The organism is Mycobacterium asiaticum (assembly GCF_001673315.1).
GTDB lineage: Bacteria > Actinomycetota > Actinomycetes > Mycobacteriales > Mycobacteriaceae > Mycobacterium > Mycobacterium asiaticum_B.
The window spans coordinates 1-52545 of record NZ_LZLQ01000092.1; the positions used below are offsets into that span (position 1 = coordinate 1).

23 protein-coding genes, 2 pseudogenes and 1 riboswitch are annotated in these 52545 nt (G+C 70.2%); of the genes and pseudogenes, 10 read left to right on the forward strand and 15 right to left on the reverse strand.

Translation table 11 applies throughout. The features are described from left to right. The 3 genes and pseudogenes from A5636_RS14250 to A5636_RS26175 all read right to left on the reverse strand — a co-directional run. On the reverse strand, positions 1-1778 hold a 1778-nt coding region (locus A5636_RS14250), incomplete at its 3' end, for a beta strand repeat-containing protein (RefSeq protein ID WP_437339831.1). Between the two features lie 78 nt (positions 1779-1856). Then, positions 1857-2423 (reverse strand): annotated as a pseudogene (locus A5636_RS27880) (hypothetical protein); the annotation flags it as partial. A gap of 374 nt (positions 2424-2797) precedes the next feature. Further along, positions 2798-3067 (reverse strand): annotated as a pseudogene (locus A5636_RS26175) (PE family protein); the annotation flags it as partial. A gap of 351 nt (positions 3068-3418) precedes the next feature. Between A5636_RS26175 and A5636_RS14265 the strand changes: the two are divergent. Together A5636_RS14265 and metE are read left to right on the forward strand one after the other, a co-directional pair. Next, positions 3419-4672 (forward strand): Rv1453 family transcriptional regulator, encoded by a 1254-nt coding sequence (locus A5636_RS14265; protein WP_155763822.1) that lies wholly within the window; start codon positions 3419-3421, stop codon positions 4670-4672. Positions 4673-4750: 78 nt separating this feature from the next. After that, a riboswitch (cobalamin riboswitch) is annotated at positions 4751-4967 on the forward strand. A 146-nt stretch (positions 4968-5113) separates the two neighbouring features. Then, the gene (metE, locus tag A5636_RS14270) at positions 5114-7405 is read left to right on the forward strand and encodes a 5-methyltetrahydropteroyltriglutamate--homocysteine S-methyltransferase (RefSeq protein WP_065159297.1); all 2292 of its coding nucleotides are present in this window, start codon (positions 5114-5116) and stop codon (positions 7403-7405) included. 73 nt (positions 7406-7478) lie between these two features. Here the strand turns inward: metE and A5636_RS14275 are convergent, their stop codons facing one another. After that, positions 7479-9203, reverse strand: coding sequence for a DUF3556 domain-containing protein (locus A5636_RS14275; protein ID WP_065159298.1), 1725 nt, complete (start codon positions 9201-9203; stop codon positions 7479-7481). Between the two features lie 134 nt (positions 9204-9337). Between A5636_RS14275 and A5636_RS14280 the strand changes: the two genes are divergently transcribed. Next, the gene (locus tag A5636_RS14280; RefSeq protein ID WP_065159313.1) at positions 9338-10687 is read left to right on the forward strand and encodes a flavin monoamine oxidase family protein; all 1350 of its coding nucleotides are present in this window, start codon (positions 9338-9340) and stop codon (positions 10685-10687) included. On the opposite strand, the gene A5636_RS14285 is transcribed toward A5636_RS14280, so the two are convergent. From A5636_RS14285 to A5636_RS14305, 5 genes are all read right to left on the reverse strand, one after another. Then, entirely contained in the window at positions 10684-11871 is a 1188-nt protein-coding gene (locus tag A5636_RS14285) for a PPE family protein (protein WP_065159299.1), read from the reverse strand. The two genes, A5636_RS14280 and A5636_RS14285, sit on opposite strands and share 4 nt — an antisense overlap. A 114-nt stretch (positions 11872-11985) precedes the next feature. Further along, the gene (locus A5636_RS14290) at positions 11986-13071 is read right to left on the reverse strand and encodes a PPE family protein (RefSeq protein ID WP_065159300.1); all 1086 of its coding nucleotides are present in this window, start codon (positions 13069-13071) and stop codon (positions 11986-11988) included. Positions 13072-13192: 121 nt separating this feature from the next. Further along, on the reverse strand, positions 13193-13954 hold the full coding sequence (gene mddA / locus A5636_RS14295) for a methanethiol S-methyltransferase (protein ID WP_065159301.1): 762 nt from the start codon (positions 13952-13954) through the stop codon (positions 13193-13195). 22 nt (positions 13955-13976) lie between these two features. Further along, entirely contained in the window at positions 13977-15290 is a 1314-nt protein-coding gene (locus A5636_RS14300; protein WP_065159302.1) for a PE family protein, read from the reverse strand. 48 nt (positions 15291-15338) lie between these two features. After that, positions 15339-17087 (reverse strand): PPE family protein, encoded by a 1749-nt coding sequence (locus A5636_RS14305; RefSeq protein ID WP_065159314.1) that lies wholly within the window; start codon positions 17085-17087, stop codon positions 15339-15341. 285 nt (positions 17088-17372) lie between these two features. Between A5636_RS14305 and A5636_RS14310 the strand changes: the two genes are divergently transcribed. The 3 genes from A5636_RS14310 (at position 17373) to A5636_RS26180 (ending at position 41183) form a co-directional block, all read left to right on the forward strand. Next, positions 17373-20645 carry a LuxR family transcriptional regulator gene (locus tag A5636_RS14310; RefSeq protein WP_065159315.1) on the forward strand — a complete coding sequence of 1091 codons (3273 nt, stop codon included), beginning with the start codon at positions 17373-17375 and terminating at the stop codon, positions 20643-20645. Between the two features lie 137 nt (positions 20646-20782). Continuing rightward, positions 20783-23053 (forward strand): PE family protein, encoded by a 2271-nt coding sequence (locus A5636_RS26575; protein WP_065159303.1) that lies wholly within the window; start codon positions 20783-20785, stop codon positions 23051-23053. A 274-nt stretch (positions 23054-23327) separates the two neighbouring features. Further along, entirely contained in the window at positions 23328-41183 is a 17856-nt protein-coding gene (locus tag A5636_RS26180) for a PE family protein (RefSeq protein ID WP_155763819.1), read from the forward strand. A gap of 22 nt (positions 41184-41205) precedes the next feature. Here A5636_RS26180 and A5636_RS14325 read toward each other — a convergent pair whose 3' ends face one another. After that, a complete protein-coding gene (locus A5636_RS14325) occupies positions 41206-42216 on the reverse strand; it encodes a MaoC family dehydratase (RefSeq protein ID WP_065159305.1) in 1011 nt (336 codons plus the stop codon). Between the two features lie 157 nt (positions 42217-42373). On the opposite strand from A5636_RS14325, the gene A5636_RS14330 reads away from it, so the two are divergent. Then, complete coding sequence (locus A5636_RS14330) at positions 42374-43501, forward strand: acyl-CoA dehydrogenase family protein (protein WP_065159316.1); 1128 nt, start codon at positions 42374-42376, stop codon at positions 43499-43501. Positions 43502-43573: 72 nt separating this feature from the next. After that, complete coding sequence (locus A5636_RS14335) at positions 43574-43948, forward strand: CD225/dispanin family protein (protein WP_065159306.1); 375 nt, start codon at positions 43574-43576, stop codon at positions 43946-43948. 4 nt (positions 43949-43952) lie between these two features. Here the strand turns inward: A5636_RS14335 and A5636_RS14340 are convergent, their stop codons facing one another. From A5636_RS14340 to A5636_RS14360, 5 genes are all read right to left on the reverse strand, one after another. Then, positions 43953-44888, reverse strand: coding sequence for an enoyl-CoA hydratase/isomerase family protein (locus tag A5636_RS14340; RefSeq protein WP_065159307.1), 936 nt, complete (start codon positions 44886-44888; stop codon positions 43953-43955). Between the two features lie 3 nt (positions 44889-44891). Continuing rightward, positions 44892-46415: a fatty-acid--CoA ligase FadD4 gene (gene fadD4 / locus A5636_RS14345; protein WP_065159308.1), complete on the reverse strand. Its 1524-nt coding sequence runs from the start codon at positions 46413-46415 to the stop codon at positions 44892-44894. A 92-nt stretch (positions 46416-46507) separates the two neighbouring features. Further along, on the reverse strand, positions 46508-48328 hold the full coding sequence (locus A5636_RS14350; protein WP_065159309.1) for a phosphoenolpyruvate carboxykinase (GTP): 1821 nt from the start codon (positions 48326-48328) through the stop codon (positions 46508-46510). A gap of 210 nt (positions 48329-48538) precedes the next feature. Beyond that, the gene (locus A5636_RS14355; RefSeq protein WP_155763821.1) at positions 48539-50095 is read right to left on the reverse strand and encodes a hypothetical protein; all 1557 of its coding nucleotides are present in this window, start codon (positions 50093-50095) and stop codon (positions 48539-48541) included. After that, on the reverse strand, positions 50092-51075 hold the full coding sequence (locus A5636_RS14360; protein WP_065159310.1) for a hypothetical protein: 984 nt from the start codon (positions 51073-51075) through the stop codon (positions 50092-50094). The genes A5636_RS14355 and A5636_RS14360 overlap by 4 nt, the downstream gene beginning before the upstream one ends. 182 nt (positions 51076-51257) lie before the next feature. On the opposite strand from A5636_RS14360, the gene trmB reads away from it, so the two are divergent. Continuing rightward, positions 51258-52001 (forward strand): tRNA (guanosine(46)-N7)-methyltransferase TrmB, encoded by a 744-nt coding sequence (gene trmB / locus A5636_RS14365; protein WP_065159318.1) that lies wholly within the window; start codon positions 51258-51260, stop codon positions 51999-52001. Further along, a partial coding sequence (locus A5636_RS14370; protein ID WP_065159311.1) for an NYN domain-containing protein occupies positions 52002-52545 on the forward strand: 544 nt, incomplete at its 3' end.

The window sequence follows — 52545 nt, forward strand, 5'->3', positions numbered from 1 at the left end:
TTGCCGGTGTTGGTGTTACCCGAGTTGTAGTTGCCGGTGTTGGTGCCGCCCGAGTTGTAGTCCCCGGTGTTGGTGCCACCCGAGTTGTAGCTGCCGGTGTTGGTGCCACCGGAGTTATAGCTGCCCGTATTAGTGCCACCGGCGTTGAAGCTGCCCGTATTGGTCCCGCCGGAGTTGTGGCTGCCGAAGTTGGTGCCACCCGAGTTATAGCTGCCGGTGTTGGTGCCACCACCGTTGAAGTCACCGGTGTTGGTACCACCGGCGTTGAAGTCGCCCGTGTTGGTACCACCAGCATTGTAATTTCCCGTATTTGTACCACCCGAGTTATAGCTGCCAGTGTTGGTGCCGCCGGAGTTGTAGCTACCGGTATTGGCACCGCCCGAGTTATAAAGCCCGGTGTTCGTGTTGCCGGAGTTATAGAGTCCGGTGTTTGTGTTGCCGGAGTTATAAAGTCCGGTGTTGGTATTTCCCGAATTCAAAAGTCCCGTATTGCTGTTGCCGGAATTCCACAAACCCGTGTTGAAGTTACCCGAGTTCCAGAACCCAGTATTGTAGTTGCCCGAATTCGACCCGAACGTGTTTCCGGTGCCCGAGTTCCACCAGCCGGTGTTTCCGTTGCCAGCGTTCCCGAAGCCGATGTTGTAGTTCCCAGAATTACCAAAGCCAATATTTCCATGGCCGGAGTTGCCGAAGCCGATGTTGAAGTTGCCGGAATTCCCGAGGCCGAGATTAAGCCAACCTGAGTTCAAGCCACCGATGCCTACTAGGTTATCGCCGGTGAGTCCTAATCCAAAGTTGTTGTTGCCATGATTGCCGAAGCCGACGTTGTTGTTGCCGGTATTTCCCCAACCGATGTTGTTGGCACCATTGTTCCCGCCACCCTGATTGGCGGTGCCGATGTTCCCCATGCCGGGATTTTTATTGCCGATGTTGCCGCTGCCGGTGTTGCCGTCACCGATATTTCCCTCGCCCACGTTTCCGCTGCCGTAGTTGCCGCCACCCTGGTTGTTGCTACCGAAGTTGCCGCTGCCGGAGTTAGCGTTGCCGTGGTTGGCGTTGCCTTGATTGTCGTTGCCGATGTTTCCGCTACCGACATTGTTGCTGCCTTGATTGCCGCTGCCTCGGTTGTTGTCGCCGCCGGCCGCGATTCCGTTGCCCCGGTTACCGCTGCCCGAGTTGCCGTCGCCGATATTGCCGCTGCCAGCGTTGTCGTCACCGATATTGCCGCTGCCCGAGTTGTTGGTCGCGCCGCCACCGAAGGGGTCCTGATTGCCGCTGCCTGAGTTGCCGCTGCCGATGTTGCCGTTGCCGGTGTTCTTGTCGCCGATATTGCCACTGCCCTGATTGTCACTACCCAGGTTGCCCGAACCCTGATTGGTGTTGCCGTGGTTTCCGGAGCCCTTGTTGTTGTCGCCGATATTGCCGTCGCCCCAGTTGCCGTCACCGCGGTTGCCTTGACCCGAGTTGTCACTACCAACGTTGCCATTACCGGTGTTGGCGTTGCCGTTGTTGCCGTTGCCCTTGTTGTTGTCGCCAGTGTTGCCGAAGCCGGAGTTGGTGTCGCCTTTGTTGCCGTCGCCAGTGTTGCTGCTGCCCAGGTTGCCGTCGCCTTCGTTGTCGTTGCCCTTGTTACCGTCACCGGAGTTCGTGTTACCTAAGTTGCCGTCGCCCTCATTGCCCCGACCATGGTTGCCGTCACCGACGTTGCCGTCACCGACGTTGCCGTCGCCCCGATTGCCGTTGCCCTTATTCCCATCACCGGTATTCGTGTTGCCCAAGTTGCCGACGCCCTCGTTGTCACCACCATGGTTGCCGTCACCGACGTTGCCGTCACCGACGTTGCCGTCGCCCTGATTGGCGTTGCCCTTATTTCCATCACCGGAGTTGCCGCTGCCCAGGTTGCCATCGCCCGAGTTACCACCATCCGGGTTGTTGCTGTTGTTGTTGCCCGCGCCCGAATTGTTGTTGCCGATGTTGCCATCGCCGGTGTTCGCATTGCCCGTGTTGCCGCTGCCCTGGTTGTCGTTGCCGCGATTGCCGTCACCGAAGTTGCCGCTGCCCGTGTTGCCGCTACCTTCGTTGCCGCTGCCGGTGTTGCCGCTGCCCTGGTTGCCGTCGCCGCGATTGCCATTGCCGTCGTTGTCGCGGCCCTGGTTGCCGCTACCGTGGTTGCCGCCGCCCGTGTTGCCGCTGCCCGCATTGTCGTTTCCGCGGTTGCCGTCGCCGGTGTTGCCGCTGCCTTGGTTGCCCTGCCGCCTAGGTTGTTGTCGCCAATATTGCCGTCGCCGGTGTTGCCGCCGCCGAGATTGCCGCCGCCTAGGTTGTTGTTGCCGTTGTTGCCGTTGCCGGCGTTCCCGTCGCCGATGTTGCCGTTGCCCGTGTTGGCGTTGCCCTGGTTGCCGAGACCCGTAGCCGCCACGGATGCGGCCGTGCTGGGACCCGTCGGGCCGGTGGTCGCGGTCGGGTTAGTGATTGAATTTGCAACGGCGGTGTTGGAGGCGGGCACGTTGACGACGGGGCTGCTGGCAGCGGTGTCGCCACTGCCGCTGGCCAAGCTCGCATTGCCGCTAGCTCCGGCGTTGGCACCCACAGAGCTGCCGCTGCCCGTGACGGTGCTTGCCGCGGTCTGGCTTTGACCCGTCAGTCCGGCGCCGCCATTGCTGTGAAACCATGCGCCCTCCCCGCCGCTCTGACCGGGCGTGACCTGGGCGCCATGCCCGATGAGTGGCCGCCCCGTCAGCGCCTGGACGGGCGCGTTGATCGCGCGGAGGAGATTCTGCTCGGCATTGGCGACCTCGGTGGCCGAGTAGCCGCCTGCGCCCGCATGAAGCGTCCGCACGAACCGGTCGTGAAACGCGGCCACCCGGCCGCTCAGCGACTGATACTCCTTGCCGTGCGCACCGAACAAGGCGGCGATCGCCGCCGACACCTCATCCTCAGCCGCAGCCGCCACACCGGTGGTCGCCGCCGCGGCCGCTACATTCGCCGCACCGACAAACGATCCGATTCTTGCTACGTCCGCAGCCGCCGACGCCAACAACTCCGGCGCAACAGTGATAAACGACACCCACAACCTCCCACCTGACAGCCGGCCATCAGGTGACAACCCAGCCAAATAGCGAGCCCGAGCGAGGAACGCTCGCAGGACACACGGCAGCGCCCGATGATTCCAACTCCGCAACGCTGCGCCAAGGGCAATTCCTCTACTTCAGCGCGAAGACACTAGGCAAAGTGCACATCCGCGGCGAGACCGCGCTTCGCTGGCCGCCGACGACGATTGCCGAAACTAACGGCACCCATCCGCAGCACTATTTCGGTATCGTATTGCGACTTAATGGAATCCGAGGATGAACCGCAAAAATATGAATTCGGTTATTGCTTGCAAAACAGTCATGCAAACTGCACTACGATCCTGTGCGTGACATGGCGCGAGCCTTCGCCTCGAATACAAGAATTGATCCGTAGAGGGGCATGGCTCGCGCTCAACCCCAGCCGGGAGTGGCTTGAAGAATTCGATCGAGTCACGCTGAATGCCAGCGGACCCATCGCCCGAGACCCTGGCCTCGCGTCGGTCGTGGCACGCTCAAACCGCATCAATCTCGTCCACTTCGCTTCCTCCATGCTGCAAACACCGGGCGCACCGGTGGAACCCGACCTCAACGCCGAGACGCTGCGGATGGCCAGGGACCTGGTGCGGCGCGGCTTGGACGCGTCAGCGCTCGAGGTCTACCGCATCGGACACAACGTGGCCTGGCGACGCTGGACAGAAATTGCGTTCGAACTAACCTCTGACCCCGCCGAGCTCCACCAGTTGCTCGACGTCTCTTTCCGATCGGCCACCGAGTACGTCGACGGCATGCTGGCCGGCATCACCGCGCAGATGCAGGCCGAATACTCCGAGCTGAAGCGCGATGATGCCGCCGAACGGCGTGAGCTGGTCGAACTCGTCCTCAACGGTGCTCCCATCAATCGCCACGACGTAGCAGCGCGATTGGGTTACTCATTTGAGCACTCGCACACCGCAGCAGTCGTGTGGTCCGACGAGCCGAACGTTGGCGCGACTCCGCTGGACCGAGTCGTCGAGCAATTCAGCCAAGCCGTGGGTTCCCAACGACCGCTCATCGTGGTAGCCAGCGCCGGAACTCGCTGGATGTGGGTCGGGAATATCGCGAATCTCGACCACGAACGCATGCGCGAAGTCGCCGAATCCACACCGGATGCGCAGATCGCGATCGGAACCACTGCCCCAGGAATCGAGGGGTTCCGCCGCAGCCACACGGAGGCACTCACCACCCAGCGAATGTTGACCCGGCTGCGATCACCGCAACACATGGCCTCGTTCGCCGATATAGAGATGGTTGCCTTGCTGACCGAAAACTCCACCGGAGCGGACGATTTCATCCAGACGACGCTCGGCGCGCTCGCGACCGCCAGCCCGGTGCTGCACACGACCGTACTTACATTTATCGATGCAGAGTGCAACGCCTCCCGCGCTGCAAGAAGCCTCTTCACCCACCGCAACACGGTGTTGCATCGGCTCGAGACCGTACAGCGATTGCTACCTCGACCGCTCGAGCAAAACCTGATCGAGGTCGCTGTAGCGCTCAAGGCCCTGCAGTGGCGCGGCGACCGCGCCGCCGCTGACGAGCAGGTGGCACCGACTCGGACGTAGCAATCGCACTGAGCACGCGGCGTAGTGTTACTCCCGCAGCTGGTCTGCCGGCGTCGCAGCACGCGGCGCCGGCATCGAGCGAGGCACCCGCCTCGTAAGAGGGAACCCGGTGGGAATCCGGGACTGTCCCGCAGCGGTATGCAGGAACGAACGCCGTCATCCGCACTGGTCGCAAGGCTGGGAAGCGACGGCCATTAGGAACCCTGCCCGGCTCGTCAGCGGCCCCTTCTGGGGCGCGTCGTCAGCCGGGCGCGGAGCACCGACCCGGTGCGTGCCTGCGAGTCCGAAGACCTGCCGGCTGTGCCGGGCGCGCCGCGCCCGGCGGCGCATCGCCTCGTGGAATGGGCGTGTGGCCGACTCCGTTGACGTGTTTGCGACTCAGGACAGTCCAACGCCACCACGGACAGGCTGCGCGTCCGCGGGCGGTGTGCACTCCATCAATTGAAGGACGAGAACCAGCTCGTGAACCTGCAACATTTCACCGCTACCATCACCGGTTCGCCCCGCATCGGTCCACGGCGCGAACTCAAGCGAGCCACTGAGCGCTATTGGGCGGGGCAGAGCAGCCGCGCCGATCTCGAATCCGTGGCCGCCACGCTGCGCCGTGACACCTGGTCGGAACTGGCCACCGCCGGCCTGGACTCGGTGCCGGTCAACACCTTTTCCTATTACGACCAGATGCTCGACACGGCGGTGCTGCTCGGCGCGTTACCGGACCGGGTCAGCGCTATCTCCGACGAGTTGGACCGATACTTTGCCGCCGCACGAGGCAACGACGACGTCGCTCCGCTGGAAATGACGAAATGGTTCGACACCAATTACCACTACTTGGTTCCCGAGATCGGACCGTCCACCACCTTCACGCTGAATCCCGAAAAGGTGCTTTCAGAGCTGAAAGAGGCTCTCGAACAAGGCATTCCGGCACGCCCCGTCGTCATCGGCCCGATCACCTTCTTGCTGCTGAGCAAGGCGGTGGACGGGGCGCCGGCACCGGTCGAGCGGCTCGAGCAGCTGGTGCCGATCTACGGTGAACTGCTGTCACTACTCGCCGACAACGGCGCACAGTGGGTGCAGTTCGACGAGCCCGCACTCGTCACCGACATCTCCCCAGACGCACCCGCGCTCGCCGAAGCCGTCTACAACGCCCTGGGTGCCGTGGCCAGCCGACCTGCCATCTACGTCGCCACTTACTTCGGGGACCCCGGCGCATCGTTGGCGGGACTGGCCCGCACGCCGGTGGAGGCGATCGGCGTCGACCTGGTCTACGGCGCCGACACGTCGGTGGCGGCGGTTCCCGAGCTCGCTGGGAAAACCCTGGTGGCCGGCATCGTCGACGGCCGCAACATCTGGCGCACCGACCTGGAGGCCGCCCTGGGCAAGCTGGCGGCACTGCTGGGATCGGCCGGGGCCGTTGCAGTTTCCACATCGTGCTCCACCCTGCATGTGCCGTACTCGCTGGAACCCGAGACCGATTTGGACGAAAGCCTGCGCAGCTGGCTGGCATTCGGCGCTGAGAAGGTTCGGGAAGTGGTCGTTCTGGCGCACGCGTTGCGGGCGGGACGCGACGCGGTCGCCAACGAGATCGCCGCCTCCAATGCCGCCGTCGCATCCCGCAAGAAGGATCCGCGGCTGCACAACAGTCAGGTCCGGGCGCGGATCGAATCGATCGTCGCGGACGGCGCCCAGCGCGGCGACTCGGCCCAGCGTCGGGCCAGCCAGGATGCCCGTCTGCACCTGCCGGTGCTGCCGACGACGACCATCGGCTCCTATCCGCAGACCTCGGCGATCCGCGTCGCCCGCGCGGCGCTGCGCAACGGGGAGATCGACCAGGCCGAGTACGAGCGACGGATGAAGCAGGAGATCGCCGACGCCGTCAAACTGCAGGAAGAACTCGGGATCGACGTGCTGGTGCACGGCGAACCGGAACGCAACGACATGGTGCAGTACTTCGCCGAGCAGTTGGAGGGCTTCTTTGCCACCGACAACGGCTGGGTGCAGTCCTACGGCAGCCGGTGTGTGCGTCCGCCGATCCTGTACGGGGACGTGGTCCGCACCCACCCCATGACCGTCGACTGGATCACCTATGCGCAGTCGCTGACCGACAAGCCGGTCAAGGGCATGCTCACCGGGCCGGTCACGATTCTGGCGTGGTCGTTCGTCCGTGATGACCAGCCGCTGGCCGAGACGGCCAATCAGGTGGCGCTGGCGATTCGCGACGAGACGGTGGATCTGCAGGAGGCCGGTATCGCGGTCATTCAGGTCGATGAGCCCGCGCTGCGGGAGCTGCTGCCGCTGCGCCGCGCCGATCAGGATGAGTATTTGCGTTGGGCGGTAGGGTCTTTCCGCCTGGCCACCTCCGGAGTCGCCGACTCGACTCAGATACATACTCATCTGTGCTATTCGGAGTTCGGCGAAGTGATCGGGGCGATTGCGGACCTGGACGCCGATGTCACGTCCATCGAGGCAGCCCGATCGCGCATGGAAGTGCTGGATGACCTCAACGCGATCGGCTTCTCCAACAGCGTGGGCCCGGGCGTCTACGACATCCACTCGCCGCGCGTGCCCAGCACCCAGGAGATGGCGGAGTCGTTACGGGCTGCGTTGAAGGCCGTTCCCGCTGAACGGCTTTGGGTGAACCCGGACTGCGGCCTGAAGACCCGCAATGTCGAGCAGGTGAAGGCGTCGCTGCAGAACATGGTCGCCGCGGCCCAGGAGGTGCGGGCCAGGGCCTAGCTCTCGCGAGCGTAACCGCACTGCGAAATTCGGTTCAACTTCTCGCGGTGTGGTTACGCTCGCCGCGCTCAGCTCAGTCCGACAGCACGTGGACCGGGACATCGTCGTCCCACGGCTGTCGGGTCACCATGTCGGCCACCCGGACGTAGCCATGCTCGAACTCCCCGGTCGCGGCGTCGACCAACCGGTACCGCTGGGTCTGCCGGTGGATCGGCTGGGCGTCGAGCAGGACGACCCGCACCTCACCCGGTTCGAATTGGCAGCGCCGCTGCATCGCTTCTATCAGTTGCTCGTTGTGCATGTGACCGTCACCGAAGTTCCACCCGATGGCAGTGCTGCAGATCCGTTCGCCGTCGGTGATGACGTAGTCGTCCTCGTTCTGCCCCGCCATTGCGCGGTGAGCCAGTGTGAACAGGGCGCGACCGTGAGTGTTGAAGCCCCGGAAGGCATATCCCATGTACAGCGGAATCTGCGCCGCCTCCGGGCTGCCGTAGAACCGCTCCAGCTGGGCTTGCGGCATGCTGGCAATCGCCACGATCCCCCGGGAGATCTTGTCGCTCGCCGACGGTTTGATGCACCACAGCGTGGTGTCCCAGTTGCCCGCGTAGTACCGCATGCCGGGCAGGAACGAGATCTTGCGCGGAAACATGTTGCCGGCGATCACCACGCCGGCTATCACCGCGAACAGGATCGCCACCGGCACAGGATGTTTCACATCGTCCAGGCGGACGCCGGCGTGACCGACGAACAGTGTCAGCACGCCAAAGATCATGAACACGTTCCACTCCAGCGGGACGCCCATCGGGATGGCCGAGAGAATCCCGAAATGGAACAGCACCATCACGATCGCCGCCACCTTCACCGGCGTGCCCACCGGAGCAAAGAACAACACCAGCGGCACAAACATCTCGATGACGGTGCTGAGGTGGGCGACGATCCGAGACAGCCGGCCGGGCCGCAGGTCGTCGGGGAACTTCTCGAAGAACAACCGCTTGAGCCACCGCGGCCGCATCAGCGGATTGTTCGACATCATCGTCGAAATCACGAACGGGAAGTGCTTGTTCAGTTTCGAGGTCGCCGCGCCCATCCAGATCACCAGGAATACCAGCTTGGCGGCGACAATCATGTCGGCCCCGGCGAACAGGAAGGTGACCGTCAGCGTTCCGTACACCTCGCCACGGGCCGCCAAAAAGATCACCTTGTCGCGCAGGCCGGCCAGCGCCAGGGTCACCAGGATCGCCACGATCTCCCACGTCGGCAGCAACCCGACCGTGGTGCCCAACTCCGGTACCGGGCCGCTGCCGTCGGTGAACAGCGCGGTCACCAGCAAGACCAGCAGCAGGGCGTACAGCGCGACGTCGGCAGGCTTGCGTTTGGTTCCGAACGTCATGGGGACGCGGTCGGGCCACGGTGGTAGCCGAATGGTGCCGAACCGCAACCAGTACAGGATCGAGCCCAGCGGCGGGAAGAACCGGTTGTTCAGCGGCCCAAACCCGCAACCGAGGCCGACCACCTCGAACAACATCGTGTAGAGCACGACCTTCTCGAACACGATCGGCTCGGCATACCAGGCCCTGACGTTGGTGAACCCGTCAATGCCCTTGGTGCTCAGCACGATCAGCCAGGCAACCAAGATGTAGAGCAGGATCTTCACCACATAGAACAGGTGCAGCACCACCGGCGTGCCGAAACCCACCTCGGCCCAGTGTTTGGCCATCGGGCGGATCTTGTCGCTGCGGGTGCCCTTACTCCACTCGTCGAACTCGATCTCGGGCAGCTGGGGCTTCAGGAATCCCATGGTTTGACAGATTAGAACGTGTTCTAGCGGCCTGCCCAGATCCCGGGCCGTTAACTCGTTGGATCCGATCTGAAACCCCGGGTAAACGGTGTAGCTTGCTGCTGGGGCACCGAGCGGTCACCAAGGAGTCGGGTATGACGGATGTCGATTACTGCGTGGTGGGGGCCGGCTTCGCTGGACTGACCGCAGCCCTGCGACTGAGACAAGCGGGTCACTCGGTGGCGGTGCTCGAGGCCCGGGACCGGGTGGGCGGCCGGACCTTCACGGTTACCCGGGACGACGGGGTGTGGATCGACCGCGGCGGCGCCTGGATCGGGCCGGGCCAGGACCGGATCTACGCGCTGATGCAAGAGTTCGGCGTCCCAGAGTACAAGCAGCACAACGACGGTGACGCCATGATGATCGTCGGCGGCAAGAAGCGCCGCTACGGCGGCAAGCTGCCCTGGAGTATGAGCCCGTGGGCGGTGGCCAACCTGGGTATCGGGCTGGCGACCATAGAGCAGATGTGCAAAGCGCTGCCGCGCGAAAACCCTTGGGACGCTGCGGATGCCGCCGAACTGGACCGGACCAGCATCGGCGATTGGCTGGAGCGCAACGTGTTGTCCCGGCCAGCGCGGGAAATGCTGGACATGGCCCTCGGCGGCAGCTATACGTCGGCGGCATCGGAAGTGTCCCTGCTGTGGATGCTGCACCAGACGGGATCCGGAGGTGGCCCGACGTTCGTGATCTCGGGCAAAGGCGGGTCCCAGGACGCGCGTCCGGTCGGCGGGATGGGCGCCATCTATCGCCCCATCGTGGCCGAACTGGGTGACGCGCTGCACTTGTCACGCCCGGTGCGCCAGATCAGCCAGGACGCCGACGGGGTGACGGTGAGCGCTGAGGGTCTGACGATTCGGGCGCGCCGGGTCATTGTGGCGATTCCGATGGCGATCGCCAGCTCGATCGTCTACGAGCCGACACTGCCGGTGGACCGGGCGATGCTCAATCAGCGGATGCCCAGCGGGGCTGTTATCAAGATTTCCGCGATCTACGGTGACGCGTTCTGGCGGGCCGACGGGCTATCCGGCCAGTCAGCCGCGCCGGGCACACCGGCGACGTTGACCATCGATGCGTGCACCGACAAAGGCGACCCGGGGATTATGTGCGTCATCACCGAGGGGGTGGCCGCGCGCCGGTTGACCAACCTCGACGAAAGCGAACGCCGATCGATCGTCATCAGGGAACTCGTCGACCGGTTCGGCGAAAAGGCAAGAGACCCAATCGAATTCCACGAGCAGAACTGGACTCTGGAACGCTACTCCGGGGGCGGGATGATCAGCCACACCCCGACCGGCGTGCTGACCGAGTTCGGGCACGCCCTGCGCACGCCCTGCGGGCGGGTCCACTGGGCCGGGACCGAGAGTTCGACCATCATGTGCGGTTGGATCGACGGCGCGATTCGCTCCGGGGAACGCGCTGCCGCCGAGGTGGTGGCCGCGGGCTAGCCGATCCCGGTCCGCGGAACCACGGCGGGCCGGTTCTGTGTCACGTGTGGACTGGCGCCGCCGCGACCCATCATCCCGCCCGGCATACCGGCGCCGGCCCCGCCCGCGCCGGTCGGGATCGGCATCATCGGCATACCCATACCGCCGGGGCGCGCGGCGGGTGCCGCCGCGGCGGCATTCGTTGCGGCGGCACTCGTTGCGCCGAGCCCGTGCAGTGCCGACGTTGCCATCGCTTTGGGCGTCGAACCCGCCCAGGCCGGGGGCACCGACATGGCGCCCACCAGATGCGCCTTGCCGAGATCACCCGCCATTCCGGCGCCCAGCCCAGCGCCGCCCAGCCCCTTCGCTGCCGGCGCCGCGTCGCCGACGAACTTCGTCGAGTCCGCCAGCCCCGCGGTCGCGGCGTTGGCCAAACCTGCCGTACCGGCATTAGCAGTCTGCGCCAACTGCATCATCGGCGAGATCAGCATGCTGGCCGGCAGCGTCCCGATCTGCGCGACTGACATCAATGACTGCACCGGCACCGCCGACGCCACCGACTGCACGCCCGACACCAGTCCGGGAGCCACCATCGCGACACCCTGAGCCAACGGGCTGACGGCCGCCGACAGGTTGCTGGCCACGTTCCCGGCCACGTTGGCGGCCAGTCCGGCAAGGTTGACCGGCGGCAGGGCAAACGGTGTGATGCTTGCGGCCACTGCGGTCGCGCCGCCGTGGTAGCCGACCATGGCGGCGACGTCCTGGGCCCACATCTCGAGGTAGTCGAATTCAGTGGCGGCGATGGCCGGAGTGTTCTGGCCCAGAAAGTTGGTCGCCACCAGGGAAGTCAACGACACCCGGTTGGCCGCCACCGCGGCCGGATGCACCGTCGCGGTCATCGCCGTCTCGAAGGCGGTCGCGGCCATTCGGGCCTGTCCGGCCGCCGATTGGGCCTGTGCCGCAGCCTGGCTCAACCATCCGACGTAGGGCGTCGCCGCAGCCACCATCGACGCGGACGCCGGCCCGGCCCACGGTCCATCTGCCAACCCGCCGATCACCGTGTTGAACGACGACGCCGACACCGCCAACTCGGCGGCCAAACTCTCCCACGCCGCCGCTGCCACGTGTAGAGGCCCCGACCCGGCTCCACCGAAGATCCGCGCCGAATTGATCTCCGGCGGCAACCACGAAAAATCTAGAAGCACGTCGATTAGTCTTGCTAACGACGCAGGCGCCGGACAGGCGATTCAGGAAGCCCGCAGGAACACCGAAGGGCTTTCCAAGCCTGGTTCAAGCCTGGTCCTGCCGTGCTGACTGCCCTACCCGACGCCGGTGCGGGGTATGACACTCGGGCGCTGCTGCACGACGTGCGAACCGCCGCCACTACGGCCCAGCATTCCGCCAGGCACGCCAGCGCCCGCACCGCCGATCGGCATCGGCATCATCGGCATCCCACCGAGTCCACCCGTCCCGGTTGCCCCGGTAGCCCCGGCGGGAAGTCCAGCTAACCCCGGCACCGGCGTGGGCGTCATCCGCGCCGGCACAGAGCCCGTCCAGGCAGGCGGCACCGACAAGGCACCCACCAGACGTCCCCGGCCCAGGTCCGCAGCGACCGTCGACCCCAGTCCCCCGGCGCCGACCGGCGGGGTCGCCGCCGTCACGTTGCCCGCCAAGGCAGGCGCATCGGCGCCCAGGCTGGTGGCGGCCGCAACCCCCGCACCATTTGCCGACTGCGCCAGCGACATCATCGGCGACAACAGCATGCTGACCGGAAGCGTCGCGACTTGTGCGAGTGACGACAGAGAATCCAATGGCACGGCGGTGACCACCGACTGGAGCGCGGACGAAATCCCGTTCACCGCTTGAGAAGCCACGTCCGTCACCACAGCCGGCGGCACGGCCAGTGGAGCCAGCGCCGATGCTACCGACGCCGCCCCGGCCCGATAGCCGACCATGGCTGACACATCCTGGGCCCACATCCGCTCGTAGTCGAGGTCAGTGGCAGCGATCGCCGACGTGTTCTGACCCAGGAAATTAGTCGTCACCAACGACATCAAGGACATCCGGTTCGCCATCACCGCAGCCGGATGCACCGTCGCCGTAAGTGCGGTGTCGAAGACTGTCACGGCGGCCCGAGCTTGTCCGGCCGCCGACTCCGCATGACGCGCAGCCGAAGTCATCCACCCGGCATAGGGGGCGGCCGCCGCGGCCATCATGGTTGACGCAGGTCCCATCCAGGGTCCGCTGGTAAGGGATGCGACCGCTCCGTCAAATGCACTGGCCGCGGCTCGCAATTCTGCGGCCAGCCCATCCCAGGCCGCGGCCGCGGTGCACAGTGGTAACACTCCCGCACCGGCATAGATGAGCGCGGAGTTGATCTCCGGTGGCAGCATCATGAAACTCATTTGGGCCCTCCCGCTTTTGAGTCAAGGATGCGGGCCGGGCCGCCGATGTACGTCGGTTACCCTGCGTAGTTCGCCCCGCGGGGGGTCGTAAGAAAGGAACTGGGGGGTCGTAGGTGATGTGTCAGTTCAACTTTCGGCCGACCGGAGCGGCGCGACCACTCCGCGGCCGAGGAATCAGCATCGGCACTCGACTACGGTAATCACTGTATTGCCGGCCCAACGCGGCGGTCAGGTCGCGTTCCTCCCATCGCAGCGCGAAAAGAATATAACCGGTCATTACCAGCGCAAACAACAAGTGGCCCAACGTCATTCGCGGGCTCGCCCAGAACACCACGAGAAATCCCAGCATCAACGGATGGCGCACCACGCGATACAACAGCGGCGTGCGGAATTCGAGGTCCGTGTAGGGCCGTCCGCGCCAGGCCAGGTACACCTGACGCAACCCGAACAGGTCGAAGTGGTTGATCATGAACGTCGATGCCAGGACGATCACCCAGCCAAGCCAGAACAACAGTTGCACCACGATCCGCGCACCGGACCGGGACACGTCCCAGATGACCGGCAGCATCGGGCGCCATTGCCAGAACACCAGTGCCAGCACCAGACCCGTCGCCAGCACATAGGTGCTGCGTTCGATCGACGGCGGCACTATCCGGGTCCACCAGCGTTTGAACGATGGCCTCGCCATCAAACTGTGCTGCACGCCGAATGCGGCCAGCAGCAGCAGGTTGACCACTAGCGCCTCCGGCACCGGTCTTGCGACACCGTCGTCAACGCGATGTGACACAACGAAGTTGCCCAGAAAGCCGATCGCGTAGAGGAACGCCGCGAAGCCGACGAAGTAGGCGGCTACGCCATAACTGATCGTGAGAAATCGCTTCATCGTGTGCCTCATCCATGCCGACTTATCCGGGTACAGCCGCGCCGATTGCCTCTGCGAGTTGTTCGGGCAGGAAACTCAGCAGGCCCGGGATAAGCCCGCCGAACGGGGTACCGAATAGGGGGATCGTTCCTGTCATGTCGAAGACGGTCAGGGTCAGCGAGGCGAACTGAGCGGGAGTCAGCAGACCGCCGAGCGGGATGTTGGTGGTCGTGGTCAGATCCCCGAGCGCAACCGAAAGTGGCAGCGTCGCCTGGCCGTTGAGGAAACCGTTGAGCACATTCGCCGGAGCATCGAACAATGCGGTGACGGCTCCCAGCGCATCACCGGTTTGCAACGCACTCATAAGAGCACTGGCGCTGGACCCGAAAGCGTCCAGCGTGGTGGCCGCCGGACCCAGCGCATCAAGACCGAGCACCAGCGGCAGCCCCACATGCAGGACACCGGTGGTCAGATCAAGCGTTTGGGAAGTGTCGGTCACAGTCTTTATCACGTTAGTGATGTGCTGCGAAATCTGGAATGGAACAGACCCGGTTGGTAGTAGGTCGGTGAAGTTCTGCGCCATTTGCCCGGGGATTGTCAGGATCGGCAGCAGGTCGCCGACGGCACCCGTGGGGGTGATGTTGATCAGGAAAGTCGTCGGGTCTTGGCTGGCGGCCAGACCCGTCAAGAAGAGATTCCCGAAACCGGTTGCGATGCTGCGCACCGCGCCCGGCGCGTCACCCGTCGCCAATTGCTGGGCGGCGGCTTGCAACGATGCCGGCAATGCCATCACCCCGGTGCCGAAATCCTGCGCGGCGGCGCTCAGCGCAGTGGAAACGGTTTGCGCATAACCGATTTGCTGGCTGACGATCGTTTGCACCAGAGCCGCCGGGTTGGTGGGGGGCAGCCCCAGTGGCGGCGGGTTTTGAATGGCACTGCCGAGTGCGGAGACGATCGTCTGCCCGTAGCCGGTCTGGTTGTTGACGAACTGTCGGAGCAGCGGTGCCGGGTTGGCGGCGATGGCGCTTCCCAGGCTCTGTAGGTTGGCCGACGAATTCGCGAGAAGCGTTTGGAGGGAACCTAATTCGGTGCTCGCATAGGCTGCCGCGCTCGCTTTCAACGAACCGACGAATTGGACGTGGAAGGCGTGGACTTGGGCGTTGACGGCCTGGAATTCGTCGCCGAAGCCGCCGAAGAGGTCAGCGATCGCGGCCGATATCTCGTCTTGTGCGGCAGCGGCTATCCCGGTGGTGGGGCCCGCGACGGCGGCGGCGGTCTGGGCCAGCGTTGCACGAAGACCGGTTAGGGTCTCGGCGGCACCGTGCAGTACGTCGGGCGCCGCGCTTACGTAGGACATGTCAGTCTCCTCGATATGTACGAATGCCGCCCGTGCCACCCGCAGGCCTTAATTCAGGAACCCCGACTTCGCGTCACCCTTGTTGAAGAATCCGGAGTCGTCGTTTCCGGAGTTGCCGATTCCCGAGTTGAAGACGTTCGAATTGCCGATGCCGATGTTGTCGAACCCGGTGTTTCCGATGCCGGCGAGGAAGCTGCCGTGATTGTTGATTCCGACGTTGTTGCCGTTACCGGAATTTCCGAAGCCGGACTCGAATGCGAGGCCGGTGTTCATGAAGCCCGAACTGTCTCCGCCGGAGTTGAAGAATCCCGATGAATCCAGCCCTGTGGTGCCGAAGCCTGAGTTTTTGACACCGGCCGGGGTTATGGCACTGCCGAAGCCGGTGTTCAGGTTGCCCGAGTCGAAGCCGCCGGTGTTGCTCCGGCCCGAATTGCCCCAACCGGTGTTGATGTCGCCGGCGTTGAAGTCACCGGTGTTGATCGAGCCGGCGTTCCCGCTTCCGGTGTTCTGGAAGCCTGCGTTGCCATTACCGAGGTTCTGCGAACCGCCGTTACCCATTCCCATGTTGTTCGCGCCAGCGTTTCCGGAACCGAAGTTGTTGAGCCCGGCATTGAAAAAGCCGGTATTGCCCTGGCCCGCGTTGGTGAAGCCGGTGTTGAAGCTGCCCGAGTTGTCGAAGCCGAAGCTGTGATTGCCGGAGTTGAAGATTCCTACGTTGCCGGTACCGGAATTGAAGAAGCCGATGTTTCCGGTCCCCGAGTTGCCGAAGCCGATGTTTCCGGTGCCGGAGTTCAGCGCGCCGAAACCGATCTGGTTGTCACCAGTGAGCCCGAATCCGATGTTGTTATTGCCGGTGTTGCCGAACCCGACGTTGTGGCTACCAGTGTTGCTTAACCCCACGTTGTTGCTGCCGCGGTTCCCGAAGCCCATGTTGGCATCACCGCGGTTGCCGCTGCCGACGTTGGAACTGCCGAGGTTCCCGCCGCCCAGATTCCCGTTGCCAAGGTTGCCGCCGCCGACGTTGCCCATGCCGTTGTTGCCGGTGCCCGCGTTGTTGGAACCGGAATTGCCGCTGCCGAGGTTCTGGTTGCCGCGGTTGCCGTTTCCGACGTTGCCGGTGCCGATGTTGCCGCTACCGAGGTTGGCATCTCCGAAATTGCCGTTGCCGACGTTCTGGTTGCCGTGGTTGCCGCTGCCCACGTTCTGTCCGCCGGTGTTGCCCAGATTGAGTATGCTCCCCAGAGCGGTCTGGATCTGACCGAGCGGCCCCGGAAGGGATTGCAGCGCCTGCTGCATGGGGGCCAGCCGCGCGGCCACCGCGGAGGCGCCGCCGTGGTAGCCCAGCATTGCGGCGACGTCTTGGGCCCACATCTGCTCGTAGCCCGCCTCGGCCGCCGCGATCGCCGGAGCGTTCTGGCCGAAGAGATTTGACACCACCAGTGAGACCAACTGGTTGCGGTTGGCCGCCACCATGCCCGGATGTACCGTCGCCGACACCGCAGCCTCAAAGGCCGACGCCGCGGCCAGCGCCTGACCGGCCGCACCCTGCGCCTGCGCCGCCGCGGCCGAGAGCCACCCCACATATGGCGCGGCCGAACTGGCCATCGCGGCCGCTGCCGGACCTTGCCATACCGCGTCCGTCAGACCCGATGCCACGGATCCGAACGAACGGGCCGCCGCATCCAATTCTCCGGCCAGCCCGTCCCATGCCGCCGCTGCCGCCAGCATCGGACCGGGTCCTGCGCCCAGATACATCCGCGCCGAGTTGATCTCCGGCGGCAATACCGCGAAATTCATGCCCACCATCCCTGTTGCATCCCTGTTGATCGGTCCCGCGGAAGGAAACAATGCGGGGCGCCGGCGCGGCGAACGTCGGTCACAGGGCGTAAATCCGCCGGTCGACGGGGTCGTAGATGGCGACCAGAGGGGGTCGTAGGTCGGACGCGATCCCACAAATCCGGTCAAGGAGCAAACTCTTTGACTCATGTTGAACCGTTGCTAGCCGAATTGCGTGACACTGTGTTAGTCGCTTGTTAGTCGCCATAGATCATGAGAACGGTGTGAGACAGGTGTGACATGTGCGTGAGCGAGTTTGTACCGACGAGAACGGTGACCCTGTTACTCGCCGACGCCGAACGCTCGCCGCAACCGTGGGAGACCCTGCCGGAAACAGGTGCCGCCACGGTTGACCGGCTGGACGCCGCCATCTCCGACATCATCACGGCCCACGGGGGCGTGGCGCCGGTGCAACCAGATCTCGCGGAGGTGGTTTGTCCAGACCGTGGCCCCCACACGTTTCTGGCGATATTCGCCCGAGCTATTGATGCGTTGGCGTGCGCGATTGATTTGCAGCAGGCGCCGCTGGCGCCGACCCAGTTACGTGTCGCGGTGCATACCGGCGAGGTGCAGCTGATCGATTCGGGAGACTGCGCGGGTCCGGCCGTCCACCGGGCGGCGCGGCTGCGTGAGCTGGCGCACGGCGGTCAGGTGGTCGTGTCCGGCACTACGCACGATCTGGTCGTCGACCACCTCCCGGACGATGTGTGGCTGGCCGATCTGGGGACTCACCAGTTGCGCGACCTGCCCCGTCCGGAACGGGTGGCGCAGTTGTGCCATCCGGATCTTCGAGTCGAGTTCCCGCCGCTGATTTGTCCCAATAATGTTGCACCGCATGGCGTTCCAGTACAGCTGACGCGTTTTGTTGGGCGCGCTGCACAGATCGACGACGTGCGCAGAATTCTCGGCGACCACCGGCTGGTCACCCTGGCCGGCGCCGGTGGGGTGGGAAAGACGCGGTTGGCGGCCGAGGTCGCACGGGGGGCAACGGCGGAGTTCGGCGGCGGGGTGTGGTTTGTGGATCTGGCACCGGTGAGCGAACCCGGGCTGGTACCGGTGGCCGCGCTGCGTGCGTTCGGACTGCCGGACCAACCGGGCCGATCCGCAGTCGACACCCTGGCACGTTTCGTCGGCGGCCGGTCCACGCTGGTGGTCCTGGACGATTGCGAGCACCTGGCCGACGCGTGCGCGGATCTGGCGCGTGAGCTGTTGGGCGCATGCGACCACCTGACGATCCTGGCTACCGGCCGCGCGCCGATCGGCGTTCCCGGCGAGCTGGTTTGGCGCGTGCCTTCGTTGTCCCTCACCGACGAAGCGATCGAGCTTTTCATCGACCGTGCCCGCCTGTCTCGGCCCGACTTCACCATCACTGCTGCCGACACCGGCGCGGTGCGCGATATCTGTGCCCGGCTGGATGGTTTGCCACTGGGCATCGAGCTTGCGGCGGCCGCAGTGCGGGTGATGTCGCTCCGCGAGATCCTGGACGGATTGCGGCACCGTTTCCGGCTGCTGACCGGCAGTGCGCCGGCCTCGAGCAGGCATACGTTGGGGGCGTCGGTGGATTGGTCCCACGCCATGCTTACCGAACCCGAGCGGATTCTGTTCCGCAGGCTGGCCGTGTTCAGTGGCGGCTTCGATCATCCGGCTGCGCGGGCCGTCAGCGCAGACGAGGAATTGCGTGCGCACCACGTGTTCGATGAACTCACGATGCTCGTAGACAAATCCCTTGTGCTGGTTGAAGCCTCAGGCGATCGCACCCGGTTCCGCATGTTGGAAACAGTGCGGCATTATGCGTTGGAAAAGTTGTCTGAGTCCGGCGAGATCGGCGCACTGCGAGCGCGTCATCGAGACCACTACGCGCAGATGGCTGCGCAGTTGGATAGCCCGGCCGACGGCGAGCATCAGCGCCGTATCGAGCAGGTCGAGTCCGAGATCGACAACCTGCGTACGGCTTTCGCGTGGTGCCGGGACAACGACGAAATCGGGCCGGCCCTGGAACTCACCTCGTCGCTGCAGCCGTTGTGGCTCACGCGGGGCCGGATACAGGAGGGGCTCGCCTGGTTCGACGCGGTGCTCACCGACCGCAGTGCCTTGGCGCGGGTCGCACCGGTGGTGCGCGGACGAGCGCTTGCCGACAGGGCCGCTCTGGATGCGTCGCGCAGCATCCACGACAACCTGGATCAGGCGCTGCAGGCGGTGGCCATCGCCCGGCAGATGAAGGACCCGGCGCTGCTGGCCCGCGCACTCACCGCCTGCGGGGCGATCAATTCCTCCAGCGCTGAGGCGGCCCGTCCATTCCTGGCAGAGGCGATCGGTATTGCTCGTGAACTCGGAGACCGCTGGCGTCTGACCCAGATCCTGACGTGGCAGGCATATGGAGCGTTCTACGCGGGAGATCCGATCGCCGGGTATGCGGCGTCCCGGGAAGGAAACGAACTCGCCGAACAGATCGGCGATCAGTTCCACGCGCGCTCCTGCCGGTGGACACTCGGCTTGGCGCAGATGATGAAAGGTGAACTGGCCGAGGCTGTTAGCCAGTTCCGGGCGGTAACAGCGGATGCCGACGCGGCGCACGACGTGTTGTTCAGGTGGGGCAGCCGGCTCGCCTTGTGCAATGCGCTCGCGTTCCAGGGTGACACCGACGGGGCCAGAGCTGCGGGTAACGAGTCACTGGCGGCTGCCGGCGATCTCTGGCCGCACAACGAGGGTTTCAGCTATGCGGTGTTGGCCACCGCGGCGGTGGCAGCCGGCGACGTTTCTGCAGCGGCGGAAGCGAGCGAGGCCGCCCAGCAGCGTCTGAGCGTGCAAGGCGAGCTGGCCGGCGCCAATATCAACCCCATGGCCGAAGTGGCCCTAGCGCGTGGGGATCTGATCACGGCTGGTCGCTGGGCCGATCAAGAGGTGGCGGCGTCGGTGGGCTGGCATCTGGCCCGGGCGTTGACCACGCGCGCCCGCATTTTCATCGCGAAGTGCGATCCTGAGCAAGCCGAGCGGGACGCGCACAAGGCGCTCGCGTGCGCTGCGGAATGCGCGGCGCACCTGGCCGTGCCCGACATCCTCGAGTGCCTGGGCCGGCTGGCCGCCGACGGTCTGAGCCACCGCGACGCGGCACGACTCTTGGGCGCGGCCAACGAGATTCGGCGCCGGCTCGGATCGGTCCGGTTCAACATCTTCGAAGGCGACCACCAGGCCACCCTGGCGACCCTGCGCGAAGCCCTTGGCCACAGCGGATTTGACGAAGCCTGGGCCGAGGGGTCGGGCCTCTCGCTGGACGAGGCGATCGCTTACGCGCGCCGTGGCCGCGGCGAGCGTAAGCGGCCAGCCAGCGGCTGGGCATCGCTCACCCCCACCGAGCGCGACGTGGTGCGACTGGTCGCTGAAGGACTGGCCAACAACGAGATCGCCGCGCGACTGTTCGTTTCCCGGCGGACCGTGCAGACCCATCTGACGCACGTCTACGCGAAACTGGGCATCAGCTCGCGTGTGCAGCTTGCCCACGAAGCGGTATCGCACGCCTGAGCCGTACGTCACCGCGGCAGGGCGAATCTACGACCCGCACCTGGCGCCATCTACGTCTTCTGACTGACGTTTTCGGGTGTACCGCTGTGCAGTCTGGACAAGTTCCCATGACTTCGACTGCGACCAGGAGTACCGCGATGTCGTTTGTTCACGTTGCCCCCGACCTGCTGGCAGCAGCGGCCACGGACGTGCAAAGCATCGGCACGGCGTTGAGCGCTGCCCACGCTGCGGCGGCCGCCCCCACCCTCGGCGTGCTGGCCGCCGGCGCGGACGAGGTTTCGGCGGCACTGGCGTCGCTGTTCTCCGGGCACGCGCAGGTGTATCAAGCGCTCAGCGCCGAGGCCGAGCTGTTCCATCAGCAGTTCGTGCAAACCCTCAACGCCGGCGCCTCGATGTACGCGACCGCCGAAGCCGCCAACGCGGCCCCGATACAGAGCTTGCTGGACGCGATCAACGCGCCCATTCAGGCTGCCACCGGCCGCCCACTGATTGGTAACGGCAGCAACGGTGCTGCGGGGACCGGCCAGAACGGGACAGCCGGCGGGTGGTTGATCGGCAACGGGGGCGCCGGAGGATCGGGCACCAACGGCGGCACCGCGGGCGGTGCGGGCGGCGCCGGTGCCAACGCGGGCTTGTTCGGCAACGCCGGGTCCGGTGGTGCCGGTGGTGACGCGGCCGGCTTCGGTGCGGCCGGCGCCGGCGGCGACGGTGGCAATGCGGTTTTGGGCATCGCCGGGTCCGGCGGAGCCGGTGGCAACGCCGCAGGCACCGGGGTTGGCGGTGGCGGCGGTATCGGTGGCAATGCCTACCTGGCGGGTCTCGGTGGCGACGGCGGTGCGGGAGGCAACAGCGTCGGCAGCGACGCCGGCGCCGGTGGAGCGGGCGGAGCAGCCTGGCTGCTTGGCTGGGGTGGTGACGGCGCCGCGGGCGGCAGCAGCCTGGCCGGATTCGGCGGCGCCGGCGGAGCGGGCGCCAGCGGCGGACTTCTCCTCGGCGGCGGCGGGCACGGCGGGAACGGCGGCGCCAATCTTGGTGGCACCGGAGCCGGCGGCGCGGGTGGCGCGGGCGGCCAGGCCTGGTTGCTCGGCTCGGGTGGTTCGGGCGGATCCGGGGGTGGCGGCTCGACCGGTGTCGGTGGGGCCGGTGGGGCTGGTGCCGGTGGCGGAATCCTGTTGGGCAATGGCGGTTCCGGCGGAAACGGCGGCAGCACCAACCTGCTGAACGGCGCACCCGGCAACGGCGGCACGGCCGGCAACGCCGGACTGATCGGGCGCGGCGGCCACGGTGGCGGCGGCGGCAACAGCACCAATGCCGCCGGCGGTGTCGGCGGCAACGGAGCCACCGGCGGCAACGGCGGCTTCCTGTTGGGCAGCGGTGGCGACGGCGGAACCGCCGGAATCAGCGCCGCCGGCAGTGACGGCATCGGCGGTGGTGGCGGTAACGCGATGCTGTTCGGCAACGGCGGTGACGGCGGAAACGGTGTGATCGGCGGCAGCGCGGGGCGGGCCGGTCTGCTGATCGGGCACGGCGGCGACGGCGGGACCGGACGCAACGGCGCCAACGGCGGTCTGCTGTTCGGCAATGGCGGTGCCGGTGGCGATGGCAGCGTCGAGTTGGGCGGCAGCGGCGCCAGTGGCGGTAGGGCCTGGCTGTTCGGCAACGGCAGCCATGGCGGCGCCGGCAGCCCCGGGGTAGCTGGAATCGCCGACGGAAACGGCTTCAACGGGGGTGACGGTGGCAGCGCCGGGTTCGTGTTCGGCTTCGGCGGCGATGGCGGGGCGGGCGGCACCGGTATCACCGGGACCCTGCTAAGTCCGGCCGGTATCGGTGGCACCGGCGGCAGCGGTGGCAGTGCCTGGTTGCTCGGTACCGGCGGGTTCGGCGGTGCCGGCGGCCACGGCGGACAGGCCGGGACCGCCATGTCGGGCGGAGCCGGCGGCCAAGGCGGCCAGGCCGGTGGGAGCGGCTTCTTCGCCGGGAATGCCGCCGGGGGCGGCAACGGTGGTGACGGCGGGACAGGCGGGCTCCTCGCTACCGGTGGTGCCGGCGGGAATGGGGGCAACGGAGCTTCCACCGTCCTGCTCGGGAACGGCGGATTCGGCGGCCACGGCGGCGCGGGCGGTGCCGGCACCAACGCGAACGGGGCAGGCGCTGCGGGCGGACATGGTGGCGCCAACGGCAACGCCGGCCTGATCTACGGCAACGGTGGGGGCGGCGGATCCGGCGGTGCCGGCGGTGCCAACGCGGCGAATGTCGGCGGCCCCGGCGGGGGTGGCAGCAACGGAGGCAGCGCCACCCTCATCGGCATCGGTGGCGCCGGTGGGGCGGGTGGCGCCGGTGGCCCGGGCATTTCGACCGGCACTCCCGGCTCCGGCGGCAGCGCAGGCCGGGACGGGATCTTCCGGTAAACACCCGCTGCCAGTTCCGGCATCGATCCGGTACCGATAGTTACGTGGATCACATCTAACGATCCTGCTGAGACGCTCTCTATCGGCATTCACCTGCCAATTGTGGTCGTGACCAGCATTGCGGAACTTTTTGAATGGTTATCTATTTATTTAACGAAATCTAGTTTGTTCTGCGCCGATTCAAGTTATCTTCGTATCGGCTTTGCCAATCAACATGACCGGGGGACACCAACACGGCCTCTTGGGTCGTGTCCGAGTAATGGACGGGTTCCCCATGTCGTACTTGATCGCAGCACCAGACGTGCTGGTAGCAGCGGCGTCAGACCTAGCAGGTATCGGGTCGACCCTCGAGTCGGCCAACGCAGCCGCCGCCGCCCGCACCACGAGCCTGCTGGCTGCCGCTCAAGACGAGGTGTCCGCCGCGATCGCGGCGCTGTTCGGTACCCACGGCCAGGCCTATCAGGCCGTCAGCTCGCAAGCCGCCGCGTTCCACACCCAGTTTCTGCAATCCCTGACGGCAGGGGCCGGCCAATACGCCGTCGCCGAGGCGTCGAACCTGACCTCCCTGGAAGGCTTCGGCGAAGCCATCTTCGGTGCCATCAACGCGCCCAGCTACGCCTTGCTCGGACGTCCACTGATCGGTAACGGCGCGGACGGCGCGACGCCCGGCGCCGCGGGCGGGGCGGGCGGCTTGCTGCTGGGCAACGGAGGGGCCGGGGCATCCGGTGCCACCGGCCAAGCCGGCGGTGCCGGGGGTAACGCCGGCTTGATCGGTCACGGCGGCGTCGGCGGTGCCGGCGGCGCCTCGACGACCGGCAACGGCGGGGTCGGCGGGGCCGGCGGCAGCGGCGGCTGGTTATACGGCAGCGGTGGCGCCGGCGGTATCGGTGGTGCCAATCTGAACGGCTTCGGATACGGCGGCGCCGGCGGAGCCGGAGGTCGCGCTTGGCTTCTCGGCGCCGGCGGAATCGGTGGTGCCGGCGGCTCCGGTGCCAACGGCGGACTCGGGGCAGCCGGCGGTAGCGGCGGATGGCTATACGGCGACGGCGGCGCGGGCGGTGCCGGCGGGGCCAACACCAGCCCCTCTGGAGTCGGCGGGACCGGCGGCAACGGCGGCAACGCCTGGCTACTGAGCGCCGGTGGAGCCGGTGGCGCAGGCGGCACCGGCCCGTCGGTCGGCGGCCAGGGCGGATTCGGCGGGCACGGCGGTCACGGCGGCCTGCTCGCCGGCGCCGGCGGAGCCGGCGGCACCGGCGGCGTGGCGGGGATCGGGGGTACCGGTGGTGCCGGCGGCGACGCCGGGTGGCTTTCCGGTGCGACGGGCGGCGCCGGCGGAACCGGCGGATTCGGCAGCACCGGCTCCGGCGGACTCGGCGGCGCGGGTGGCACCGGCGGCCTGTACGGCGCAGGCGGCGCGGGCGGCACCGGCGGTACCGGCGCCGGCCACGGCGGTACCGGCGGTTTGGGCGGCAACGCCGGCTTCCTGCTGGGCACCGGAGGCACCGGGGGCAGCGGCGGCAGCAGCGGCGCCGGCTTCAACGGCGGTACCGGCGGGGGCGGCGGCAACGCCGGTTGGCTGTACGGCAACGGCGGGGTCGGCGGCAACGGCGGCAACGGCGGGGCGGGCAGCACCGGCGTCAACGGCGGCCACGGCGGCAACGGCGGTGCCGGCGGTCGAGGCGGTCTGTTGTTCAGCGACGGCGGCAACGGGGGCAACGGCGGCCTCGGCGGCCGGGGTGGAACCGGCGCCCATGGTCTCGACGGCGCCGACGGCGCCTACCCCAGCGGCAACGGCGGCGACGGCGGCGATGGCGGCACCGGGGCGACCGGCGGCAACGGCGGTAACGGTGGCGCGGCCGGCCGCGGCGGCTTGTTGTTCGGCGAAAACGGCATCATCGGCCGCGGCGGAGCCGGCGGCGACGGCGGCACCGGCGGGCTTGCCGGCAACGGCGGCAACGGCGCTGCGGGCAACGCGAGCAGCCCGCACGGTGGCAACGGCGGCAACGGCGGCAACTTCAACGGCGTCGGCGGCAGCGGCGGTACCGGCGGGTCCGGATCGGTCATCGGTGCCCACGGCAAGACCGGCGCCACCATCACCGGCGCGGGTGGCAACGGCGGCAACGGCGGCGCGGGCTATGACGCCTCCCTGGGCAACATTGCCGGCGCAAGCGGTGGCGATGGCGGTCGCGGCGGCAACGGCGGTAATTACGGCAATGGCGGTTCCGGCGGCGTCGGTGGTAACGGGGCGGCCGGCAGCGCCGGCAGCCACGGCGGCGGCTACGGGGACAGCGGTGGCAACGGCACCGCCGGTGGCCGCGGCGGTGCCGGTGGGGCGGGCGGCAACGGCGGCTCGATCAGCGGCAACGCCGGGGGCGGTGGGGCCGGCGGTATCGGCGGTGCCGGTGGTGCCGGCGGTAACGGTGTCGATGGCAGGTCGGGTGCGGACTTCGGTGCCGGCCAGTCCGGCACTGCCGGTGGCAGCGGTGGTGACGGCGGGTCCGGCGGCGCGGGCGGAGCGGGCGGCAAGGCCGGCGCGGTGCTGGGCAAGGGTGCCGCCGCGGCCAGTGGCACCGGCGGCGCCGGTGGCGACGGCGGGGCGGCGGGCACCCCGGGTGACGGTGGGCGCGGCGCCGACGGCGACGTCAAGCACCTCGACGGTGGCAGCGGCGGCGCCGGCGGTAACGCCGGGGTAGCCGGGTCCGGCGGCAAGGGCGGAGCCAACGGCAGCGGCAACGGCTCAGCTGCAGACGGTGCCGCAGGCGCCGGCGTCAACGGTGGTGCCGGTGGTGCGGGCGGCGACGGCGCCCTGGGTCACGACGGCAACAACGGCACCGGTGCCGCAGTGAACGGAACCGATGGTGCGGTCGGCGGCAAGGGCGGTGCCGGCGGCGCCGGCGGCGCGGCCGGTGGCGCAGGCACCCACGGCGGTACCGGCGGCGGCGGCGGCCAGGGCGGCGACGGCGGCCATGGCGGCAGCGGTCTCGACGGCGGCAACGGAGCGGCCACCAGCGGTGTCGGAGGCTCGGGTAAGGCCGGGGGCAACGCCGGTTCCGGCGGCAGCGGCGGCGACGGCGGCGCGGGTGGTGCCGCGGGGTCGGCGGGCACTCACGGCGGCATGACCGGCACAGCCGGAGATGGCGGCGCGGCCGGTAAGGGTGGCGACGCCGGCGTGGCCGGTGCCGGTGGGACCGGCGCGGCCGGGGCGCATGGCAGCGCAAACGCCAACAACGGCGCGGGTTACGCCGGTGGCAATGGTGGTGCCGGCGGGCAGGGCGGTGACGGTGGTGCCGGCGGCAAGGGCGGCGCTGCGGGTAGTGGCGGCGGCGGCAACGTTGGCGCCAACGGCGCCGGTGGTGCCGCGAGCGACGGCGGCGCGGGCGGGGCGGCCGGTGCCGGTGGCGCCGGGGTCAGCGGGGCCGGTGGGGTGGCCGGGATCAACTCCGGCGCCGGCGTCGCCGGGGGCGACGGCGGCGCCGGCGGCCAAGGCGGCGCCGGCGGCGCGGGCGGCACCGGTGGTAAAGCCCTCTCCGGGGCGACCGCGGGCAGTGACGGCAAGGGTGGTGTCGGTGGCCGGGGCGGCAGTGCCGGCACCGCCGGCGACGGTGGTCGCGGCGCGGACGGCACCAGCAGCTGGGTCGACGGCGGAGCCGGCGGGCGCGGCGGAAACGCCGGCGCAGTAGGTGTAGGCGGCGCGGGCGGCTCCGACGGCGGCAGCGGCGGCGGCAGTGCGACAAAGGGAGCCGACGGTGCCGGCGCGAACGGCGGCGACGGCGGCGACGGCGGTCACGGCACCTCCGGTAGGGACGGCGACGACGGCATCAACCCGGGTAACAGCGGCACCGACGGCAACGCCGGCGGCCACGGCGGTGACGGCGGCGCCGGCGGCGCGGCCAGCGGCACCGGCACGCACGGCGGCGACGGCGGGACCGGCGGCAAGGGTGGCGCGGGCGGCGCGGGCGGCAGCGGCGTCGACGGCGGCAATGGCGTGGCGACCGACGGCATCGGTGGCGCGGGCCAGGCCGGCGGCAACGCCGGCAGTGGTGGTGACGGCGGAGCCGGCGGCAAGGGTGGTGCCGCCGGTAGTGGTGACATCGCCGGGCAGGCCGGGGACGGCGGCGCGGCCGGCGCCGGCGGTGCGGCCGGAACAGCGGGTAAGGGCGGCATCGGTGCGCACGGCCACGACGGCGCACCCAACGGCGGCAACGGATACGCCGGTGGCGACGGTGGCGCCGGCGGTACGGGCGGCGACGGCGGTAAGGGCGGCGCCGGTGGCGCCGCCGGCGGTCTCGGTGCCGCCGCGGGAACTGACGGTGACGGCGGGGCGGCCAGCAGTGGCGGTGTCGGCGGCGCGGCGGGTGCAGGTGGCGCGGGCGGTAACGGCGCCGCAGGTACAGCGGGTGTGAACAACGGCGCCGGCACGGCCGGTGGCAGTGGCGGGGCGGGCGGCAAGGGCGGCGCCGGTGGCGCCGGCGGTACCGGCGGCCAGGCTGGCGGCGCGACGGCCGGCGCGGGCAACGACGCTCTCGGCGGGGCCGGTGGTAGGGGTGGCAACGCCGGCACTGCCGGCGACGGTGGTCGCGGCGCCGACGGCACCGGCACCTTCCACGATGGCGGGCGAGGTGGCGCCGGTGGTAACGCAGGCGCGATCGGCGCCGGCGGCGACGGCGGGGCCAATGGCGGCACCCAGGGCGGCGCGGCCGCCGACGGGTCGCGCGGGACCGGCGCGGACGGTGGCCGCGGCGGCGACGGCGGAAACGGCGCGGCCGGCACGGCCGGTAAGAACGGAGTCAACTCCGGCGACAACGGCACCGATGGCACGGCCGGTGGCCGGGGCGGCGCCGGTGGCGCCGGCGGGCAAGGCAACGGCGTGGGCTTCCACGGCGGCGACGGTGGCGCGGGCGGCAAGGGTGGCGGCGGCGGTGCCGGCGGCACCGGTATCAACGGCGAAAACGGCACCGCTACCAACGGTGCCGGTCTGGCCGGCCAGGCCGGTGGCAACGCCGGCAGCGGCGGTGCCGGCGGTGGCGGCGGCCAGGGTGGTGCCGCCGGAGTGGGCGCCGACGGCGCCGCAGCGGGCAACGCCGGCAACGGTGGCGCCGCCGGAGACGGCGGGGCCGCGGGCGCCGCAGGTAAGGGCGGCATCGGCGCCAGCGGCCACGACGGGATCGCCGGCACCAACAACGGCGCGGGTTACGCCGGCGGTGACGGCGGCGCGGGCGGCAAGGGCGGCAACGGCGGCGCGGGCGGCACCGGTGGCGCCGCTGGCGGAGCGGGCGCGACCGCTGGCGCCGACGGTAATGGCGGTAACGCCAGCAACGGTGGCCTCGGTGGGGCGGCGGGCTCCGGCGGCACCGGGATCACCGGCGCCAACGGGATCGCCGGAATCAACAACGGTGCTGGTCAAGCCGGTGGCAATGGTGGTGCCGGCGGCACCGGCGGTGCCGGGGGCGCCGGAGGCACCGGTGGTAGCGGTGGCGGCACCTCTGGGGTCAAGGGCGCCGACGGCAATGGAGCGATGGGCGGCAAGGGCGGTAACGCCGGTGCGGCCGGGGCAGGCGGCCGTGGCGCCGACGGAACCAGCAGCTTCCTGGACGGCGGGAGCGGCGGCCAGGGTGGCGACGCGGGCAGTATCGGCAAGGGTGGCGCCGGGGGCGGCTCGGCGCTCAGCGGCGCCGACGGCACGGGCGCCAACGGTGGCAGCGGTGGTGCCGGTGGACATGGCGCGGCCGGCGCGGCCGGTGGCAGTGGGATCAATTCCGGCGATAGCGGCACGAACGGCCACGACGGTGGCAAGGGCGGCGCCGGTGGCGCCGGTGGTCAGGGCAACGGTGTGGGCTTCCACGGCGGCGACGGTGGCGCCGGCGGCAGGGGCAGCGCCGGGGGTACCGGTGGCAGTGGCATCAACGGCGCCGACGGCGTCGCCACCACCGGTGCCGGTCTGGCAGGTCAGGCCGGCGGTGCCGCCGGCGACGGTGGTGCCGGCGGTGACGGCGGCGCCGGTGGCGCGGCCGGCACGGCCACCGGAGGCGCCACCACGGGCACCGCGGGCAGCGGCGGCGCCGCCGGTGACGGCGGGGCCGCGGGTACGGCCGGTAAGGGCGGCATCGGCGCCAACGGCCACGACGGTGTCTCGGGCGTCAACAACGGCGCGGGATACACCGGTGGCGAAGGCGGGGCAGGCGGCAAGGGCGGCAACGGCGGGGCCGGTGGCACCGGCGGCGCGGCCGGCGCCGGTACGGGCGGCGTCAAGGGTGCCGACGGCAACGGCGGGAACGCCAGCAGCGGCGGCGCCGGTGGCGCGGCCGGATCCGGCGGAGCCGGCATCACCGGAGCGAACGGAACCACCGATCTCGACAAGTACGGCACGGGCATCGGCGGCGGCCAGGCCGGCGGTGACGGCGGGGCCGGTGGTAGCGGTGGCGCCGGCGGTGTCGGCGGTCAGGGCGGTGTCGGCGGCGGCACCACCGGAGTCAAGGGACTCGACGCCAACGGCGGCGTGGGCGGTAAGGGTGGCAACTCCGGAATCGCCGGCAGCGGTGGCGACGGGGCGGCCGGCACGGTCAACAACACCACCGGTGGCGCCGGCGGGGCCGGCGGCAACGCGGGAGCAGTGGGCAAGGGCGGCGCCGGGGGCGGCTCGGCACTCAGCGGCGCCGACGGCACCGGCGCCAACGGCGGAAGCGGTGGCGCCGGCGGTAACGGCGCGGCCGGCACGGCCGGCGGCAACGGCGTCAATGCGGGCAACCCGCACGGCGCGGACGGCACCGCGGGTGGCACGGGCGGTGCCGGTGGCGCCGGAGGTAAGGGCGTTGGCGCCGGCTTCAAGGGCGGCACCGGCGGTCTGGGCGGTAACGGTGGCGCAGGTGGCGTCGGTGGCAGCGGCATAGACGGCAGCACGGGCGCACCCACCACCGGTATCGGTGGCGCGGGCACCGCAGGCGGTAACGCGGGCAGCGGTGGCGCCGGCGGCAATGGCGGTGCCGGAGGCGCCGCGGGCGCGGCCAACGCCGGCGCCAGCGCGGGCACCGCCGGCAACGGCGGCAACGCCGGCAAGGGCGGCAATGCGGGCACCGCCGGAAACGGCGGCACCGGCGCGGCGGGCGCCAATGGCGTCTCGGGCATCAACAACGGCTCGGGCTACGCCGGCGGCAACGGTGGGGCCGGCGGTAACGGTGGTAACGGCGGTAACGGCGGCACCGGCGGCGCTGCCGGTGCGAGCAACGGCGGGACCGCGGGCAACGCAGGGGCCAACGGCAACGGCGGCAACGCCAGCAACGGCGGCCTGGGCGGCGCTGCCGGATCCGGCGGGGCCGGTATCACGGGCACCAACGGCACCGCGGGCGTCAACAACGGTGCGGGCCAGGCTGGTGGCGACGGCGGCAACGGCGGCACCGGTGGCGCGGGCGGCACCGGCGGCAAGGGCGGCACCGCCGGAGCCGGCGCGACCGCGGGTTCCAACGGCGCTGGTGGCGTGGGCGGTAAGGGCGGCAACTCCGGTGTCGCCGGTGACGGTGGCCGGGGCGCGGACGGCACCACGAACTTCATCGACGGCGGCAAGGGCGGCGCCGGCGGTAACGCGGGCATCCTCGGCAAGGGCGGCGCCGGCGGTAGCAACGGCGGTAGCGGCAGCGCGGCCGCCGGCGCCGACGGCACCGGCGCCAACGGTGGAAACGGCGGCGCCGGCGGTAACGGCGCGGCCGGCACGGCCGGTGGCAACGGCGTCAACGCCGGCGACAGCGGCACCGACGGTTCGGCCGGCGGCAAGGGCGGCGCCGGCGGTTCCGGCGGCACCGGTAACGGCGCCACCTTCAAGGGCGGCAACGGCGGTGCCGGGGGCACGGGTGGCGCCGGCGGGGCCGGCGGTTCCGGCGTCAACGGCGGCAACGGCGCAGCCACCACCGGTGTCGGCGGCACCGGTCAGGCCGGCGGCAACGCCGGCAACGGCGGCCTCGGTGGTGACGGCGGGGCCGGTGGCGCCGCGGGCGCGGGTACCGGCGGTGCCAACGCCGGAAACGCCGGCAGCGGTGGAAACGCCGGCAAGGGCGGTTCGGCCGGGACGGCCGGGGCGGGCGGCACCGGTGCGAACGGCGCCAACGGCGTCTCAGGCACGAACAACGGTGCGGGTTATTCCGGCGGTGAGGGCGGCGTCGGCGGCAAGGGCGGTAATGGCGGTGCCGGTGGCACCGGTGGTGCCGCGGGCGCCGGCGCGGGTGGCGTCAAGGGCGTCGACGGCAACGGCGGCAACGCCAGCAACGGCGGCGCCGGCGGTGCGGCCGGGTCCGGTGGCACCGGTATCACAGGCGCCAATGGCGTCAGCGACCAAAACACGTACGGCACCGGCATCGGTGGCGGCCAGGCGGGTGGCGACGGCGGTGCCGGCGGCACCGGCGGCGTCGGCGGCGCGGGCGGCAAGGGCGGCGCCGGCGGCGGCACCACCGGAAGCGCCGGGAGCAACGGCACCGGTGGCACCGGTGGCAAGGGCGGCAATGCCGGTCTGGCCGGCAACGGTGGCAATGGCGCCGCGGGTACGGCAAGCAACATCACGGGCGGCGCGGGTGGGGCCGGCGGTAACGCGGGCGGCCTGGGCACCGGCGGAACCGGCGGCGCGAACGGCAACGGCGTCGGCACCGGCACCGCAGGCGCCAACGGCAACGGCGCCAACGGCGCCAACGGCGGCACCGGCGGCAACGGTGCGGCCGGCACCGTCGGCGCAAACGGCGTCAACGCAGCCAACCCCAATGGTGCGGACGGCACCGCCGGGGGTTCGGGTGGCGCGGGCGGCGCCGGCGGTAAGGGCACCGGCGCCGGATTCAAGGGCGGCACCGGCGGTCTGGGTGGCAACGGTGGCGTCGGCGGGGCCGGCGGCAGCGGTGTCGACGGCAGCAACGGCGCGGCCACCAGCGGTGTCGGTGGTGCGGGCGTCGCGGGCGGTAATGCCGGCAGCGGCGGCAACGGCGGTAGCGGCGGCGCTGGTGGCGCCGCGGGTGCGGCCAACGCCGGCGCCGGCGCGGGCACCGCGGGCAATGGCGGCACCGGTGGCAACGGTGGCGCCGCGGGCACCGCGGGCAAGGGCGGCATCGGCGCGGCAGGCGCCAACGGCACCTCGGGTGTCAACAACGGCGCCGGGTACACCGGCGGTAACGGCGGCGCCGGCGGCAAGGGCGGCAACGGCGGCAACGGCGGTACCGGTGGCGCTGCCGGCGCCAGCAATGGCGGCACCATCGGCAGCGCGGGCGCCAACGGCAACGGTGGCAACGCCAGCAGCGGTGGTGCCGGTGGGGCCGCCGGAAACGGCGGCACCGGTATCACCGGCGCCAACGGCGTCAGCGACCAGAACAACTACAACACCGGCGTCGGCGGCGGCCAGGGCGGCGGTGACGGCGGTGCCGGCGGCACCGGTGGGGCCGGCGGCGCCGGCGGCAAGGGCGGGTCCGGTACTAACGCGGGCACCAACGGCGCGGGCGGAGCGGGAGGCAAGGGCGGCAACTCCGGCCTGGCCGGCAACGGCGGTCACGGCGCGGCCGGAACGACCACTAACACCACCGGCGGCGCCGGTGGGGCCGGCGGCAACGCCGGAGCGGTCGGCGGCGGCGGCGCGGGCGGCGCGAACGGCAGCGGCAGCGGCTCCGGGACGGCCGGCGCGGCCGGCACCGGCGCCAACGGCGGCAGCGGCGGCAACGGCGGCAACGGCGCCGCCGGCACGGCAGGCAACAACGGAGTCAACGGCGGCAACGCGAACGGCACCGACGGCACTGCCGGTGGTACCGGAGGGGCCGGCGGCGCGGGCGGTAAGGGCGCCGGCACCGCCACCTTCAAGGGCGGCGCCGGTGGCAACGGCGGCGCCGGTGGCCTCGGCGGCAACGGCGGCAGTGGCATCGACGGCAGCAACGGCGCGGCCACCAGCGGTGTCGGTGGCGCGGGCACCGCAGGCGGCAACGCAGGCAACGGCGGGGCCGGCGGCAACGGCGGCGCCGGCGGCGCCGCGGGCGCGTCGAACGGCAGCGCCGGAGCGGGCACCGCGGGCAAGGGCGGCAACGCCGGTGCGGGCGGCAACGCCGGCACCGCGGGCAACGGCGGCATCGGCGCGGCCGGTGCGAACGGCACCACGGGTGTGAACAACGGTTCGGGCTATGCCGGTGGCGAAGGCGGCGCCGGCGGTAAGGGCGGCAACGGTGGTGCGGGTGGCACCGGCGGTGCGGCCGGGGCCGGGACCGGCGGCAGCGCTGGCGCCAACGCCAACGGCGGCAACGCCAGCAACGGCGGTGTCGGTGGTGCGGCCGGCAACGGTGGCACCGGTATCACCGGCGCCAACGGCGTCAGCGACCAGAACACCTACAACAACGGCGTCGGCGGCGGCCAGGCCGGTGGCAACGGCGGCAACGGTGGCACCGGTGGAGCCGGCGGCGCCGGCGGCAAGGGCGGGGCGGCCGGCGGATCAGGCGCCAGCGCGGGCACCAACGGAACCGGCGGCGTCGGCGGCAAGGGCGGCAACGCCGGCACACCCGGCGCCGGCGGTCACGGCGCAGCCGGCACCAGCACCAACATCGACGGTGGCGCCGGCGGCAACGGTGGTAACGCCGGCGCTGTCGGCAAGGGCGGCGCCGGCGGCGCCAACGGTGGCGTTGGCACAGCGGCCAAAGGCGCGGACGGTGCCGGGATCACCGGCATCGTCGGCAGCGGCGGATACGGCGGCAACGGATTCAGCCCGCAGGTCGCCGGCGGCGTCGGCGGGCACGGCGGCGCCGGTGGTGACGGCGGCAACTACGGCAGTGGTGGCAACGGCGGCAACGGCGGCAACGGGGTGGCCGGTGTGGACGGCACCACCGGCAAAGCCGGCACTGGCACCGACCTCAATGGCGGCAACGGCCAGACCGGCGGGTCCGGTGGCGACGGCGGCCGCGGCGGCAAGGCCGGGGTGAACGCCGGTAACGGCGGCAGCGGCGGTGCCGGTGGCAGCGGTGGTGACGGTGGCGACGGCGGCGCCGGGGCACAAGGTGCCAACGGCGAGGCCGGGAAGAACACCTACGGCAACGGTGTCGGCGCCGGCCAGAACGGCGGCAGCGGCGGCAGCGGCGCCAAGGGCGGCAACGGCGGCAACGGCGGCGTCGGCGGGTCGGCCACGAAGGGCATCGCGGGCAAGTCGGGTCTCGGTGGGGCCGCCGGTAACGGTGGCGACGCAGGCATCGGCGGCAGTGGCGGCGACGGTGCGGACGGCATCTCGACGAGTCCCAACGGCGGGGCCGGCGGCAACGGCGGTAACGCCGGCGGTGTGGGCGCCGGCGGCGAGGGTGGCAGCAACGGCAACGGTGTCGGCTTCGGCAAGTACGGCACTGACGGGGCGCTGCCGACGACGCCCAGCGGCAACGGCGGCAGCGGCGGTGACGGATTCACCTCGACGGCGGCCGGCGCCAACGGTGGCGACGGCGGGGCCGGCGGCAAGGGCGGCAACTACGGCAGCGGTGGCGCCGGCGGTGACGGCGGCAACGGTGTGCGCGGCGATGTCGGCAAGGACGGTGTCAGCGACGGCGAGAACGGCGGCACCGGCGGCGCCGGCGGGTACGGCGGCAAGGGTGGTGCGGGCGGCAACGCCGGCGCGAACCTGGGCGACGGCGGCGCCGGCGGTTCCGGTGGCACCGGCGGTGACGGCGGCGCCGGCGGTACCGGCCAGGACGGACGCAACGGCGTCATCGGCGTCAACAACGGTGCCGGGCAGAACGGCGGCAACGGCGGCAACGGCGGGGTGGGCGGCAACGGCGGTGCCGGTGGTACCGGTGGCACCGCCGGGCTGTACGGCACCGAAGGCACCGTCGGTACGGGCGGTAACGCAGGAAACGGTGGGGCTGCGGGAGCGTCCGGCAGCGGCGGCCACGGGGCGGACGGCACCTCGGTGGCCAACCCCGACGGGGGCGCGGGCGGCAACGGCGGCAACGCCGGTTCCGGCGGCAAGGGTGGCACCGGCGGCCTGGACGGCGCCAAGGACCCCAGCGGCCTGGACGGTCAAACGGGCGCCAGCTTCACCGGCAAGTCCGGCAACGGCGGTAACGGCGGCACGGGTTACAGCCAGTCGCCCAACGCCACCGACGCCAATGGCAATGGCCTGGCCGGCGGTGCCGGTGGGGCCGGCGGCACCGGCGGCACGAACGGTAACGGTGGCAACGGCGGCGCCGGCGGTCACGGCTCCAACGGTGCGACCGGCACCAACAACGGCAACACCGGCGCCTCGGGCAGCAACGGCGGCAACGGCGGGGCCGGTGGCAAGGGTGGTGCCGGCGGCGCCGGTGGCACCGTCATCGGTGACGGCGGCAACGGCGGGATCGGCGGCAACGCCGGCAGCGGTGGCAACGGCGGCAACGGCACCAACGGCCACGACGGCGTGGCCAACCAGAACCTCTACAACAACGGCGTCGGCGGCGGTCAGGACGGCGGCAAGGGCGGCAATGGCGGAGCGGGCGCCAACGGTGGCGCCGGTGGCGCCGGCGGCACGGCGAGCAACGGCACCGCGGGCAGCGGCGCCAAGGGCGGCAACGCCGGCAACGGCGGCAACGGCGGCACCCAGGGCAACGGCGGCAACGGCGCCGCCGGCACGCTGGAAAACCCCGACGGCGGCAAGGGCGGAAAGGGCGGCAACCCGGGCGTCGGGTCCGGCGGTGGCACCGGTGGCAGCGGCGGAGCCAACGGCAGCGGCACCGGTTCGGCCGCCAATGGCAGCAACGGCAGCCACGGAACCACACCCACGGGCGTCGGCGGCAACGGCGGCGCCGGTGGCGACGGCTACAACGCCACCACGCCTGGGGCCAACGGCGGTAAGGGCGGCGCGGGTGGTGACGGCGGCCTGTACGGCGACGGCGGTGCCGGCGGTAAGGGCGGTGCGGGCGCAGTCGGCGCGAACGGCGGCAGCGGGACCGCATCCGACCCCAACGGGGCTAACGGCCAGGCCGGCGGTAACGGCGGTGCCGGCGGCGACGGCGGTAAGAGCGGCACCCTGAACGGGCACGGCGGCGCCGGCGGCAACGCCGGCAACGGCGCGGCCGGGGGCAACGGCGGAAACGGCTCGATCAACAACGACCCGACCATCAACAACGGCCAGGGCGGCAGCGGCGGCAACGGCGGCACCGGCGGCCAGGGCGCGGCCGGTGGCAAGGGTGGCGACGGCTACCTCGGCGGCGGCAAGGGCGGCAACGGCAGCAACCCCGGCGCCGGCGGCAGCGCGGGTACCGGCGCCAGCGGCGTCAACGGCAACGGTGCGAACGGAACGGCCGGCACCACACCCACCACGCCGACCGGCAACGGCGGCAACGGTGGCAACGCCTTCGGCATCCCCGGCGCCGGCCAAACCGGTTACGCCGGCGGTGACGGTGGCAATGCCGGCGCCTACGGAAACGGCGGTAACGGCGGCAACGGTTTCACCGGCGGGACTGGCGTCACCGGCAGCACCGGAGGCCCGGGCCAGGACGGCGGCGTCGGCGGGACCGGCGGCAACGGCGGCGCGGCCGGCAAGGGCGGCAACGGCGGCACCGTGGCCGGCAACAGCGGTAACGGCGGCAAGGGCGGCAAGGGCGGCGACGGTGGCACCGGCGGTGTCGGCGGCAAGGGCGGCACCGGTGACTTCAGTGTCAACGGCGGCAAGGGCGGTAACGCCGGCAACGGCGGCACGGGCGGCCAGGGGGCCAACGGCGGCAACGCCGGGACCGTCACCAATGGCACCGTCGGCACCGGCGGGGGCGCCGGCAACGGTGGCAACGGCGGGGTGAGCGGCGTCGGTGGCACCGGCGCGGCCGGCACCGCTGCCAACCCCAACGGCGGCACCGGCGGAAACGGCGCCAACCCCGGCAGCGGCGGCAACGGCGGTACTGGCGGCACCGGCTCCAGCGCCGGCGCCAACGGCACCGCCGGCACCAGCCCCACCACCATCGCCGGCAACGGCGGTACCGGTGGTGCTGGTTGGAATTCCACTGACCCGGCCAAGGCCGGCGGGGACGGCGGCGTCGGCGGCAACGCCGGCAAGTACGGCACCGGCGGCACCGGCGGCAAGGGCGGCAACGGCGCTGTCGGCACCAGCGGATCCATGGGTGGTCCTGGCGCCGACGGCACTGGCGGCGGCAACGGCAGCTCAGCGGGCAAGGGCGGCCAAGGTGGTCTCGGTGGCACCTCCGGCGGCAACGGCGGGGACGGCGGCGCGGCGGGCAACGGCGGCGACGGCGGTACCGGCGGCAACGGCGGCAACGGCATTGCCGGTGGCAACGGCGGCAAGGGCGGTGGCGGCGGCAACGGCGGCAACGGCGGTACCGGTGGCAACGGCGGCAAGGCGATCGCGGCCGGCTATCAGGACGGCAACGGCGGTGCCGGCGGCAACGGCGGCAACGACGGCGTCGGCGGCAACGGTGGCAACGGTGGCAACGGCACCGCCGCCAACCCCAACGGCGGCAAGGGCGGCGACGGCGGCAGCCTGGGCGCCGGCGGCGCCAAGGGGCTGGGCGGCAGCGGCAATGTCGCGGGCGCCAACGGCAAGGACGGTGGCGTGCCCACCGGTGTAACCGGCGGCAACGGTGGCAACGGCGGCACCGGCTTCAGCTACAACCCGGCCACCGACCCCGGCAAGTCCGGCGGTCACGGCGGCGCCGGCGGCAACGCCGGACCGATCGGCAACGGCGGTAACGGTGGGGCCGGCGGCAACGGCACGGCCGGCACCAACGGCGTCAACGGGACCAAGGCCGGCGACTCGGGCACCAATGGCATCGCCGGCGGGTCCGGCGGCAACGGTGGTGCCGGCGGCGCCAGCGGTTCGATCTCCGGCAACGCCGGCAGCGGCGGGAACGCCGGAAACGGCGCCAATGGCGGCAAGGGCGGTAACGGCGTCAGCGGCAGGGCCGGTCTCCCCGGGATCAACAACGGCGCCGGGCAGGCCGGCGGCAGCGGTGGCGACGGCGGCAACGGCGGCAACGGCGGCAACGGCGGCGCAGCGGGCGCTCTGAACAACGGCACCGGCACCGCAGGCACCACCGGCACCGCCGGCAACGCCGGCAACGGGGGCCGGGCCGGCACTCCCGGCAACGGCGGCACCGGCGCGGCCGGCACCGTCGGTAACCCCAACGGCGGCAACGGCGGCAACGGCGGCAACGCCGGCAAGGCCGGCCTGGGCGGAACCGCCGGCACCGGCAGCGGCACACCGACCAGCGGCACCAACGGTGCCTCGGTCACCGGTCCGGCCGGCAATGGTGGCCAGGGTGGCGCCGGCTACAACCCGCTGACCAAGGGCGCCAGCGGCGGCAACGGTGGTAACGGCGGCGACGGCGGCAACATCGGCAACGGCGGCAACGGTGGCGCGGGCGGCAACGGCGTGAACAACCTGCCCGGCGCCAACGGAACCAATGCGGGCGACTCCGGCGTCGACGGCCGCGCCGGCGGCTCCGGCGGTAACGGCGGGGCCGGCGGCAAGGGCGGCTCGACTTCCGGCAACGGTGGTCAGGGTGGCGCCGGCGGCAAGGGTGCCGACGGCAGTGCCGGCGGCAACGGTGTGACCGGCGGCAACGGGGTCACCGACGTCGACCAGTACGGCACTGGGGTCGGCTCCGGCCAGAACGGTGGCAACGGCGGCGTCGGCGGCAACGGCGGCAACGGCGGTAACGGCGGCGTGGGCGGCAAGGCGCAGGGCGTCGGCAGCGACGGCGTCGACGGTGTGGCCGGCGATGGTGGCAACGGCGGCAAGGCCGGCACCCCAGGCGACGGCGGCAACGGGGTCAACGGCACCGTCACCAACCCGAACGGCGGCAACGGCGGCAGCGGCGGCAACGAGACCGCCGGCAAGGGCGGCACCGGCGGCACCTCCAACACCCAACCCGGTACGGCAGGCAAGGACGGCGCGATCGTGGGCAGCGCGGTCGGCAACGGCGGCACCGGCGGCAACGGTTACAACCAGACCGCCGCGACCCCGGGCGCTGCCGGTGGTAACGGCGGCAACGGTGGCAACGCCGGCAGTCACGGCAACGGCGGCAACGCCGGCAGCGGTGGCAACGGTTCGGCCGGGACCGCGGGCAACGCCGGGTCCGGCGCGGGAGCCAGCGGCACCGACGGCATGGCCGGCGGCGCGGGCGGCAATGGCGGCACCGGCGGCAACGGCGGGTCGGTCAGCGGCAACGCCGGCAATGGCGGCAACGGCGGCGTCGGGGGCACCGGCGGCGACGGCGGTGCCGGCGTGAACGGCGCGGGTGGGGTGGCCGGGACTAACAGCGGTGCCGGCCAGAACGGCGGCAACGGTGGCACCGGCGGTGCCGGTGGCAACGGCGGCAACGCCGGGCTGGGCGGCAAGGCCCTCGGCGTCGGAACCAACGGCACCGACGGCAACGGCGGTAATGCCGGCAACGGCGGCAAGGCCGGCACCCCAGGTGACGGTGGGGTCGGCGCCAACGGCAACGCCACCAACCCGAACGGCGGCAAGGGCGGCTACGGCGGCACCGCGATCATCGGCAAGGGCGGCACCGGCGGCACCAACAGCGGCGGCACCGGCTCCAGCGGCAACAACGGTGCCGACGGCGCCGGGTTCGCCACCGCGGTGGGCAACGGCGGCAACGGCGGGACCGGCTTCAACTCCACCACCGTCGGAGTCAACGGCGGGGACGGCGGGGCCGGCGGTAACGGCGGCACCTACGGCAACGGCGGTGACGGCGGTAAGGGCGGCAACGGCATCGCCGGCACTGTCGGGGGCACCACCCCGGGCACGCCCGGCAGCACCGGCGGCAACGGCCTGGCCGGCAGCAACGGCGGGGCCGGCGGCAACGGCGGTAACGGCGGCTCGATCTCAGGCAATGCCGGCAGCGGCGGGGCCGGTGGTACCGCGGGCAACGGCGGGAACGGCGGCAACGGTGCTATCGGCGGCAATGGTGTCGCCAACAGCAACACCTACGGCACCGGCATCGGTGGCGCCCAGCAGGGCGGCAACGGCGGCAACGGCGGCAACGGCGGCCAGGGCGGCAACGGCGGCACCGCCGGCTCGGTGCTCGGCACCGGCAACGCCGGCACCAACGGCGCCGGTGGCAGCGGCGGCAAGGGCGGTAACGCCGGAACCCCCGGCAACGGTGGCACCGGCGCGAACGCCACCAACGGCACCAACCCCAACGGCGGTGCGGGCGGTAACGGCGGCAACCCCGGAACGGTCGGCATCGGTGGCGCTGCGGGTACCGGTGGCACCGGAACCGCAGGGGCCAACGGCACCGCGGTCACCGGTCCGGTCGGCAACGGCGGCGCTGGCGGCAACGGCTTCAACGCCGTGACTCCGGGTGCGAACGGTGGCGACGGCGGCGCCGGCGGCAACGGTGGCGCGCTCGGCAACGGCGGTAAGGGCGGCAACGCCGGCAACGGCGCCGCAGGTACCGCTGGGACCACCGGCGGCATCGGGCAGGCCGGCGGTGCCGGCGGCAACGGTGGCGCCGGCGGCCTGGGTGGCGCTACCTCCGGTAACGGCGGCGCGGGCGGCAACGGCGGCCAGGGCGCAACGGGCGGTGCCGGCGGCACCGGTGCTGCTGGCGACATCAACGTCAATGCGGGTCAAGGCGGCACCGGCGGCGACGGCGGCGCAGGCGGCGCGGGTGGTAAGGCCGGAGCGGGCGGCAACGCTCAGGGCATCGGTACGGGCGGTGCCGGCGGCACCGGCGGCACCGGTGGTAACGGCGGAGCGCCCGGTACCGGCGGCAACGGCGCCAGCGGCACCGAGGCCTTCCCGAACGGCGGCAACGGCGGCGACAGCGGCACCGGCGGTGTCGGCGGCGTCGGCGGCGCGGGTGGCAATGGCGGCGGTGCTGTGTCCGGCAAGGGCGGCAACGCCGGCAGCGGCGGCGCCGGCGGTAGCGGCGGCAGCGCACTCGTCGGCCAGACCGGCGGGTGGGGCGGCAACGCCGGTACGGGAACCGACGGCAACGGCGGCAACGGCGGCAAGGGCCCCAGCGGTGGCGACGGCGGCGCCGGCGGCGCGGCGGGCACACCCGGGGTCGGCGCCGGTGGTTCCGGCACCACCGGCAGCACCGGCGTGGGCGGTGGCGGCGGCAGCGCCGGCAACGGCGGTCCGGCGGGCGTCGGCGCAGGTAGCGGCCAGCCTGGCACCCAGGGCGACCCGGGCAGCCCCGGCACGGCCGGCTAGACGGGCGGGCCGGACCGGGACGTCAGAACTGCAGCGCGTCGAAGCGCCAGTCCAGCACCTGCCGGTCCGGTTCGCCGGCCTCCTCGCTGACCGCATAGACCAGCGAGCGCAGGCCCAACACCCCGCCGCTGGCTGTCGGCTGAGCGGCCTCGACGTGCAGTTCGCTGTAGAGGGTGTCCCCCTCGTGCACCGGGCCGGTGTGGTCGCAGGATTGCCAGGCCAGCACCGTCGCCAGATTCGGCAGCAGCCGGTTGGCCTGCGCGAAGGCCAGCCCGATGGTGTGCCCGCCGTAGACCAGCCGTTGCCCGCCGACCCGCCGGTCGTGGTGGGTGGCAGCGATGTTGAAGGTGAGCCGGGCCAGTTCGGGCGCGCTGGTCACCACGTCGCCGGTGCTGTGCAGCACTGTGCCGGCCAGTGCGGCGTCGAAGTGCGGACCCGGCACCCGCAGCCGGAACGTTTCGGAGTCCCAGGCTTCGGTGGGGTCGACGACGGGTGCCGTCGCTTCGGCCCCGATCGCGGACAAGTCGTCGGCGGGTCCCGACCCGGACCACTGCGGGCTGGTGGGCAGCATCGCGCAGCGGTAGAAGTCCAGCACCAACTGATCGGCCTGGTCGATGGTCGTCATGCGCAACGCCGCCAACCCGGTTGGCGGCCGGCCCGGCTTGACCGAGTTGGCCCGCAACGCGACCACCTCGGTGCGGGTGTACAGGGTGTCACCGATCACCGGGAATCGGTGGAACCGCAACCCGCGGTAGAACAGGTTCGCTTTGACCCGCTGGGTCACCAGCGTGGACTGACCGATCGCCACGTCACAGACCAGGCCGGGGTTGGCCAGCGCGGCAGGCGCACCCGTGACGGCGGCGCAGAGTCCGGCGTCCAGTGTCAGCCGCAACCGGTTTCCCACGATCGCTTGGTGCGCGCCGGCCAGACCGGGAGACAGAGTGGCCGACGGCGCCCAGTCGAACACCTGGCCCACCCGCAGGTCGTCGAAGTAGGGGCCGCCCACCGGGATGTCCCGGTACCCGTTGGTCACAAGGGCTCATGCTGGCAGGCTGTGCGACCGGGGGTCAAACACCCACCCAGCCGAGAGTGAATTTCACGACGGGACACGCCGGTTCGGCGTCGCCGTCTTCACTCTGGACCGATGGAAAGGCGTTGGCGTGAGCAGTGAACTTGACGACGACGAGGCGATGCTGGTCGCCACCGTGCGGGCGTTCATCGATCGCGAAGTCAGGCCCACGGTGCGTGAAGTCGAGCATGCCAACACCTACCCGGAGGCGTGGATCGAGCAGATGAAGCGGATCGGCATCTACGGCCTGGCCATCGACGAGGAGTACGGCGGATCGCCGGTGTCGATGCCGTGTTATGTCCTGGTCACGCAGGAACTCGCGCGGGGTTGGATGAGCCTGGCCGGCGCGATGGGTGGGCACACCGTGGTTGCCAAGCTGTTGACCTTGTTCGGCACCGAGGAGCAGAAGCGGCGGCATCTGCCGGCGATGGCCAGCGGCGAGTTGCGCGCCACCATGGCGCTCACCGAACCCGGCGGCGGTTCGGACCTGCAGAACATCACCACCACCGCCGTGCAGGATGGCCCAGATACGTTGGTAGTCAACGGATCCAAGACCTGGATCAGCAACGCACGCCGGTCCGGGCTGATCGCGCTGCTGACAAAGACCGACCCAACCGCCACACCCCGGCACAAGGGCATCTCGGTGTTGCTGGTGGAGCACGGACCGGGTTTGACGGTGTCACGAGACCTGCCGAAGCTCGGCTACAAAGGGGTCGAATCCTGCGAGCTGTCGTTCGACGACTTCCGGGTGTCGACGTCCGCTGTGCTGGGTGGCGTTGCGGGCGAGGGCTTTTCGCAGATGATGAAAGGACTCGAGACCGGTCGTATCCAAGTGGCGGCCCGCGCCCTGGGCGTGGCCACCGCGGCTCTCGAGGACGCCCTGGCCTACGCTCAGCAGCGGGAAAGTTTCGGCAAGGCGATCTGGAAGCATCAGGCCGTCGGCAACTACTTGGCCGACATGGCAACCAAACTCACCGCGGCGCGCCAGCTCACCCGGTACGCCGCCGAACGGTACGACAGCGGCCAGCGTTGTGACATGGAGGCCGGAATGGCCAAGCTGTTCGCATCCGAAGTCGCGATGGAGATCGCCTTGAACGCGGTCCGTATCCACGGTGGCTACGGCTATTCCACCGAGTATGACGTGGAACGCTATTTCCGCGACGCACCGCTGATGATCGTCGGCGAGGGTACCAACGAGATTCAGCGCAATGTGATTGCCTCACAACTGGTGGCGCGCGGCGGGATTTGACGTCTTACGGGTATATTTGCCTGACTTATCCGGCCCCGATACCACCGCGGCGACCCGACGGAAGGAAGCTGCATGAGTTATCCCTCTGATCCGTATGGAGGTTCGCCGTGGCCGGGTCAGCAGCCGAACTACGGATACCAGCCGCCCTACGGTGGCCAGCCCCAGCCGGACAACTACCTGGTCTGGGCAATCCTCAGTACCGTGCTGTGCTGTATGCCGGCCGGGATCGTGTCAATCGTCTACTCCAGCAAGGTTTCCGGGCTGTGGGCGCAGGGACGCTATGGTGAGGCGCAGGCCGCGTCGGCCAACGCCAGGAAGTGGGCGATCATCAGTGCCGTCGCCGCCGTCGTCTCCTGGGTGGCGTTGATCATCTTCTACGTCGTCGTGGGCGTGGTGATCGTCTCGAATACGCCGTCCACCACCATCACCACCTATTCCGGCTACTGACCGGTCAGTCCCGGATCGCGTCCACCAGCCCCCACGCCAGTGCCGTCTCGGCGCCGATGGTCTGACCGGACAGCACGAGATAGGCGGTGCGCCAGCGGCCGATCCGCCGGGTGACGCTGACGGTGCCGCCGGCGCCGGGAATCAACCCCAAGCTCAGTTCGGGCAGACCGAACACCGAATCCCGATCCGCCTCGACCCAGCCGCAGAATGCCGCCATCTCCAATCCACTGCCCAGCACTTGGCCGTGCACCTCGGCCCGGCAGGCCCGGCCGAACCTGGCGGTGAGCTCGTCGAGCACCAGCGCCGGGCTGTGCCGGGTGCGGGCCAGGTGTGCGCTGGCCGGGTCGGCAAAGGTGCCGAATTCGGCCAGGTCGCCGCCGCTGCAGAAGGACGGGCCGTTGCCGCTCAACACGATTGCGCTGACCGAGAGATCCAGTTGCGCGACGGCGAGCAGCTCCAGCAACGCCGCGCGCATGTCGGTGGAGAACGCGTTGTGCCGCTGCGGTCGGTTGAGTTGAATACGCAGGGTATCACCATCGCGTTGGGCCCGAACGGGATCGGCGATCTGGGGCAGCACTGCTGCGCCTCGCTCGCGGAGCCAGCGGGCGAACTCCGGACCCGCCTGCAGCGTGGAGTAGGCCAGCGATTCGGTCACCACGCCCGCCGGCGTCGCACCATCCGGGTCGATGCTGCGCAGCACGTCGTCGCAGATCGCACTGGCGTGTGGCCAGTGCTCGCAGCGTCGGGTCAGGTCGGCGAGGGCTTCGGGCACCGAGTCGACGGTGACTACCCGGCGATCGTCGCAGGGTTCCTCGCTGAGGGTGAATGTTGCCGTTTCGAGCCAGTATTCGTCAGTAGTCGGGCCGCAGCCCACCAGGACGCCGGGTGTCACCCGGCCATCCGTTGCCGGCGGCGCAGACAGGTCGACCACCCGGAGCATCGGTCACACCGAGTATTTCTCGACCAGCCCGTTCTTGTACAGCTTGCCGGTGTCGGTGCGCGGCAGCTGGGCTTCGAACGCGATCGATCGCGGACACTTGAAGTGCGACAACCGCTCTCGTAGCCAACCCAGTAACTCTTCACCGAAGTCGTCGGTGGCATCGGCCGGGTCGACGGTCTGCACCACGGCCATCACCCGCTGGCCCATCTCGTCGTCGGGTACGCCGAACACGGCCGCGTCCAACACCTTTGGGTGGGTGACAAGCAGGTTCTCGGCTTCCTGCGGGTAGATGTTCACGCCGCCGGAGATGATCATGTGGTGCCGGCGATCGGTCAGGTACAGGTAGCCCTCTTCGTCGAGGTAGCCGATGTCGCCGACGGTGGCCCAACCGTGCTTGTCTCGGGAGGCCGCGGTTTTGGTCGGGTCGTTGAGATATTCGAAGGTAGTTCCGCCCTCGAAATAGATCTCGCCGGCCTCCCCGGGCGGCAGCTCTTTCCCGTCCGGATCCAGGATGTGTATGCCGCCACCCATCGGCTTGCCCACCGAACCCGGGTGCGTCAGCCAGTCCTCGGCGAAGATCAGCGTCGACCCGTGTGCCTCCGAGGAGGCGTAATACTCGTCGACGATCGGCCCCCACCAGTCGATCATCTGCTTCTTGATCTGCACCGGGCATGGCGCGGCCGCGTGCATCACCCGCTTGAGGCTGGAGAGGTCGTACGAATCACGAACGGAATCAGGCAGTTTGAGCATCCGTACGAACATCGCAGGGACGAACTGGCCGTGCGTCACCCGGTAGCGAGCGATGGCGTCCAGCGTTCCTTCCGGGTCGAACTTCTCCATCACCACCGTGGTCAATCCCGCTGCCTGCACCGTCATCGACCACACCGACGGCGCGGTGTGATAGAGCGGCGCCGGGCTCAGGTAGACCGTCTGCGGGTCCATCCAGAAGTCCACCAGCGCCGACATCATGCCCGGCGCCTCTTCCGGTGGGAGATGCGGCAGTTCGCGTTTGATGCCCTTGGGCCGCCCGGTGGTGCCCGACGAATACTGCAGCAGGTCACCCTCGATCTCGTCGCCGATCGGGGTATCGGGTTGGTCGGCAACACATTCCGGATAGCGCTGCCAGCCGGGCAGATCCCCGTCGGCGATCAGCAACAGCTCCGGCAGCCCGCCGGGAAGATGCTCACCCAACCCCGCGAGGACGTCGCGCAGCGCCACAGAACCGATGATGGCCTTGGCGTTGCTGTTCGCCACGATGTAGGCCGCTTCCGCCGGCGTCAGATGGGTGTTGATCGGCACGTAGTACAGGCCGCTGCGACGGGCCGCCCACATCACGGCGTGCATGTGCTCGTTGTTCTCCAGCAAGATCGCGACGGCGTCGCCTTCCCGCAATCCCGCCTGACGGAACTTGTGGGCCAGACGATTTGCGCGCGCCTCGAGTTCGCCGAAAGTCACCACCGTGCCCGACGGGTGCAGGATGACCGCGGGCTTGTCGGGATGGGTGAGGGCGTGTTGCCGGATCTGCATGGCTGAAACTCTACGAGGGCAGGCTGCACCGACGTAAAAGCACCTGACGCGCTGTGCGTGCAGGTGCTTTTACGGTTGTTCGCGGGGGCAGGCTACTCGGCCAACCGCGCTTTCAAAGCCTCGAACTCGTCGCGAATGCCCGTCGGCAGCTTGTCTCCGACGAAGTCGAACCACTCCTCGATCAACGGCAACTCTTCGCGCCACTCGGCCGCCTTGACCGCCAAGGCCGATTCGACGTCGGCGGCGTCAGCCTCCAAGCCGTCCAGGTCCAGGTCCGCTGCGGTCGGCACGACGCCGATGGCGGTGTCCTGGCCACCCGCGTTGTGTTCGATGCGGTCGACGATCCACTTCAGCACCCGGCTGTTCTCGCCGAAGCCCGGCCACAGGAACTGGCCCTCGTCGCCGCGGCGGAACCAGTTGACGAAGAACACCTTGGGCAGCTTGGACTCGTCGGCGTGCTTGCCGAGGTTGATCCAGTGCTGGAAGTAATCGCCGACGTTGTAACCCAGGAACGGCAGCATGGCCATCGGGTCGCGGCGCACGGTGCCGACCTTGCCTTCGGCCGCGGCGGTCTGCTCACTGCCCATCGTGGCGCCCATGAAGACGCCGTGCTGCCAGTCGCGCGCCTCGGTGACCAGCGGCACCGTGGTCTTGCGGCGGGCACCGAACAGGATGCCGGAGATCGGCACGCCCTGCGGGTCGTCCCACTCCGGGGCCAGGATCGGGCACTGCGACATCGGGGTGCAGTACCGCGAGTTGGGGTGCGCGGCTTTCTCGCCGTTGCCGGGAGTCCAGTCGCGGCCCTTCCAATCGATCAGGTGCTGCGGGTCGCCTTCCAGGCCTTCCCACCACACGTCACCCTCGTCGGTGAGCGCGACGTTGGTGAAGACCGTGTTGCCGCCCTCGATGGTGCGCATGGCGTTGGGGTTGGACTGCCAGTTGGTGCCCGGCGCCACACCGAAGAACCCGAACTCAGGGTTGACCGCATAGAGGCGGCCGTCCTTGCCGAACCGCATCCAGGCGATGTCGTCACCGAGGGTCTCGGCCCGCCAGCCCGGGATGGTGGGCTGCAGCATCGCCAGGTTCGTCTTGCCGCAAGCCGAGGGGAACGCCGCCGCGAAGTAGTACGCCTTGTTCTCCGGGGAGATCAGCTTGAGGATCAGCATGTGCTCGGCCAGCCAGCCCTCGTCGTGGGCCATCGCCGACGCGATACGCAGCGAATAGCACTTCTTGCCCAGCAGCGCGTTGCCGCCGTAGCCCGATCCGTAACTCCAGATCTCGCGGGTCTCCGGGAAGTGGGTGATGTACTTCGTGTCGCTGCACGGCCACGGGACGTCTGCCTGGCCCTCGTCCAGCGGTGCCCCGACCGAGTGCAGTGCCTTGACGAAGAACCCGTCGTCACCGATCTTGTCCAGCGCGGCCTTGCCCATCCGGGTCATGGTGCGCATGGAGACGACGACGTACTCGGAGTCGGTGATCTCCACGCCCAGCTTCGGGTCGTCGGCGCCCAGCGGACCCATGCAGAACGGCACCACGTACATGGTGCGGCCGCGCATCGATCCCCGGTACAGGTCCGTCATGATGGACCGCATCTCGCTGGGGTCTTTCCAGTTGTTGGTCGGGCCGGCGTCGACTTCGCGCTCCGAGCAGATGAAGGTGCGCGACTCCACCCGAGCGACGTCGGAGGGGTCGGACAGCGCGAGGAACGAGTTCGGGTGCTTCTCCGGATTGAGCCGGGTGAAGGTGCCCGCCTCGACCAGCTGGTCAGCCAGCCGCTTGAATTCCTCGTCGGACCCGTCGGTGAACACCACTCGGTCCGGCTGAGTGAGTTCAGCAACCTCCTCCACCCAGGACAGCAGCCCCTGATGCTTGGTGGGGGCGGTATCCAGACCGGGAATGGTTGCTGAGGTCATCGAACTCTCCTGAATCTCGCGGGCGGGGCGATCGTCGGTTGTCGGCTCGTTCTGTCGCGTGCGCTTGCTATAGGTATTGCCAGCGCGACGGGAATCACACTTCGCGGTTTGTTTTCACTTAGCGGTTTCTTATACAGATTATCGCGGATCACTTGTCGGGTGAGGCCTGGGCGGGTATAAGCCTTCTCACAAGACCGATTCAGAAGAGTCTCATCCGGTCAGAAAATCGCCGCGACCCGCGTCCGACCGCGACGAGATCTTTGCCCGGATGATCCCTGGGTCGGTGGCGGTACTAGATATACCTGGTTCGCCCAACTCGGCGCGAATCGCCTCGATCGCGGCCAGGATGGTCGGCATCTCCCGGTCCCGAACCGCCGCCGCTCGGGCCGCCGCCAGGGTATGTTCGCGCAACTCAGCGTCGATCAAGTTGATCTGGTCGTTCACCCGGACGTTTTCGGTTTCGTCGTGCGCGCTGACCGCGGTGGCCAGCACGGCCTCGGCGTCCAGCACCCGGCTGGCCACGAGTTGTTCGGTGACCGAACGCAGTGACGACGTCACGTCTCCCACCCAGCGGTCCAGTACGGCGCGGTGGCTGAGCAGGCGGCGGATATTGACCAACCACAACGTCATCGCCAGGCCCAGCGCCACACACGCGGCGATCCCGACCCCCACCACCGGAGGCGCCACCCCGGGGTGCAGCCGCGACAGCAGACCGGCAACGACACGGCTCAGGGTGAGGGCCACCCCGAGACCGAACACAGCGCCGACCACCATCAGCAGCCGGGTTTCCAGCCGACGGGATTTGAGCGGCGGCGGGGGCACCGCAACGGCGGGCAGTTTGCCCAGCGGCGGCAGTTCCATGGACACCCCGGTCACCTGCGCGACGTCGGCGAGGTGGGCGTCGTTTCCGGCGACGACCTCGTTGACCACGTCGTCCAACCGCTGTCGGACGTACTCCTCGAACGCCGGGATGCGCCGCCGGGTCAGCGTCGCGATGTCCTCTTGCAGTTCGCTGCGCACCGATGCGCAGCGGTTGCGCGCGAAGTAGGACAGCTGAACCCGGGCCTGCTGAATCTGACCCCGCATCGTGACGGTGCGCTCGGTCCTCGACTGCCGGCGCTGGCGCAGGGCAGCGCTGCGTTCCTCCCGCAGCGCCTCAACCCGCGCCCGGCGCCCCGCCCCGTCGGCATCCCGGTCGAATCGTCCGGCCGCCTTCTGTAGGCGCGCCTCCCAGGCCCGCAACCGGTTGCGTCGGGCCAGATCGGAGTCGGCGAGTTGCGCCTGCACGGTTGCGACCAGCGCGTCGACCTGCGGTTCCCCCACTTCCGGGGCGGCGGCGACGCCGAGCCACGGCACCTTGCCGTAGCGCGGCGCGTGCTCGGCCAGGCGAGCGCGGTTGGCGTCCAGCACATCACGCCAGGTGAGGTGAACGTCGATCTTCGTCACCACCCCGACCACCATGTCGGTGTTCTCGGCGGCCGCGTCGAGCAGCGTGCAGTCGGACCCGGTCATCGGGGCCGACGCCGAAACCACGAACACCACCGCCAGCGGTGCATCACCGGGGCCAAGTTCCGGTGACTCGACGACGGGATATTGCGAAATCCGCTCCCGCAGCGCGACTGCCACGCTGGTGACTCCGGCCAGCCAGGGACCGGCCACCAGCACCACGTCGCGACGATTGATCGCGGGCGCGCCCAGATCGGGTCCGATAGCGGCGACCATGTCGTCCACCCGGGCGGCCGGGTCGTCGCGATGCGCCGCGCTCACCGGGCCTCCCGGCCGTCACGGACCGGCACCCCACCGGCCCGCGACCACAGTCGCAGCGATCCCCTGGTGATCTCGGCCGCGCACGCCCGGTGCAGGTCGACGGCCGCGGTTCGGCGGTAACGCTGCCAATGCACGGCCCGCTGCAGCGGCGCGGTGGGTCCGAGTTCCAGCTCTTGGGCCTGCGCCAGGTCAATTGCTGCCGCCATGCGGGCCGCGGCCGTGTCGTCACTGGACAGAAACGCGCCGATCCGCGCATCACCGATCGCCAGCACCTCCAGCTCGGCGATGGCGTCGAGCACCCGGCGATACCGCTGCTGCGCGCCGGCCACAACGAGGCGCTGCACTATCGCATCCACGCCACTGACCCGGCGCAATATAGCCCGCACACCACCCGGCCCGGCCCCGCGCCGCACCGCGGCCACCGCCAGCGCGAGGCCGAACAGATCGAGGACTCTCAACAACCGCTGCCGCTCGCGCACCGGCACGGCGAATTGCGCCGTCAGGAAACCGTCGAAACCGCCGTCGAGGCTGGCAAGCCCGCCGGGGTCGGCCGCCAGCTCGCGCAGCGCCGCCCAGCTCGTCGCATCGAAACCCTCGAAAGCAGCGACGGCGAGCAACCCGCTCATCGGCAGCATCGGCGCTCCGACCAGCTCGGCGAAGTCCACACAGCGGGCGCCCGCCGCGGTGATCGGGTTGTCCCCACGCGCGAACCCGCCGAGGTCGGCCTTGTTCAGCACCCCCAGCGTCGCGCCGGCGTCGGCATCTTCGGGTTTGGCAACCTCGGCGATGACGTAGACCTGCAGCTCCGCGCCTTGTGCTGGCGGCTCGGTCGCGACCGTCAAACCCGCCGGTCCGCCCACCCGGTCCAGCGCGGCGGCCACGGTGCGCCGTCCCACTCCCGGACGCCCGCGGACCGCCACCCGCAGTGGCGCCGCCATGCGCTCCGCAACCGCAAGAATTCGCTGGTCAGCGACCTCCATGGCGAAGCGCGTCAGTTCCTCGACGAAAATTCGATGCCCCTCTCCGTGCCGCTGGTCGGCAAACGGTCCCCATCGAATCGTGGCATTTGCGTCGCCAGGATGCGAGCCAGGTGTCCGCTGTTACCAGCCGAAGGCAACTGTTGGGTATCAATCTGGACCTGAGGCGGCTACACCCGGTGTTCATGAGCCACGATGGGGGAATGCATGCGCAACCCGGGGTGGGGTTACGGCCCGATACACCCTGGGGCTATCTCCCCGCCACGAGTTTCCGCTCCCGGCGTTCTGCGCTGTCGAACACGCAGCGCGACACCTGGGAACGCCGGTGGCCGGAACTGGGCAGACAGGCCGAGTCGCCGCCGGGTGAACCGCTGGACACCCAGGAGTGGTTCGGGCGCACGGCGCCGTTGGTGCTGGAGATCGGCTGCGGCAGCGGCACGTCCACCCTGGCGATGGCCAAGCAGGAGCCCGGCATCGACGTGATCGCGGTGGAGATTTACCGCCGGGGCCTGGCGCAGTTGCTCTGTGGGATCGACAACGAGCAGATCAACAACATCCGGCTGATTCGCGGCAACGGCATCGATGTGCTCAAAGACCTGCTGACACCGGGTTCGCTGACCGGTGTTCGGGTCTTCTTTCCCGATCCGTGGCCAAAAGCCCGGCATCACAAGCGCCGGTTGCTGCAGCCGGCGACGGTTGCGCTGATCGCGGACCGGTTACTCCCCGGGGGTGTACTGCACGCCGCAACGGACCACCCCGGTTATGCCGAGCAGATCGCCGAGGTCGGCGATGCAGAATCCCGACTCGTCCGCGTCGACCCGGGCTCCGAATCACTACCGATATCGGTCACCCGACCCACGACCAAATACGAGACGAAGGCCCAAGAAGCGGGCAGTACCGTCTGCGAATTCGTATGGAGGCGGCGCTGAATGACAGAGGTAGCGACACCCGCACCGGACGCCCTGGCCGGCCCGTCGATTCTGGCGGGCGATTTGTCGCAGGACGGTTTGACCGCATTTCCCGAGCCGATAAAGCGCGTCCTGCTGGTGTGGGATGCGCCGAATCTCGATATGGGGTTGGGTTCGATTCTGGGCCGCCGGCCCACCGCGCTGGAACGTCCCCGTTTCGACGCGCTGGGCAGGTGGCTGCTGGGCCGCACCGCCGACGTGAGCGCCGCGGCGCCGGAGGGGCCGGACCTGCGGGTCGAGCCCGAGGCCACCGTCTTCACCAACATCGCACCCGGTAGCGCCGAGGTGGTACGGCCGTGGGTGGACGCGCTGCGCAACGTGGGATTCGCCGTCTTCGCCAAGCCCAAGATCGATGAGGACAGCGACGTCGACCGCGACATGCTCGAACACATCGATCAGCGGTTCGCAGAGGGCTTGGCGGCTCTGGTGGTGGCCTCGGCCGACGGTCAGGCGTTCCGCCAACCGCTGGAGGAAGTCGCCCGGGCCGGGGTCCCGGTTCAAGTGC

Excerpts from the sequence above, each read along its gene's own strand:
- A5636_RS14275 (WP_065159298.1), bottom strand. The coding sequence starts at position 9,203 with ATGGGATTCCTGAAGCCCCAGCTGCCCGAGATCGAGTTCGACGAGTGG.
- A5636_RS14280 (WP_065159313.1), top strand. The coding sequence starts at position 9,338 with ATGACGGATGTCGATTACTGCGTGGTGGGGGCCGGCTTCGCTGGACTG.
- A5636_RS14290 (WP_065159300.1), bottom strand. The coding sequence starts at position 13,071 with ATGAGTTTCATGATGCTGCCACCGGAGATCAACTCCGCGCTCATCTAT.
- mddA (WP_065159301.1), bottom strand. The coding sequence starts at position 13,954 with ATGAAGCGATTTCTCACGATCAGTTATGGCGTAGCCGCCTACTTCGTC.
- A5636_RS14300 (WP_065159302.1), bottom strand. The coding sequence starts at position 15,290 with ATGTCCTACGTAAGCGCGGCGCCCGACGTACTGCACGGTGCCGCCGAG.
- A5636_RS14305 (WP_065159314.1), bottom strand. The coding sequence starts at position 17,087 with ATGAATTTCGCGGTATTGCCGCCGGAGATCAACTCGGCGCGGATGTAT.
- A5636_RS26575 (WP_065159303.1), top strand. The coding sequence starts at position 20,783 with ATGTCGTTTGTTCACGTTGCCCCCGACCTGCTGGCAGCAGCGGCCACG.
- A5636_RS26180 (WP_155763819.1), top strand. The coding sequence starts at position 23,328 with ATGTCGTACTTGATCGCAGCACCAGACGTGCTGGTAGCAGCGGCGTCA.
- A5636_RS14330 (WP_065159316.1), top strand. The coding sequence starts at position 42,374 with ATGCTGGTCGCCACCGTGCGGGCGTTCATCGATCGCGAAGTCAGGCCC.
- A5636_RS14335 (WP_065159306.1), top strand. The coding sequence starts at position 43,574 with ATGAGTTATCCCTCTGATCCGTATGGAGGTTCGCCGTGGCCGGGTCAG.
- A5636_RS14340 (WP_065159307.1), bottom strand. The coding sequence starts at position 44,888 with ATGCTCCGGGTGGTCGACCTGTCTGCGCCGCCGGCAACGGATGGCCGG.
- fadD4 (WP_065159308.1), bottom strand. The coding sequence starts at position 46,415 with ATGCAGATCCGGCAACACGCCCTCACCCATCCCGACAAGCCCGCGGTC.
- A5636_RS14350 (WP_065159309.1), bottom strand. The coding sequence starts at position 48,328 with ATGACCTCAGCAACCATTCCCGGTCTGGATACCGCCCCCACCAAGCAT.
- A5636_RS14360 (WP_065159310.1), bottom strand. The coding sequence starts at position 51,075 with ATGGAGGTCGCTGACCAGCGAATTCTTGCGGTTGCGGAGCGCATGGCG.
- trmB (WP_065159318.1), top strand. The coding sequence starts at position 51,258 with ATGAGCCACGATGGGGGAATGCATGCGCAACCCGGGGTGGGGTTACGG.